Origin of the sequence: Silvania sp. (assembly GCF_051656365.1) — a bacterium.
Taxonomy (GTDB): domain Bacteria; phylum Pseudomonadota; class Gammaproteobacteria; order Enterobacterales; family Enterobacteriaceae; genus Enterobacter; species Enterobacter hatchlandensis.
The window spans coordinates 1-57,671 of sequence record NZ_JBOGBT010000103.1 but is presented as its reverse complement, the minus strand read 5'-3'; the positions used below and the strand labels follow the sequence as shown (position 1 = coordinate 57,671).

The window sequence follows — 57,671 nt, the reverse complement described above, 5'->3', positions numbered from 1 at the left end:
GTCGCGATCCGCGCCTTTTTCCGCCAGGGTGTTCACGAACAGCAGACGCATGCGCTGAATGCGCTGACGCATGTCGTTCAGTTCCTGTTCCCAGATGGCGCGCAGGGCGTCGTTGCTGAGAATAGTGGCAACCACTGACGCGCCGTGTGCTGGCGGGTTGGAGTAGTTAGCACGAATCACGGATTTCATCTGGCTGAATGCGCGATCCACGGTTTGCTCGTCAGATGCCACCAGCGTACAGGCGCCTACGCGCTCGTTGTAGAGGCCGAAGTTCTTGGAGTAGGAGCTGGCAACAATCAGCTCTTTATGCAGCGCGGCGAACGCGCGCAGGCCTTCTGCATCTTCTTCCAGACCACGGGCAAAGCCCTGATAGGCGAAGTCGAACAGCGGCAGCCAGCCTTTTTCAACTGACAGTTTTGCCAGCTGTTCCCACTGCTCCAGCGTCGGATCGATACCGGTTGGGTTATGGCAGCAGCCGTGGAACAGCACCACATCACCCGCCTGCGCTTCGCTCAGGCTGGCCAGCAGGCCGTCAAAGTCCAGAGTGTGGTTCACCGCGTCATAGTAGGCGTATTCACGCACTTCCAGACCCGCTGAGTTAAAGACGCTTTTGTGGTTTGGCCAGCTTGGGTTGCTCACCCAGATGGTTTTAACGTCGGTGTTTTTAGCCAGGAAATCCGCCGCCACGCGCAGCGCACCGGTACCGCCAGGGGTTTGTGCCGTGCGGGCACGTTTATCGCTAATGATCGCGTTGTCTTTGCCGAACAGCAGCTCCTGAGTGCAGCGACCAAATTCCGGGATACCATCGATGCCAAGGTAGTTTTTGGTGTTTTCGTTTTCCAGCAAGAACTGCTCGGCTTTTTTAACGCTGGTCAGCACCGGGGTTTTGCCGGTTTCATCTTTATAGACACCAATACCCAGGTTGATTTTTCCAGGGCGGTCATCGGCACGAAACAGATCGGCCAGGCCCAGAATAGGGTCGGCAGGGGCGGCGGTAATGTTCTCAAACATGACGAAGTTCCATTGTGATTACAGAAGTGAAATCCGCTATCAGGTTAACGATAGTTTTACAAAATGCCAACCGTTTGCGACGAAAAGCGTGCGGCTTTTCAAAAGTCGCCACTTTTTGCTTTCGGACATAAAAAAACAGGGCCGAAGCCCTGTTTATTAGACATATAACAAAGTGGTGTACTGATTAGAACTGGTAAACGATACCCACAGTAGCCTGGTCGTCGGTAGACAGGCCAGCAGCTTCGGTGTATGCGCTGTCGTCCAGCAGGTTGAATTTGTACGCTGCGTACACGTTCATGTTCTTGTTGAAGTAGTACCAGGAACCCAGCTCGATGTATTTAACCAGATCTTCGTTGCCGCCAGAGAAGCCGCCACGTGCTTTCAGGTCTTTACCTTGAGACTGGACGTAGCCCAGGGAAGGACGCAGACCGAAGTCGAACTGGTACTGTACAACCGCTTCCAGGTTGTCAGTTTTGTTAGCGAAGTTGTTGTCAGCTTCACGAGTCATATTGTAGGTCTGAGCGTAAGAAACTGCAGCATAGATGTTGTTCGCATCATATTTAACAGCAGTTGCCCATGCTTCAGCGCGGCTGCCGCCAGCGCTTGCCCATGCAGCGGAGTTACCTGCTGCAACCTGCTCGTCGGTACGGTCAGCAGTTTCATAACCTGCTACCAGCGCGAAGCCTTCGCCGAAATCGTACTGTGCGGAGGTGCTGAAGCCTTCGCCGTTACCTTTCGCGCCGTTACCCGCACGGCCCAGAGTGATCTGGCCCTGGTCGTTTACGCTTGGAGCAACAACGTTGCTGCGCTCGTTTTTACCCTGATACTGCAGAGCCAGGCTCAGGCCATCAACCAGACCGAAGAAGTTGCTGTTACGGTAAGTCAGCAGGCCAGCAGAACGACCGTTCATGAAGTTGTCGGTAGCAACCCAGGAGTCGCCGCCCCATACAACGAACATATCGGTGTAAGCGCCGACGTCGTAGATTGCGCCGTAGTTACGGCCGTAGTCGATAGAACCTGCATCACCAAAGTTCAGACCCGCGAATGCCAGACGGGTGTTGGTGCTCTGAGCGCCTTCAGCGCTAGAGGCGTTCATGTTGTATTCCCAGTGACCGTAACCAGTCAGCTGGTCGTTGATCTGGGTTTCGCCTTTGAAGCCGATACGCGCATAGGTGCTGTCGGAGTTATCGGAGTGACCAGTGGTGGTCCAGCCGTGCTCGCCTACTGCTTTACCGTAGAAGTCCAGCTTGTTAGCGTTTTTGTTATAGATTTCTGCTGCGTTAGCTGCACCGGCTGCCAGCAGGGCAGGGATAACCACTGCCAGGATATTGCGCTTCATCATTATTTATTACCCTCATTGGTTTTTTTATGACACTCGCCACTGCCGTCAATAAATTCTGTCAATAAATATTTCCGGAACTATTGATGAGAGTTTGGTGTCTTTATGTATCTGACAGGCATCTTTCCATTCAAATAACCGTTTCGCTAGCCTGAAAGTGCTACAAACATCAAGAATCAGTTACAAGAAGAAAATATGTGTAACAAAACATGTATTTTAAGGAACTTTGTGAACTATCTCAAACTTCGGCGTTGAGTGGCGAAAATTAAACCTCCTCCATTTCTATCTATATGAATTGCTTATAATAATTTTAGATAACATCTTTTTTTATGGCGCGAACCATTAGCATACTGTTTTTCTTATTTCTGATTATGGACTTCTGGATAGCCAGGTATTTGACTGATAATTGTGCTAAAGCTTAAGAAAAGCATTAGGCGCAATAATAATACGGTTTATTTTTTGTTCAGAGATATTTCATGGAAACACTGCGTAACAGAGGAGTGGATCTTGCGGGGTTGCACTTTAACGACGCTGACTTTCAACTGACATAAGTTGACAGTGCAGAATAAAATAATGGCCAGCGGATGCTGGCCATGAATTACGCGAAAATCAGAATGTGGCGCTGCGCGGGGTACGCGGGAATGGAATTACATCACGCACGTTCTGTACGCCGGTCACGTAGGCGATGAGACGTTCGAAGCCGAGCCCGAAACCAGAGTGCGGGACAGTGCCGTAACGACGTAAATCGCGATACCACCAGTAGTCCTCTTTGTTGAGGCCCATTTCAGCCATACGGGCATCCAGCACATCCAGACGCTCTTCACGCTGAGAACCACCGATGATTTCGCCGATGCCCGGGGCCAGCACGTCCATCGCCGCAACGGTCTTACCGTCTTCGTTAAGGCGCATGTAGAACGCCTTAATGTCTTTCGGGTAGTTTTTCACGACTACCGGAGCTTTGAAGTGCTTCTCGGCCAGATAACGTTCGTGCTCGGAGGAGAGGTCAACACCCCAGTAAACCGGGTTCTCGAACGCCTGCCCGCAGTTTTCGAGGATCGTCACCGCATCGGTGTAATCCACCTGCGCGAAGTCAGCCGACACGAAACGTTCCAGACGGGAGATGGCATCGCTGTCGACGCGTTCCGCGAAGAACTTCATGTCGTCTGCGCGTTCGGTCAGTACGGCATTGAAAGCGTACTTCAGCATCGCTTCTGCCAGACCTGCAACGTCGTCGAGGTTAGCAAAGGCCACTTCCGGCTCCAGCATCCAGAATTCCGCCAGGTGGCGGCTGGTATTGGAGTTTTCTGCACGGAAGGTTGGACCAAAGGTGTAGATTTTGGACAGGGCACAGGCATAGGTTTCGCCGTTCAGCTGACCAGAAACGGTCAGGAAGGACTCTTTGCCAAAGAAATCTTTGTCGAAGTCCACTTTGCCTTCTGGCGTGCGCGGCAGGTTTTCCATGTCCAGCGTGGAGACGCGGAACATCTCACCCGCGCCTTCGGTATCGGAGGCGGTGATCAGCGGCGTGGAGACCCAGAAATAGCCCTGCTCATGGAAGAAGCGATGCAGCGCCTGGGCGAGGGTATGACGCACGCGTGCGACGGCACCAATCATATTGGTACGCGGACGCAGGTGGGCAACTTCACGCAGATACTCAATGCTGTGGCGTTTTGCCGCCATCGGATAGGTATCCGGATCTTCAACCCAGCCGGTCACTTCAATTGATGTCGCCTGCAGTTCAAAGCTCTGGCCCTGACCCTGAGACGCCACAATCTTGCCGGTGACAACCACAGAACAGCCTGTCGTCAGACGCAGCACTTCCTGATTGTAATTGGGCAGAGAATTATTAATGACGGCCTGTACAGGATCAAAGCAGGAACCGTCATAGACGGCCAGGAAAGAAAAGCCAGCTTTTGAATCTCGGCGGGTACGTACCCATCCACGTACGGTGACTTCGCTGTCAACGGCTACGCGGCCCTGGAGTACGTCGGCTACAGGCACAACGCTCATAATAGTCTCTCTATGTAGTCCAAAAATAAAATCTGTATCCCCTTCAATGGGGGATATCTATGTTACCTGGCATCTGCCATCAGACAAGCAGATTTCGCAATGTTAACGGAAGAATTGATAAATAAATAAAAGAAAGGGAGCGCGAATGGCTCCCCTGAACGATCAGCTGGCGATTTTTATCTGCGGCAGGTCGAAGGCTTTTCGCAGTGCGCGGACGAAGGCTTTGTCATGGCAAATGGTTTTGCCCGGACTGTCAGACAGTTTCGCTACCGGCTTGCCGTTACATTCCACCAGTTTAATCACAATATTCAGTGGTTTTACCTGGGGGATATCGCAGGTCAGGCGGGTGCCGATGCCAAAACTGAGGTTAACCCGCGAGGAGAAATGGCGGTATAACGCTACTGCTTTTGGCAGGTCGAGATTGTCAGAAAAGACCAACACTTTGCTCTGCGGGTCGATGCCAAGCTTATGATAATGGGCGATGGCTTTCTCACCCCACTCCAGCGGATCCCCGGAATCATGGCGCAGCCCCTGATAAACCGTGGCGAATTCCGGTCCGAAATCGCGCAGGAAGGCGTCCATGGTAATGCAGTCGGTTAAGGCGATGCCGAGCTGAGTTGGGTACTCGGTTAGCCAGGCAGCCAGTGCCGCGCGCTGGCTGGTAGCCAGTTCCGGGCTGATCTGCTGATGCGCCTGGAACCATTCGTGCGCCTGAGTGCCCATTGGGGTCAGGTTCAGACGGCGGGCAAGATCGTAATTGCTGGTGCCGACAAACCACGGCTCCTGCTGCAGGCGTTCGACAATGGCCTGCTGCACCTCGCGGGAGAAACGGCGACGGGTGCCAAAATCCATCAGACGAAAACGCGACATATCCAGCGTGTCGGTCAGATGCGAGAACTCAACGAGCTTGCTCTCCAGGGTTTCCAGCGCCTGCTCAACGTTCGCGTCAGGCGAACGGTAGCGGTGGACCAGTTCACTGATCACCGCCAGCAGCGGCACTTCCCACATAATCACTTCGCGCCAGGGGCCTTCGAGGCGAATATGCAGTTTGCCATTATCATTGGTAATGGTGACCTGACGCGGATCGTAACGGAATTCCCGCAGCCAGTGCAGGTAGTCTTCTTTAAAGAAGGGCAGGCCGGAAAGCCACTGGAATTCATCGTCACGCAGGCGAAGATGCTGCATCGCGTCAACCTGCTCGCGGATGGCATCGGCATAGATCCCAAGCAGATCGTCACCCCGGCAGCGGAACTCAGCCGCGACCTGTACGTCGTCGTATTGGTGAAAAACGGCTTGCTGCATGTGCAGTTTATACGCATCGGTATCCAGCAGCGTATGCAGAACAGGAGAAGCGAATTGAGTCATAAGGCCGCAGTAGCATCCTCTCACGGAAGCGTTTAGTACAATAAACAACTATTGAAACCGCTGGAGTATACCTTGTTTAGCGATTTATTGAACCCCGATCACACCACAAGCCTGGGGGAGGGTCGAGGGCAATTTGTGCCGCATGTTATATAAATGTAGCAAATAGGGCGTTTGTGCCTGAAAAGATGAACATTCTGCGTAGCGCGATCTACACAACAGGAATAGACTGGTTTGCTATTCGACATTCGACAAACGATGCAAAAGGTTTTCTATGACACAACAGCCTCAAGCCAAATACCGCCACGATTACCGTGCGCCGGATTACCTGATTAGCGATATCGATCTGACTTTTGACCTGGATGCTACTAAAACCGTTGTCACAGCGGTCAGCCAGGTGACGCGCCATAACGCCACTGCGGTTCCGCTGCGCCTGAATGGCGAAGATCTGACGTTGATTTCAGTGCAGGTGAACGACCAGGCCTGGACTGACTATAAAGAAGAAGATAACCAGCTGGTACTGGATAACCTGCCAGAGCGCTTCACATTGCGCATCGTTAACGAAATCAGCCCGGCGGCCAATACCGCGCTGGAAGGGTTGTACCAGTCAGGTGAGGCGCTGTGTACCCAGTGCGAAGCTGAAGGCTTCCGCCATATCACCTGGTATCTGGATCGCCCGGACGTTCTTGCGCGCTTTACCACCAAAATTATCGCTGATAAAACCAAATACCCGTTCCTGCTCTCCAACGGCAACCGCGTCGGGCAGGGCGAGCTGGAGAATGGGCGCCACTGGGTGCAATGGCAGGATCCGTTCCCGAAACCGTGCTACCTGTTTGCGCTGGTGGCGGGTGATTTTGACGTCCTGCGCGACACCTTCACGACCCGTTCCGGTCGCGACGTGGCGCTGGAGCTGTTTGTCGATCGCGGCAACCTCGATCGTGCCCCGTGGGCGATGACCTCGCTTATCAACTCCATGAAGTGGGACGAAGAGCGCTTCGGCCTCGAATACGATCTCGACATCTATATGATCGTCGCCGTCGACTTCTTTAATATGGGCGCGATGGAGAACAAAGGCCTCAACGTCTTTAACTCCAAATACGTGCTGGCGCGTACCGACACCGCCACCGATAAAGACTACCTCGACATTGAGCGGGTGATCGGCCACGAGTATTTCCACAACTGGACCGGCAACCGCGTGACCTGCCGCGACTGGTTCCAGCTGAGCCTGAAAGAGGGCTTAACCGTGTTCCGCGATCAGGAGTTCAGCTCCGATCTGGGTTCACGTGCGGTTAACCGCATCAGCAACGTGCGCACCATGCGTGGGTTACAGTTTGCCGAAGACGCCAGCCCGATGGCGCACCCGATCCGTCCGGATAAAGTTATTGAAATGAACAACTTCTACACCCTGACGGTGTATGAGAAAGGTTCCGAAATTATTCGTATGATCCACACCCTGCTGGGTGAAGAGAACTTCCAGAAAGGGATGCAGCTCTACTTCGAGCGTCATGACGGTAGTGCGGCTACCTGCGATGACTTTGTGCAGGCGATGGAAGACGCCTCCAATGTGGATCTGTCGCACTTCCGCCGCTGGTACAGCCAGGCGGGTACGCCAGTTGTCACCGTGAAGGATGACTACAACCCGGAAACCGAACTGTATACCCTGACCATTAGCCAGCGGACGCCGCCGACTGCCGAGCAGGAAGAGAAGCACCCGCTGCACATTCCGTTTGCGATTGAACTGTACGACAACGAAGGCCAGGTTATCCCGCTGAAAAAAGGCGGTCATCCGGTGCATAACGTCCTCAACGTGACCCAGTCTGAGCAGACCTTTGTCTTTGATAACGTCTACTTCCAGCCGGTGCCTGCGCTGCTGTGCGAATTCTCTGCGCCGGTTAAGCTGGAGTACAAGTGGAGCGACCAGCAGCTGACCTTCCTGATGCGTCACGCGCGTAACGACTTCTCGCGTTGGGATGCCGCCCAGAGCCTGCTGGCGACCTACATCAAGCTGAACGTCGCGCGTCACCAGCAGGGCCAGCCGCTGTCGCTGCCGGCTCACGTTGCCGACGCTTTCCGCGCCATTCTGCTGGACGAGAAGATCGACCCGGCACTGGCCGCGGAGATCCTCACCCTGCCGTCGGCGACTGAAATCGCCGAGTTGTTCGATATCATCGATCCAATTGCCATTACCACGGTGCGCGAAGCCCTGACCCGTACCCTGGCGACTGAGCTGGCGGATGAGTTCCTGGCGCTTTACCACCATAACAAGCTGGATGAGTACCGCGTTGAGCATGCTGATATTGGTAAGCGTGCGCTGCGTAACACCTGCCTGCGCTATCTGGCGTTTGGCGAAACAGAACTCGCAAACGATCTGGTGAGCAAGCAGTACCACAGCGCGGACAACATGACCGATGCATTGGCGGCCCTGGCGGCGAGCGTGGCGGCGGAACTGCCATGCCGCGATGCGCTGATGCAGGCGTATGACGACAAATGGCATCAGGACGGTCTGGTAATGGACAAGTGGTTTATTCTGCAGTCCACCAGCCCAGAGGCAGGTGTGGTGAACAAAGTGCGCAGCCTGCTTGAGCACCGCTCTTTCACCCTGAGCAACCCGAACCGCGTGCGTTCGCTGATTGGTGCCTTTGCCAGCAGCAACCCGGCTGCCTTCCATGCGGAAGACGGCAGCGGCTACCAGTTTATGGTGGAGATGCTGACGGAACTGAACAGCCGTAACCCGCAGGTGGCGTCACGTCTGATTGAGCCGCTGATCCGCCTGAAACGCTATGATGCAAAACGTCAGGCGAAGATGCGTGCGGCGCTGGAACAATTGAAAGGGCTGGATAATCTGTCCGGGGATCTGTACGAGAAGATCGCTAAGGCGCTGGCCTGATAAACAACGCCCCGGTGACAAGGTAAAACCGAAAAGGCAACGCAAGTTGCCTTTTTTAACGTTTGTACCCTCTCCCTGTGGGAGAGGGTGAGGGCATCAGGCATTAGCCGTCGCTAAATGCCGCTCCGTCACTCCACGCCTCATCACCCGATCCAAAACCTCGGCTTCCATCTCCGCCAGCCGCGCCGAACCCACCCGACGAGGACGTGGAAGGTCAACCGTCAGATCCAGCCCAATTTTGCCCTCCTCAATCAGCAGCACCCGGTCCGCCATAGCAACGGCTTCGCTCACATCGTGAGTCACCAGCAGCACCGTAAAGCCGTGCTCCTGCCATAACGAGACGATCAGATCCTGCATCTCGATCCGCGTCAGCGCATCCAGCGCGCCCAGTGGCTCATCCAGCAGCAGCAGCCCCGGACGATGGATCAGCGCCCTGGCCAGCGCCACGCGCTGTTTTTGCCCGCCGGAGAGGGCGGCAGGCCATTCATCCGCGCGATTGTCCAGTCCGACGGCGGCCAGCGCCTGTAACGCCTGAGCTTTCCAGTTGCCTTTCAGCCCCAGACCGACGTTATCAATTACCGTTTTCCACGGCAGCAGCCGCGCGTCCTGGAACATCATTCGGGTATCGTCCTGAATCTCCGCCAGCGGGGTATTTCCGGCCAGCAGCTCACCGCCGTTTGGTGCCTCCAGTCCGGCCAGCAGGCGCAGCAGGGTGCTTTTACCACCGCCGCTGCGGCCCACCACCGCCACGAATTGACCGGCGGGAATGTGCAGTTCCAGTTCGTTAAGAATGGTGTTGTCGCCGTAGCGCTTAGTGACGCCATTGAGCAACAGCGGCGTCCCCTGATTTAAGCGGGCAGTATTCATGCGTGTTCCTCCTTCTTCGAGTAGGCCGGATTCCAGCGCAGCCAGCTGCGTTCGATCCACTGGGCGCTGACGTCTGCCAGCTTGCCCAGCAGGGCGTAAAGAATAATGGCGACCACCACCACGTCCGTTTGCAGGAATTCGCGGGCGTTCATCGCCAGGTAGCCGATACCGGAGTTCGCCGAGATGGTTTCTGCCACGATCAGCGTCAGCCACATCAGCCCGAGGGCGAACCGTACTCCGACCATAATCGAGGGCAGGGCACCGGGTAAAATAACGTGCAGGAACAGCGAGAAACCGGATAAACCGTAGCTGCGCGCCATCTCCACCAGCCCACGGTCGATATTACGGATGCCGTGCCAGGTGTTGATATAGACCGGGAACAGCGTGCCCAGCACCACAAGGAAAATCTTGGCGGTTTCATCGATGCCGAACCACAGGATCACCAGCGGGATCAGCGCCAGATGCGGCACGTTACGCAGCATCTGAATCGAGGTATCCAGCAGCCGTTCGCCCCAGCGCGACAGGCCGCTGATTAACCCCAGCGTCAGACCGATCGACCCACCGATAGAGAATCCGATGGCCGCGCGCCAGGAGCTGATCGCCAGATGCTGCCACAGCTCACCGCTGGAACTCAGCGTCCAGAATGCCTCCACTACGCCTTCCGGGGAAGGTAGAATGCGGCTCGATAACCAACCCACCGACGATGCCAGCTGCCAGATAACGACGATACCCGCAGGGAGTAGCCAGGGCGCGATGCGCAGTAGCCATTTTTGGGCAGGTTTAGCCATGCGTCCTCCTTAGCTCTGCGCGACTTTGCGCGGGATAAAATCGTTAGCCACTGCCTCGCCCTGAAGCTGGAGCGGCTGCGGCTGAGGGATCTCTGGGATCGCCACGTCAAGATGAGGGAACAGAAGTTCGCCGACCTTGTACGCCTCTTCGAGATGCGGATAACCGGAAAGAATAAAGCTGTCGATCCCGAGCTCTGCATATTCGTTAATACGCGCCGCTACAGTGGGGCCATCACCCACTAAGGCGGTGCCCGCGCCACCGCGCACCAGGCCGACGCCAGCCCACAGGTTCGGGCTGATCTCCAGGTTCTCGCGTTTACCGTTATGGAGTGACGCCATCCGCTGCTGGCCGACGGAATCGGTTCTGGCAAAGGCGGCCTGCGCTTTCGCAATGGTTGCATCGTCCAGATGGGAAATCAGGCGGTCAGCGGCCTGCCACGCCTCTGCGTTGGTTTCGCGCACAATCACGTGCAGGCGGATCCCAAATCGGACTTTACGACCATTTGCCGCCGCTTTGGCGCGTACCTGCTCGATTTTCTCTTTCACAAGCTCAGGCGGTTCGCCCCAGGTGAGATACAGATCGACCTGTTCAGCAGCCAGATCCTGCGCAACATCCGACGATCCGCCAAAGTAGAGCGGGGGACGCGGCTGCTGGATCGGCGGGAAGAACAGCTTCGCGTCGCGAACGTGAACATGTTTGCCCTCGAAGGTGACGTTCTCCCCTTCCAGCAGACGACGCCACACGTGGGTAAATTCAGCAGAAGCTTCGTAGCGCTCGGTGTGATCCAAAAAGACGCCGTCACCTGCCAGCTCCTGGGGATCGCTGCCGGTCACCAGGTTAAACAGGGCGCGTCCGTTCGACAGGCGGTCGAGGGTGGCGGCCTGACGCGCGGCCACCGTCGGGGAGGTGACGCTCGGGCGCAGGGCTACCAGGAACTTCAGACGCTGGGTCACCGGGATCAACGACGCCGCCACCAGCCAGGCGTCTTCGCAGGAGCGGCCGGTAGGGATCAGCACCCCGGTAAAGCCAATCCGGTCTGCTGCCTGGGCAATCTGCTGCAGATAAGCATGGTCGACCGGGCGGGCACCCGTTTCGGTGCCAAGATAATGTCCATCACCGTGGGTCGGTAAAAACCAGAACAGATTCAGACTCATGACTTATCTCCTTGTGGCGCAGTGGGGTGCCAGATACGGTCGCGGATATCGATTTTTTTCGGCACCAGGCGATTGGCGTAGAACAGATCAGCGGTCTCCTGTTGCAGGGCCGCGGTATGGGCATCAACCGGTTTAATAACGCCCGGTGGGCGGTGGTCGAGATAGCTGGCGATGACCGGCTCCGGCAGACCGAGGGTTTTCGCCAGCAGGGTGATACTGGCCGGACGCTGGCTCTGGGTGAGGGCGTCGGCCTCGGTAAAGAGGTTCAGCACCCCCTGCACAAATTCACCGTTCTTTTCTGCGTAAGGACGTGCAGCCAGATAGAAGGAACCGGTCTTTTTCAGATCTTCACCGTCTTTTAGTACTTTTACGCCGCCCTGCAGCAGGGCCGCGGAGTAGTAGGGGTCCCAGATGGCCCAGGCGTCCACGTTATGTTGCTGGAAGGCCGCGCGGGCATCGGCCGGGGAGAGGTAAACCGGTTGAATATCTTTGAAGGTCAGGCCCGCCTGCTGGAGTGCACGCAGAATCAGATTGTGCGCGCTGGAGCCTTTCTGGAAGGCAATTTTACGGCCTTTCAGATCGGCTACGGTTTTGATCGGGCTATCTTCGGGCACCAGAATCACTTCGGCTTTAGGCTTGGGCGGTTCAGCGCCTACGTACAGCAGATCTGCGCCAGCGGCCTGGGCGAAGATGGGCGGGATATCGCCGGTGCTGCCCAGATCAATACTGCCGACGTTCAGTGCCTCCAGCATCTGCGGGCCTGCCGGAAACTCAATCCAAGAGAATTTGGTGTCCGGGTAGCGTTTTTCCAGCAGCTGATGGCTTTTGGCCAGCACCATGCTGACGCTGCCTTTCTGATAGCCAATGCGCAGACTCTCGGGCGTGGGCTCTGCGGCGTGCGCCAGGCCAGAGAGGGCCACCAGGCCCGCCAGGCTCAAACGGGCAAGGGATTTAAACATGGGCGACTCCTTTCAGATGACCAAAGGCGGGAACCTGCACGTCGCGGCGGTGCAGCGCCTGCCAGAAGGTCTCCAGCGCGCTGTCGAGACGGGTTTGCAGGTTAGGGGTAAAGTGTGGCTTGTGCTGATAGTCGAGCACCTGTGAGTCATCGGCAAACACGCCGTGCAGGATCTCCTGCGCTTTGAGTGCGCTCAGAACCGGCTTCAGGGCATAATCCACCGCCAGTAAATGGGCCACGGTGCCGCCTGTCGCCAGCGGCAGCACCACTTTGCCCTCCAGCGCGCGCTCCGGCAGCAGGTCGAGCAGGGTTTTCAGCGCGCCGGAAAACGAAGCTTTATAGACCGGGGTCGCCACAATCAGCCCGTCAGCGTCTTTAAGTTGCTCATTAAGCGCTTTAAGCGCCGGGCTCTCGAAGCGGGCGTAGAGTAAATCTTCCGGCTCAAAGTTGTGCAGATTCCAGTGGCACACCTCCACATCCAGCGACGTGAGTTGTTCACGGGCATATTCCAGCAAGGCGCTGGAGCGTGAGGGAAATCGCGGACTTCCGGCCAGAGTGATGATGCGCATAGCTGCTCCTTATAACGAATTGTTTGCTTTTATCTAACATTGATAACATTTACAGGCAGTGTGTCACTGGCGGCTTATTCCGCTAAATGATTTATCTGCAAGACAAATGCTAAAAAACGAATAACGCGGGGGAAAAAAGGAAACGATTGCGTTGAGAGACGTTTTTTTTGCCTCAGGTCAATTCCCTTTCCGGCTGCGATCGCTGATAATTCGCCCCCGGTTTGCACACCGGGAATCCAGGAGAGTTCATGTACTACCCCTTCGTTCGTAAAGCCCTTTTCCAGCTCGATCCTGAGCGCGCTCATGAATTTACATTCCAGCAATTACGCCGTATTACGGGAACCCCACTCGAAGCGCTGGTGCGCCAGAAGGTGATGGACAAACCGGTAACCTGCATGGGATTAACCTTTAAAAACCCACTGGGTCTGGCAGCCGGTCTGGATAAAAACGGCGAGTGCATTGATGCGCTTGGCGCGATGGGCTTTGGCTCCATCGAAATCGGCACCGTGACACCGCGTCCACAGTCGGGTAACGACAAGCCGCGCCTGTTCCGACTGGTAGAGGCCGAAGGGCTGATCAACCGCATGGGCTTTAATAACCTCGGCGTCGATCATCTGGTCGAGAATGTGAAGAAAGCGCATTTCGATGGCATTTTGGGTATTAATATCGGCAAAAACAAAGACACCCCAGTCGAGCAGGGCAAAGATGACTATCTGATTTGTATGGAAAAAGTCTATGCTTATGCCGGGTACATCGCAGTTAATATTTCATCGCCAAATACTCCGGGTTTACGCTCGCTGCAATACGGTGAAGCGCTCGACGATTTATTAGTCGCCATCAAAAATAAGCAAAATGAACTCCAGGCGAAGCACCATAAATATGTGCCGGTGGCCGTTAAAATTGCTCCCGATCTCACTGAAGAAGAGTTGGCCCAGGTGGCCGACAGTTTAGTGCGTCATAATATTGATGGGGTTATTGCGACCAATACCACTCTCGATCGTTCTCTGGTTCAGGGGATGAAACATTGTGACGAAATGGGGGGCTTGAGCGGTCGACCAGTACAATTAAAAAGTACCGAAATTATTCGTCGTCTGTCGGCTGAATTAAATGGTCACCTACCGATTATTGGCGTAGGTGGCATTGACTCGGTTATCGCCGCACGGGAGAAAATGGCGGCGGGTGCCTCGTTGGTGCAGATCTATTCTGGCTTTATCTTTAAAGGCCCACCGCTGATCAAAGAAATCGTTAACCATCTCTGATCTTTATCGCTAATAGCAACCAGGGCTTTATTTCCGGCTCTGGTTGTTTTATATTCCGGGACTGTTGCTAATTTAGGCATAGTAGTCTTTTATTATTGAAGTCGAATAAGCGAAGCGGTAATGAGGACTTTCTTACAACAGGATGTTGCGAGGATGGGAGAGGCAGATGCGAATTAAACCTGACGATAACTGGCGCTGGTATTTCTGTGACGAGCACGATCGTATGATGCTCGATTTAGCCAATGGCATGTTATTTCGTTCTCGTTTTGCGCGTCGGATGCTCACTCCGGATGCCTTTACCAATACCGGTTTTTGTGTTGACGATGCAGCCCTTTATTTCTCCTTTGAAGAGAAGTGCCGCGATCTTGAGTTGTCGAAAGAGCAGCGTGCCGAGCTGGTGCTCAATGCGCTGGTGGCGATCCGCTTCCTCAAGCCCCAAATGCCAAAAAGCTGGCACTTTCTTGCCCACGGTATGAGCTGGTCACCGGTTACCGGCGATGCGGCTTGCGTCAGTCTGAGCGAGAACGCCGAGCAGGTGAATTTGCTGGTAGTGGAGCCGGGTGATAACGCCGCGCTCTGCTTGTTGGCACAGCCGGGCGTGACCATCGCCGGGCGTACAATGCAGCTGGGTGACCCGATTAAAGTGATGAATGACAGACTGAAACCCCAGCTATTAAGCAGCAGTTTCAGCCTTGAGCAGGCAGTTTAGGCTTCCAGTTGTAACGAGGTTTTCGGGATGCAGCTGCAGCACAGAATGGTGCCGTCGCCGCCAATTGCCGATTTCTTCAATGCCGTAACTTCCCCTTCGACCAGCGTAATGCGACAACATCCGCAAATGCCTGCCCGACACGAGTAGGGGATGCGAATGCCTGCCTGTTCTAGCTGTTCCAGTAACACCTGTTGATTGTTCCCGCGAAGCGTTTGCCCCTGCCACTGGAGAGTCACCGCCGTTTCTGGCTGCGCTTCCACCTCTGTTGCTTCTTCTTCGGCACCGGCGCCGTAGAGTCGACCCGGTGCAGTCGCGAGAATCTCTACCTCGTCGCCAACGCGGATCACACCGCTGGAGCGGGGGATCAGGTTCTGGCCGAAATCGACATCGCCGTTATCCTGCGCGGTACGGAACGACTGCAGGGTTTTCAGCGGCTCCCCTGAAGGGTGTTTCTGACCTTTCTCCGGGCTGACGGTGGTAAAGATGCAGCGGCTGCAGGGCTTTACCACGTCAAAGATCACACTGCCGATACGGATTACCTTCCAGGTGTCCTCTTCCCAGGCCGCACTGCCTGCGACCACCAGATTCGGCCGGAACTGCTCCATTTGCACGCTGGCCGTGCAGCGGTTTTGTAGATCGCGCAGCGAGGCTTCGCTGGTGAGCAGGAACGGGAAACCGTCGGCAAACGACAGCGGCACTGCGGCAAATTTTTCTACGCGGCGCGTCAGTTCAGGCCCGACCCAGCGTAACTGTACCGGGCGCGAGAAAAATTCGCTGAGCCAGCGGTTGATCTCATCGGGCGCAATGCGGGCGGTGAAATGATTCCCCCACACTTCGGTGGGCGCATCTGCTGGCGCAAAATCGCTGAAGCGGACGATAATACTGGAACCGTCCGGCGCCGTGAGATGCAGTCCATCGTGAACCGGTACCGGGATAAAACGCACCATCTGAGGAAACTGGCGTGCGGTGATGAATGTACCGTCAGGTTCCGTCACCATAAAAATGCGATCAAAGGCAAAACCGCTGGCGTCAGCAAGGGCATGCGAAAGCCCAATTCCACGCATTGATTTGACCGGATGAATGAAAAGCCTGGATAACGTCGCCACGGCACAGTCCCTCGAATGAAAATAAGCCTTCAACTTTATGACATAGAGCCCAGATTGGCTATAATGCGCAGCAATTTTCTTAGAGTAATAAGTGACGATATGAATTCTCTGTTTGCCAGTACGGCCCGTGGGCTGGAAGAGCTGTTAAAAACTGAACTGGAAAACCTGGGCGCGCAAGAGTGCCAGGTGGTTCAGGGTGGGGTCCATTTTCAGGGCGACACACGGCTTATTTACCAGAGCCTGATGTGGAGTCGCCTGGCCTCACGCATCATGTTGCCGATGAGAGAGTGCAAGGTATATAGCGATCTCGATCTTTACCTGGGCGTGCAGACAATCAACTGGACAGAGATTTTTGCGCCAGGTGCCACCTTTGCGGTGCACTTCAGTGGCCTGAACGATGAGATCCGCAACAGCCAGTACGGCGCGCTGAAGGTGAAAGACGCCATCGTCGACAGCTTTACCCGTAAGAACCTGGAACGCCCGAACGTCGATCGTGAAAACCCGGATCTGCGTATCAACGTGCGTCTGAACAAAGAGACGGCCAGCATTGCGTTGGATCTGTGCGGCGAAGGCTTGCACCAGCGTGGTTACCGCGATCGCGCGGGTATCGCGCCAATCAAAGAGAACCTGGCCGCCGCCATTGTAATGCGCTCCGGCTGGCAGCCGGGTACGCCGTTGCTGGATCCGATGTGCGGTTCCGGTACGCTGCTGATCGAAGCGGCGATGTTAGCGACCGACCGCGCCCCGGGCCTGCATCGTGGCCAGTGGGGCTTTAAGGGCTGGGCACTGCACGACGAAGCTGTCTGGCAGGACGTAAAGGCAGAAGCACAGACGCGTGCGCGTCAGGGGCTGGCAGCCTATGAAGCCCACTTCTACGGCTCCGATAGCGATGCCCGCGTGATTGAACGCGCGCGCAGCAACGCCCGTCGCGCCGGCATTGGCGATTTGGTGACCTTCGACGTGAAAGACGTGGCACAGCTCACCAATCCGCTGCCAAAAGGCCCGTATGGCACGGTGATCAGCAACCCGCCTTACGGCGAACGTCTGGACAGTGAACCAGCGCTGATTGCCCTGCACAGCCTGCTGGGTCGCACCATGAAAGATTACTTTGGCGGCTGGAACCTGTCACTATTCAGCGGCTCGCCTGAGCTGCTGAGCTGCCTGCAGCTGCGCGCCGAACGCCAGTTCAAAGCCAAGAACGGCCCACTGGACTGCGTGCAGAAGAACTACCATCTGACCGAGAAAGAGGCCGACAGCAAGCCTTCCAGCGTGGCGGAAGACTATGCCAACCGTCTGCGCAAAAATCTGAAGAAATACGAAAAGTGGGCGAAGCAGGAGAAGCTTGAATGCTATCGCATCTATGACGCCGACCTGCCGGAGTACAACGTGGCGGTCGACCGCTACGGCGAGTGGGTGGTGGTGCAGGAATATGCCCCGCCAAAAACCGTCGATCCGCAAAAAGCGCGTCAGCGTATGCTCGACATCATCGCTGCCACCATTGGCGTGCTGAATATTGCCCCGAACAAGCTGATCCTGAAAACCCGTGAGCGTCAGAAGGGCAAAAATCAGTACGAGAAAATGAACAGCAAGGGCGAGTTTATCGAAGTGGGCGAATACAACGCACGCCTGTGGGTTAACCTGACGGACTATCTCGACACCGGCCTGTTCCTTGATCACCGCATCGCCCGCCGCATGCTGGGGCAGATGAGCAAAGGCAAAGACTTCCTCAACCTCTTTGCTTATACCGGCAGCGCCAGCGTTCACGCGGGTCTGGGCGGGGCACGTACCACCACTACCGTGGATATGTCCCGTACCTATCTGGAGTGGGCAGAGCGTAACCTGCGCCTTAACGGGCTGACCGGGAAGGCGCATCGCCTGCTGCAGGCAGACGTGCTGGGCTGGTTGCGTGAGTCTGACGAGCAGTTCGACCTGATCTTTATCGATCCGCCGACCTTCTCCAACTCTAAGCGCATGGAAGAGTCATTTGACGTCCAGCGTGACCACCTGGCGCTGATGAAAGATCTTAAACGTATGCTGCGTAAAGGCGGCACGATCATGTTCTCGAACAACAAGCGCGGCTTCCGCATGGATCATGAGGGACTGGCAGAACTGGGGCTGAAAGCACAAGAAATCAGTCAAAAAACGTTATCCCAGGACTTTGCCCGTAACCGTCAGATCCACAACTGCTGGCTCATCACCGCCGCCTGAAAGGAAAAGTAAATGTCATTAATTAGTATGCATGGTGCGTGGTTGTCGTTCAGTGACGCCCCGCTGCTCGATAATACTGAACTCCACATCGAAGATAACGAACGTGTTTGTCTGGTGGGTCGTAACGGCGCGGGCAAATCCACGCTGATGAAGATCCTTAATCGCGAACAGGGTCTGGATGACGGACGTATTGTTTACGAGCAAGACCTGATCGTTTCTCGTCTGCAGCAGGATCCGCCGCGTAACGTCGCGGGCAGCGTGTATGATTTTGTTGCCGAAGGGATCTCTGAGCAGGCCGAATACCTGAAGGGCTATCACGAGATTTCCCATCTGGTGATGACCGACCCGAGCGAAAAAAACCTCAATGAAATGGCGCGTCTTCAGGACCTGCTCGATCATCATGGTCTCTGGCAGCTTGAAAGTCGCATCACGGAAGTTCTGGAGCAGTTAGGTCTGGAAGCGGACACCGAACTGGCATCACTCTCTGGCGGCTGGCTGCGTAAAGCTGCGCTGGGGCGTGCGCTGGTCAGTGGTCCAAAAGTACTGCTTCTTGACGAACCGACTAACCACCTGGACATTGAAGCGATCGACTGGCTGGAAGGGTTCCTGAAAACCTTTAACGGCACGCTGATATTTATTTCGCATGACCGTTCATTCATTCGCAATATGGCAACCCGTATCGTCGATCTCGACCGCGGCAAGCTGGTGACCTATCCGGGCGATTACGACACTTATCTGCTTGAGAAAGAAGAAAATCTGCGCGTGGAAGAGCTGCAAAATGCCGAGTTTGACCGCAAGCTGGCGCAGGAAGAAGTGTGGATCCGTCAGGGCATCAAAGCGCGCCGTACCCGTAACGAAGGCCGCGTGCGTGCGTTGAAAGCAATGCGTAATGAGCGCAGCGAGCGTCGTGAAGTGATGGGCACCGCGAAAATGCAGGTGGAAGAAGCCTCTCGCTCCGGCAAGATTGTCTTCGAGATGGAGAACGTTGATTACCAGGTTGATGGCAAAGTACTGGTGAAAGATTTTTCTGCTCAGGTTCAGCGCGGCGACAAAATTGCGCTCATCGGCCCGAACGGCTGTGGCAAAACCACGCTGCTGAAGCTGATGCTGAGCCAGCTGCAGGCCGACAGCGGCCGCGTCCATTGTGGTACCAAACTCGAAGTGGCCTACTTCGACCAGCACCGCGCCGAGCTCGATCCGGACAGAACGGTGATGGATAACCTTGCCGAAGGTAAACAGGAAGTGCTGGTGAACGGTAAGCCGCGCCATGTACTGGGCTATCTGCAGGACTTCCTGTTCCATCCAAAACGCGCGATGACCCCGGTTCGTGCCCTCTCCGGTGGGGAACGTAACCGTCTGTTGCTGGCGCGTTTGTTCCTGAAACCGAGCAACCTGTTGATTCTTGATGAACCGACAAACGATCTTGATGTTGAAACGCTGGAACTTCTTGAGGAACTGATTGATAGTTATCAGGGAACCGTGATGCTGGTGAGCCACGACCGTCAGTTTGTCGACAATACCGTGACCGAATGCTGGATCTTCGAAGGGGAGGGTCGCATTAGTCAGTACGTTGGCGGCTATCACGATGCGCGTGGACAGCAGGCTCAGTATCTGGCTACAAAACAGTCAAAAGCCAGAGCAGAAGCAGAAGTGGCTGTTACGAAAGCAGAAACTGTCAAACGTATCAGTAGCAAACTAAGCTATAACCTACAGCGCGAACTGGAAAGTCTGCCGCAGCGTCTCGAAGAGCTCGAAGCTAACCTCGAAAGTTTGCAGGCTCAAGTTGCCGACGCATCATTCTTTACCCAGTCGCATGACTATACTCAAAAAGTCCTGGCGGATATGGCGCAGGCTGAAAAGGCGTTGGAAGAAGCATTTGAACGCTGGGAGTATCTTGAGGCTCTGAAAAACGGCGCATAAGTGAAACATGGAGCCAGTATGTGTGAACATCACCATGCCGACAGGCATATTTTATGCTCACAGTGCGACATGCTCGTGGCGCTACCCGCGCTCGAGCATGGACACAAAGCGGCATGCCCGCGATGCGGGGCAACGCTGACAACTGAGTGGGATGCGCCGCGGCAGCGTCCTACTGCTTATGCTATTGCCGCGCTGTTCATGCTTCTGCTCTCCAATCTTTTTCCCTTTATCTATATGAAGGTAGGCGGTATCACCAGCGAAGTGAATTTGCTGGAGATACCCGGCGTGATGTTCTCGGAAGATTACGCCAGCCTCGGCACTTTCTTCCTGCTTTTTGTCCAGATTGTCCCGGCGTTCTGCCTGCTGGTGATTTTGCTGCTGGTGAACCGCGTGCAAATGCCCGTGGCGATGAAAATCAGACTGGCGCGGATCCTGTTCCAGCTGAAAAGCTGGGGAATGGCGGAGATCTTTCTGGCCGGGATTCTGGTGAGCTTTGTGAAGCTGATGGCCTACGGCGATGTCGGTGTAGGCAGCAGCTTTATCCCCTGGTGTCTATACTGCGTCCTGCAATTACGCGCGTTTCAGTGTGTGGATCGCCGCTGGGCATGGGACGATATCGCTCCCGCGCCTGCGCTGGCGCAGCCCCTTAAGGCGGGCGTGCCGGGGATAAACCAGAATCTGCGACTGTGCTCCTGCTGTACCGCCATTCTTCCGGCCGACCAGGAGGTTTGCCCGCGCTGCGAGACCAAAGGGCACGTGCGGCGCAAAAACAGCGTGCAGTGGACCATGGCGCTGCTGATTACCTCCATCATTCTCTACCTTCCCGCCAATATCCTGCCGATCATGATCACTGACTTGCTGGGCGACAAAATGCCGTCGACGATCATGGCTGGGGTCGTCCTGCTCTGGGGAGAAGGATCTTATCCGGTGGCGCTGGTGATTTTTATCGCCAGTATCATGGTACCCACGCTCAAAATGATCGCTATTGCCTGGCTGTGCTGGGATGCCAAAGGGCACGGCAAGCGCGACAGCGAGCGTATGCATCTGATTTATGAAGTGGTTGAGTTTGTCGGACGCTGGTCAATGATTGACGTGTTTGTGATTGCGGTCCTCTCTGCGCTGGTGCGCATGGGCGGCTTAATGAGTATTTATCCCGCCATCGGAGCGGTGATGTTTGCGTTGGTCGTTGTTATGACAATGTTTGCGGCCATGACCTTTGATCCACGTTTATCGTGGGATCGTGAGCCCGAGTCGAGCCATGAGGAAGAGTATAAGCATGGAAAATAAGAGTGGAGAGGCGAAAGTGCAGAAGGTCAAAAACTGGTCGCCGGTGTGGATCTTCCCCATCGTGACCGCGCTGATCGGCGCATGGATCCTGTTTTATCACTACAGCCATCAGGGGCCGGAAGTGACGCTGATCACCACCAACGCCGAGGGGATTGAAGGGGGCAAAACGACCATCAAGAGCCGCAGTGTGGATGTGGGTGTGGTAGAGAGTGCGACCCTGACCGACGATCTGACACATGTAGAAATCAAAGCCCGTCTGAACGCCGGGATGGAAAAACTCCTGCACGGCGATTCCGTCTTCTGGGTGGTCAAACCGCAGGTGGGGCGTGAAGGGATAAGCGGACTGGGGACGCTGCTTTCCGGGGCCTACATCGAGCTGCAGCCGGGGGCAAAAGGCAGTCAGCCGGGGCAATATCAGCTGCTGGACTCACCGCCGCTGGCACCGCCGGATGCAAAGGGGATCCGCGTGATCCTCGACAGTAAAAAAGCCGGTCAGTTAAGCCCGGGTGACCCGGTACTGTTCCGTGGCTATCGCGTCGGCTCAGTGGAAACCAGCACCTTCGATACGCAAAAACGCGCCATCAGCTACCAGCTGTTTATCAACGCGCCTAACGATCGCCTGGTGACTGGCAACGTTCGCTTCTGGAAAGACAGCGGCATCGCCGTTGACTTAACCTCTGCGGGGATGCGCGTTGAGATGGGGTCACTTTCCACGCTGTTCGGCGGGGGTGTCAGCTTCGACGTTCCGGAAGGGATGGATCTGGGGCAGCCTGTGGCGCAGAAGACTGCGTTCCGCCTGTATGACGACCAGAAGAGTATCCAGGATTCGCTCTACACCGACCATATCGACTACCTGATGTTCTTTAAAGATTCTGTCCGCGGCCTACAGCCGGGGGCGCCGGTGGAATTCCGCGGCATTCGCCTTGGGACCGTTGGCAAAGTACCGTTCTTCGCGCCGGGCATGCGTCAGGTGCTGGATGACGATTACCGTATCCCGGTGCTTATCCGTATCGAACCTGAGCGTCTGATAAATCAGGTTGGCGATACGCCGGACATTGCCCAGCATCTCGACGGACTGATGAAGCGCGGCCTGCGCGGATCGCTCAAAACCGGTAACCTGGTGACCGGGGCGCTGTATGTGGATATGGACTTCTTCCCGAAAGAACCGCCGGTGAAACAGCTGCGCGAATTTGGTGGCTATAAAATCATCCCAACGGTGAGCAGCGGTCTGGCGCAAATCCAACAGCGGCTGATGGAAACCCTGGATAAGATCAACGGCCTGCCGCTGAACCCGATGATTGAACAGGCGACCCATACGCTCAACGAAAGCCAGGCGACGATGCGCCGTCTGCAGACGACACTGGATAACCTGAACAAGATCACCGCCAACCAGTCGATGCAGAAGCTGCCAGAGGACATGCAGAAAACGCTGCGTGAGCTGAATCGTAGTATGCAGGGCTTCCAGCCAGGCTCTGCCGCGTACAACAAGATGGTGGCGGATATGCAGCGTCTGGATCAGGTTCTGCGTGAACTGCAGCCGGTGCTGAAAACTCTGAACACCAAGAGCAATGCGCTGGTATTCGAAGCGAAAGACAAAAAGGACCCTGAGCCGAAGGGGGCTAAATAATGAAAAAATGGTTAACGATCGCTGCCGCAGTGGTTCTGACCGCCTGTAGCTCTGGCGCAGATAACAAAAGCTATTATCAGCTGCCGGTGGCAACGCAGGCGGGCGGTAAAAGTACGGCCAGCCAGGGGAGCCGTCTGCTGTGGGTTGAACAGGTGGCAGTGCCTGATTATCTGGCGGGCAATGGAGTGGTGTATCAAACCAGCGATGTGCAGTATGTCATCGCCAGTAACAACCTGTGGGCCAGCCCGCTGGATCAGCAGCTGCGCAACACGCTGGTGGCTAATCTCAGCAGCCAGCTTCCGGGATGGGTGGTCGCGTCGCAGCCGCTGGGCAGCGACCAGGATACCCTGAGCGTCAATGTGACCGGCTTCCATGGACGCTATGATGGCAGCGTGGTGGTCAGCGGCGAGTGGCTGCTGAACCATCAGGGCCAACTGATGAAACGGCCTTTCCATCTGGAGATGAAGCAGAAAAACGATGGCTATGATGAAATGGTGAAGGTGCTGGCGCAGGGGTGGGCTCAGGAGTCCACCAGCATTGCCAGAGAGATTTCCCGACTGCCATAAGTAAAATTCATCTTGTCAGGCCGCAATTTGCGTCATGCTAATTGCGGCTTTTTTTGGTTTGTGGTCAGGTCGTTACTTGTGCCGCGTCACAATTTTTGTACAAATGAACTTCTGCGTAGCTCACAAATATGACGCTGGTATGAATTTTCTACATTGACGATAAGCGGAATTCAGGGTATTCGTTATCTGTGATTGCATGTTTTGTAATCATTGTTTTCTTTTCCACCAGATCAAAGAATGAGGGAAACGAGGCATGAAGAGACAGAAACGAGATCGCCTGGAAAGGGCTCATCAACGTGGTTATCAAGCTGGCATCGCCGGACGTTCTAAAGAAATGTGTCCCTATCAGACCTTGAATCAAAGGTCATACTGGTTAGGGGGCTGGCGAGAAGCCATCGGAGACAGGGCAGTAATTGCTTGATAGCGTCTCTTTAAAAAAAGAAACCTCCGCAGTGCGGAGGTTTCGCTGTTTTATGCTTGTGTAAAAGCAAACATTAGAATGCAGACGTATCCTGGAACAGACCGACTTTCAGGTCGGTTGCGGAGTAGATCAGACGCCCGTCGACCAGCACTTCGCCATCCGCCAGACCCATGATCAAGCGACGGTTAACAATACGTTTGAAGTGAATACGGTAGGTAACTTTTTTAGCGGTTGGCAGAACCTGACCGGTGAATTTCACTTCACCCACGCCCAGTGCACGGCCTTTACCTTCACCGCCCAGCCAGCCGAGGTAGAAACCAACCAGTTGCCACATTGCGTCCAGACCCAGGCAGCCTGGCATCACCGGATCGCCAATGAAATGGCAACCAAAGAACCACTGGTCCGGGTTGATATCGAGTTCTGCTTCTACGTAACCCTTATCGAAGTTGCCGCCGGTTTCCGTCATCTTAACGACACGGTCCATCATCAGCATGTTCGGGGCCGGTAACTGTGGGCCTTTAGCGCCAAACAGTTCACCGCGACCAGAGGCAAGAAGATCTTCTTTAGTATAGGATTCGCGTTTATCTACCATGTTCTCAGTAAGCCTTATTTTAGTGAAGGACGCAGGATAGCTAACACGTGTACGCTGAACAAGTCCGATCAGTTAGGACTGAACCAGTTCAACCAGCGTAACGGCCAGGGATAACGGTGGCGTGCATCCTGCTGCGTTGCCTGAGCAATGCGTTCCTGAATCGTGTGCATCAACGTTGTCTGCCCTTCGACATCCCACTCCAGGTTTGTCAGTAAGGGTAGCGCGTCTGCAATTTCTTCGATGGCCCACAGGCTGAATTGTTCCTCTTCGACGGCGGTCAGCAGTGCCTGGCTAAGGCTGAGATGACGCACGTTGGCGACAGGAATAATCACGCCCTGTTTGCCGTTCAGACCACGCTGCTGGCAAACGTTAAAAAAGCCTTCGATCTTTTCATTCAGACCGCCTACCGGCTGAGCACGACCAAACTGATCGACAGAACCGGTAATGGCAATACTCTGGTTGATGGGGACGTCAGCCAGCGCACTGATCACGGCACACAGCTCCGCCATTGAGGCACTGTCGCCATCGACTTCGCTATAGGACTGCTCAAAGGTCAGCGAAGCAGTGAAGGGGATCTGCTGCTCAAGCTGCAGTTCCGCCATCAGGTAAGCCTGCATGATCATCATGCCTTTGGCATGAATGTTCCCGCCGAGCTCTGCTTTACGCTCGACATCAATAAATTCGCCGTCACCGATATGCACCACGCAGCTGATTCGCGATGGCTCGCCAAAGGCGCGCGGATGACCCGGAAACTCAATCACTGACAGGGCGTTAATCTGGCCGACGCGTTCGCCTTCGGTTTCAACCAGAATTTGCTCCAGCAGGATTTCGTCCTGCATACGGTCGGCAAGGTAACCTTCACGCCATTCACGCTGAATCAGCATCTGTGCCAGCTGCTCGCCGCTAAAGATGTTGTCTTCGGTCAGCGCGGCGACTTCTCGCAGCTGTTTGCCGAGCCAGAGCGGACACAGCGGCAAGGTTTCCTGGTCGCCGGTGTAGCGAACCGCTTCACGGATCAGAGCAGGCCAGGCATCGACAGCAGGCGAGGGGAGCTCAGCACGTTCGCTGACGGCGTTGACCCACTGCATCCACTGCAGCATATCGTCGGCATCGGCAATCTGTACGCTGTCTTCAAATTCGCTGTAAACCACCTGAGCGGATAGCTCTGGCTCCATCTCCTGGAAATCAGCCAGCGCTTCACGATCGCCGATCAGCACCACTTTCAGTGACAGCGGCATAGACGGCACCGCGACCGGGAGCGGACGCGACTCGTCAAACGCGACCCAGTCAAAGCGCTGCTGGTTTACGCAATTCTTCAGACGCATCCACAACAAAGGTTGAGCAAGCAGGGTGCGCAGAGACACGATCAACACACCGCCGTTCGCCTGATGGATAAGGCCAGGATCCAGGGTTAACTCACCGTTAAACTGGCGCAGGCACCCGAACAGCTGTTCGGCTTCTGCCCAACCAGCCGAGACGACGCTACCGGTTACCGCAAAACGTCCGTCGGCAAGCGTGGCGGGTTCAAAGGTGACAGTGCGTCCGTTGATCGCATATTCACCACCAAAGACTGCCTGAGCGTCTGGCTGCAACTGCCGAATGGCATCTGCCAGAAGACTCAGATACTCCGCTTCGTCTGGCGCTTTCAGCAACATAAAAGGTGAAGTTGCCCATGGACTTAATACCTGCTCCATCGCGTAATGCAAACGCGGCTGTGTATCGCTGAGTAAGTATTCGGATTCTTTCGCGAGATCTGGCTGTGCAAACAGTTCCTGATAGCTATCTGTATCCGGAACCAGGTCACGCCATGCAAGTTTCGTAATGGTCAAAGTTGATGTTTTTTAGTCAGATGTAAAACGATGGAGTATACCGTAAGGCGCAGGCTCTGCCCATGAGGTAATCGGAGATTACCGTGACGAATGCGTCACTGGCGGTCACAGGATATGATTTCTTTTCAGCAGATTGCCAAAAAACTGATATTCTGAACACAGTTACACGGTCACATTGGGATCGCAATGAAATACCAACAACTGGAAAACCTCGAAAGCGGCTGGAAATGGAAGTATCTGGTCAAGAAACACCGTGAAGGGGAATTGATCACGTGCTACCTCGAAGCCAGTGCAGCAAATAATGCTGTAGATTTATTGCTAACCCTCGAAAATGATCCGGTTCAGGTCAACAGCTGGATAGAAAAACACATTAATCCAGCGCTGCTGAACCGCATGAAGCAGACTATTCGCGCGAGGCGAAAACGGCATTTTAATGCTGAGCATCAGCATACCCGCAAAAAGTCGATCGACCTGGAATATATGGTCTGGCAACGGCTGGCAGGGCTGGCCCAACGGCGTGGGAAAACGTTATCAGAAACGATAGTGCAACTTATAGAAGATGCAGAGCATAAAGAGAAGTACGCCAGTCAGATGTCGTCGCTGAAAACCGATCTTGAGGCCATGCTGGGCAAAAAGTAACGTTATCTCTTTCTTACAGGCAATAAAAAACCCCGCACAGGCGGGGTTTTTTTTAAGACGATAACTTATGCCGCTGGCTGAGTTACAACGTCTTTGATGCCTTTAACTTCGATCTCTACGCGACGATCTGGGCCCAGGCATTCGATCAGCGCTGGACGCGCCTTCACGTTGTCACAGGTGTTGCCAGTAACTGGGTTAGATTCGCCCATACCACGTGCGGAGATCTTGTTGCTTGGGATACCTTTAGAGATCAGGTAATCAACAACAGACTGTGCACGTTTCTCGGACAGACCCTGGTTGTAAGCGTCAGAACCGATACGGTCGGTGAAGCCCAGAACCACAACAGAACCGTCTTTCGGATCCAGGTTGCTCAGCTGAGAGTACATCTGATCCAGTGCCTGCTGACCTTCTGGTTTCAGAGTCGCTTTGTTGAAGTTGAACAGAACGTCAGACTTCAGAGTGAAGTGCTTGGTCTGTACTTCTGGAGCTGGAGCCGGAGCTGGAGCAACAACTGGTGCTACATCTTCCTGCTGGCCGAAACGGTAGGAAACACCCACGCTCAGCAGACCGTTGTCTGGACGGGTACCCACGGTGTTTGCATCACCGATGTTGCTGGTCCACTGGTATTCCAGACGGGTAGCGATGTCACGAGTTACCGCATATTCTAAGCCGCCAGCAAATACTGGGGATACGCCGGTGTCGTGATCTTTGAAGGATGCGCCGCCAGGAGTGTTAGCTTTAGCATCAGCACGCCAAACCATACCACCCAGACGAGTGTAGATGTCCAGTTGGTCATTGATTGGGTAACCCAGTTTAGCGGTCAGCTGAACGCCCTGAGCTTTGAATGCGCCATTGATGTTGTCGCCTTTGTACGGCATACGGCCTAACCAGTCGTAGCCCATTTCGAAGCCAACGTACGGGTTAACCTGGTAGCCACCAAACGCACCAGCACCAAGCTGATTTTCGTGGGTTGGACCGTTATTGTTGATAAAACCAGTATCGTGGAACTGAGACCAGCCCAGTTTAGCACCAGTATACCAGGTGTTATCTTTCGGAGCGGCCTGCGCTACGGTAGCGAAACCTGCCAGTGCCACTGCAATCGCGATAGCTGTCTTTTTCATTTTTGCGCCTCGTTATCATCCAAAAATCGCCATGAGAATCTCAATGAGAGTCACGGTTAAATCCTTCACCGGGGGGCGGGGACAAAGAGTAAACCTACCGATATCTTCGGCTTAGGCCGAGCACCCCTGGCGATGTAAAGTCTACAACGTACCTGAAAACTTACAAGTGTGAACTCCGTCAGGCATATGAAAAAAAAAGTTTTATATACACAATATTTAACATTTATCGTGTCGATTCGCGCATGCTAAACTGAAAGAAGCCGCACCAGACAAGCCTTGTCGATACTTTTACGCATGGAACCAAAGGTGTACAACCCTTGCAAAATAAATTCCAGGAAAACTCCTATTTTTACTCAATGATACAAATTAGAGTGAATTTTTAGCCCAGACAGGTGTCCGTAACCCTGCGTATCCACCCTAACGGGACGCATAATGAACCCCAGCGCATTCCCTTCTTCTGCTGCCTCGGCCAGGCAATGTTGTTCCGCCTCGGTTAATTCTTCAGTACACCAGCCGATCACAACGCTGTAATTCCCGGTACGTAAGGCTCTAACCATCGAGTTCACAGTATGGCATGGCGCCATCTGGCTTATCTGCATCACTTTTGTCAGCGGCAGGCCCGCGGACTGCACCCATTGGCGGCTGAGTTTCTGCTGTGGCGTAAGCCACAGCTGCCAGCGAGACTGCTGGCCGAGTTGCTGCAACAGAGGCAGCAATAACAGCTGCGTCATCATGGGCTGGTCTTCACGGTATAGCACTTCACTGATCAGCCCGGTGGAAACACGCGCAGTAGAATTGTGCGTGCTATTGCCTGCGGAAGAAGCGAAAGATGTAGAACGATTTGCGTAGCCTGAAGAGAACATAATCGACCCAGCCCTGTAGTTACTGTATGGATATACAGTAACCCCTGTGCGGCCAAAGATCAACCTCATTTTCGGAAAGCGCCTCGCAAATTTGGTTCAATTATCAGGCACATTGAAAAATCATCTTGCTGTTCGATCGTAAGTTGCCTATTTTCCTGATATCGGATCCGTTAACAAAAGATGACAACATTACTCCATGATTTAAAAAGGAAATATCATGAAAAAGATCTCTTATGAACGGATTTATCAGTCTACGAAATACCTTTTACCGCTCGGCGATGTGCAGCATCGCGCATTGTTTGGTGGCTATACCCTGGCAGTAGATAACACGGTTTTTGCGATGGTGTCAGACGGCGAATTGTACCTGCGAGCCAGTGAAGAGAGCGCGCAGTACTGTGTCAAAAATGCGACCACCTTCTTAACGCTGGTCAAACGGGGTCGCCCGGTCCTGTTAAATTATTTCCGTGTGGATGAAGGACTCTGGCAGGATCAGGAGCGGTTTCTGCAACTCTCTTCTTTTGCCCTTGAGGCGGCGCGGCGTGAACGCAGCCAGCGTTACAAGGTGCATCGGCTGAAAGATTTACCCAATCTCACCTTCCAACTGGAGATCCTGCTTTATGACGCCGGCATTACTGATGAAGAGACACTCCGCACGCTGGGGGCAGAGCAATGCTGGCTAAAAATAAGGGCGCTTAACAAGCGCCTCAGTTATAAGGTGCTGTTTGCACTGGAAGGGGCAATCGTAGGTCTGCATGAAGCGGCGCTCCCGGAGATCAGACGCCGGGAGCTGCTCACGTGGTTCAAAACTCAACCTCTCACCAACGACATTCATTCCGGCAGTTGATTAACGTGCTGTTGTAAACGACATATCTCTGGCAGCAACGCAATAAGCAGGCCGATTTGCTGTAGAACCAGCTGGGCTTTGTTCTCGGCTTCCGGCTCTAGATGTGAAATGCGTTGCGCCAGTTCAGCTAAAGCCTGTTGCACGCGCGGTTCATCTGCGGGCCGCTGGTGAAGGGCATCATCAACGTAGCACACTGCATCATCCAGCAAGGTTAAGATCGTCGGACTGGTAAGCTGTTCACGGTGCGCACCCAACGCCGAGATATAACTGGTAAAAGTATGATTCAGACACAGCAGGCGGAAGGCAATCTCACGGGTTTGCTCCGTCGCGCGGGGTTCCCGCGACATATTCGATACCACTGACGCCAGTTCTGCATCGCGATTATGCGCATCACGGCGGGCAATACGGTAGGCCAGACGGTTATCACGGCCCTGGTGATACTGCTCCAGAATGGCATCGAGATAGCGACAGTTGGCGTTGATCGCATTATCCAGCACCCGCGGCAGATTACGAAAACGCCAGTCTGGCCAGATGAAACTCACCGCCGCCCATGCGATGGCGCAGCCAATCAGCGTATCAATGATGCGCGGCAGCGCGACTTCGAAACCTTCGCCGAGCAGGTTGAAGCACAGTAAAACCAGCAGAGTAATAAACATGGTGGCGTGCGCGTACTGTACGTTGCGAAACGCGAAGAACAGCACCCCGGTGATAACAATAAGGATCAGCTGGCCTTCCAGCGCGGGGACAAAATAGAGGATGGGTAGCCCAAGCGCAACCCCGGCGAGGGTACCGAGAATGCGCAAAGCCAGGCGATGGCGAGTGGCATTGTAGTTGGGCTGACAAACGAACAGGCTGGTCAGCAAAATCCAGTAGCCATGGTTTAGACCGGTTATCTGTATAAAGGCATAGCCGACACAGAGCACCACCGACATGCGTACCGCATGGCGAAAGAGGGCGGACTCCGGCGTAAAGTTGCGGCTTAAGCGCAGCCACATATCGCTGAAACCGTGCAGGCTGTCGTCTGCAAGCTGGTTTTCAGCCTCGTTGCCCGGCATGGCCATCGCCTGCTCTGATTCGATGGTGGCGAGCTGGGCATCGATAGCGCGCAGATTGCTTAACAGATACCCCAGCGCTTTCATCTGTTCGGCAGAGGTTCCGCTGGCATGAACGCGATCGAGGGCGGCATCAAGGTGGCTGAACGCCCGTTCGAAACGAAGATCGTGCTGATAGGGGGTGCGCAGCAGTATTGAGTGTGAGAGCTGCTGACAGGCCTGAGCCTGCATCGAGAGCAGCCGCTGAAAGCGAAACATCACATCGCTGTAGCGAAATTTTTCCCGCAGGCTGGCGTACTGAATATGCGAGGAGCTGGCGCGCTCATGAATATCCTGCGCGACAAAATAGTAGTGCAAGGTTCTGCGGGTGCCGCGCTGACCGCGGTCACCGCGTAACCGCGTAAGCAGCGAGGCTTTAGTCTGGTTTAACGTGGTGACCAGTTGGCCATTCGCCAGCGCCAGCTCATACAGCGGTGCCTGTCCATCATCCTCAATATCCGGGTCGAACAGCCGGGACTTTAACTCCAGATAATGGGCCAGCTGCTCATAGCTGCGCGCCAGATTGTCCTGCAAAGGACGAATGGGGAAAATAAGATGCCCGGCCAGGGTGAGCAGGTTATACCAGACAGCGCCAACCAACAGCAGCAGCGGCTGGTGATACCACTGGTCGTAAAGCGAAACGCCCAGCATGGTATAGATAGCAATCAGCAGCGCACCAAAAGCGATGGTGGCGTAACGTTGACCCAGCCCTCCCAGCAATATAAAGACGCTGGTGGAGAGCATCAGACCGAGGGCGAACAGCCAGGGCCAGGGAAAGAGTAATTCAACCGAAGCCGAAGCAATAAAGAAGCAGATCAGGGTGATGACCAGATTACGCAGCCGACCGGCGAGACGATCGTCCAGATCGGCTAGCGCCCCGGCAACCACGCCCAGCGTCAGCGGGATGGTCAGCTTGACCTCACCTAAACACCAGGGCAGGGCGGTGCTGCCGCAAAGAGCAATAAAAATCCTGACGTTATACAGCCAGGTGCTGTTCCAAGTGTAGCGGCGTAGCAGTGGGCTTAGCATGAGCGCACTCGGTCCTTGTTACGTTACGGAAAACGACGGCGGGCGTTGGCGTCCCGCGCGGCGCGGGCGACTTCAACAGGGACCACTCTGCGCCCCACAGGCCACAGGGCAATGGCGGCAATCTTGAAATTAGCGATCCCAACGGGGATACCGATTATCGTCAGGCACTGTGCAATACCTGCCACAATATGCATCAGACACAGCCACCAGCCGAAAACGATCAGCCACGCTATATTGAGCAGCGTTCCGCCGGTGTTCAGCAGCGCGCTTTTGCTGTCGGGCTCCAGCTCGTCGACGTGGATCGCATCGTTACCGTAAGGCACCAGCGAGAGTTTGGTGATTTCCCAGCAGGAGCGCGTCAGCGGCAGGGTGAAGATCAGCACAATGCTGACCAGCGTCGCCACCAGCCAGGCAAGGGTGGTGGCAAAACCACCAAGAACAAAATTCAAAATATTCAGAACGGTACGCATAACACCTCGGTTCTTTCCGTTTTGTTTAAGGCTCGATGATTGTAACGGTTTTTTGCGCTGGAGCACCTGAAAACTGGCAGTTAAACTGTCAGGTAACTTCTCACGTCGTGGATCGGGCTGGACATGGAACTGAAAGCAACTTCGTTAGGCAAACGCCTGGCACAACATCCGTACGACAAAGTCGTTCTGCTCAACGCCGGGGTCAAAGTCTCGGGCGAACGGCACGAATATTTGATTCCCTTCAATCAGCTGCTGGCTATTCACTGCAAGCGCGGTCTGGTGTGGGGCGAGCTGGAGTTTGTCCTGCCTGAAGAAAAGGTCGTGCGGCTTCACGGCACCGAATGGGCAGAAACCCAGCGGTTTCATCACCATCTGAACATGCTCTGGCAGCAATGGAGTGCTGAAATGAGTCAGGTTGCGGCGCAGGTTCTGCACAACGTGTTGGATGAGATTGCCGCAAGCCATGAGCAAAACAGTTGGCTCACGCGGGATAAAACCCTGGGGCTGCAGCAAAAAATCGTCAACGCGCTGCAGGCCTTACCGCTGTCGACCTCGCGGCTGGTGGAGTTTGAAAACTGCCGTGAGGCCTGGCGTCAGTGCCAGGCCTGGTTAACCGACATTGATCAAAGCCGACAGGCACACAATCAGGCGTGGACCGACGCCATGCTCAACCAGTATGCCGATTTTTTTGCCGGCATTGAGTCATCGCCGCTTAACCCGGCCCAGGCCCGGGCGGTGGTCAACGGTGAGCGTTCGTTGCTGGTGCTGGCAGGTGCCGGGAGCGGTAAAACTTCGGTGCTGGTGGCGCGCGCGGGCTGGCTTTTGACCCGCAATGAAGCCTCCCCGGAACAGATCCTCCTGCTGGCATTTGGGCGCAAGGCCGCCCAGGAGATGGATGAACGTATCGCGGCGCGACTGCATACTCGCGACATCACCGCCAGAACCTTTCATGCGCTGGCCCTGTACATTATTCAGCAGGGGAGCAAAAAAGTGCCGGTGGTCAGCCAGCTCGAAAATGACACCGAGGCGCGGCAGAAAATTTTTATCGATGCCTGGCAGCAGCAGTGCAGCGAGAAAAAAGCCCAGGCCAAAGGCTGGCGCCAGTGGCTGGAAGAGGAGCTCAACTGGACGGTGCCGGAGGGCAGCTTCTGGCAAAACGATAAGCTCGCGCGCCGACTGGCACCGCGTCTGGATCGTTGGGTGAGCCTGATGCGTATGCATGGCGGTGCGCAGGCGGAGATGATTGCCGGTGCGCCGGAGGAGATCCGCGCCCTGTTTTCAAAACGGGTGAAGCTGATGGCCCCCCTGTTAAAAGCGTGGAAAACCGCTCTTAAAGAGGAAAATGCGGTCGATTTTTCCGGATTGATCCATCAGGCGATCAACATTCTTGAGAAAGGCCGTTTTGTCAGCCCGTGGAAACACATCCTGGTGGATGAGTTTCAGGATATCTCTCCCCAGCGCGCGGCGCTGCTGGCGGCACTGCGGGCGCAAAATAAGTATACCACGCTGTTTGCCGTGGGCGATGACTGGCAGGCGATCTATCGCTTTAGCGGGGCGCAGTTGTCGTTGACTACCGCGTTCCATCATTACTTTGGCGAAGGCGATCGTTGCGACCTCGATACCACGTACCGCTTCAATCACCGGATCGGTGAAGTTGCCAACCGCTTTATTCAGCAGAACCCGAACCAGCTGGCAAAACCGCTGAACAGCCTGTCCGTTGGCGACAAAAAAGCGGTGACGCTGCTGGCAGACGATCAGCTTGATGCGTTACTGGATAAGCTGAGTGGTTATGCTAAACCTGATGAACGTATTCTGGTGCTGGCGCGTTATCACCACCTTAAGCCGGCCAGCCTGGCGAAAGCCGCCACTCGCTGGCCGAAGCTGCAACTGGATTTTATGACCATTCACGCCAGCAAAGGACAGCAGGCGGACTATGTGATTGTGGTGGGTCTGCAGGAAGGCAGCGACGCATTCCCTGCACCCGCGCGCGAATCGGTCATGGAGCAGGCGTTACTGCCCGCGGTGGAAGATTTTCCGGATGCTGAGGAGCGGCGTTTGCTATACGTGGCGATGACCCGTGCGCGTCATCGCGTCTGGCTGTTGTTCAATAAAGAGCAGCCGTCGGCGTTTGTTGAGGTGTTGAAAAATATCGATGTGCCGCTGACGCGCAAACCGTAAACAACCCGGCCGTACAAGGTCAGGTAGCAGGCCGGGCAGGCGAAGACGCCACCCGGCAACGGCAATAGTTACTTCAGGCGATCCGCCAGGTAGCGCGGGTAATCCGGGATCAGAATTTCGTTCTGAGACTGGAACTGCGGTGACTCAATAATAAAGTCTGCTGTCGACAGGTTAGTGGCGACCGGGATATTCCACACCGTCGCCAGGCGCAGCAGCGCTTTGACATCCGGATCGTGCGGCACCGCATTGAGCGGGTCCCAGAAGAAAATCAGCACATCAATTTTCCCTTCAGAAATCTGCGCCCCAACCTGCTGATCGCCGCCCAACGGGCCGCTCAGCATGGCATTAACCTCAAGCCCGGTCTCGCGTTGGATCAGATTACCCGTTGTACCGGTTGCCGACAGCTGGTGTTGTTCGAGCAGGGATTTGTGACGCTGAACCCAGTTGAGCAGCATCTGTTTGCAGTGATCGTGTGCAACCAGCGCGATATGTTTGCGTGCTGGCAGGGTGCGAGTTGTGAGTTCCATAATCTCTATCCATTAATTAACTGGTTACAGATTACTGGAAGTGTCTGACTCTGCAAGAGAAAGGGATAAATATTGCGGGTCAGGACGAAGGTTGCTGCTTCGCCCACTGCAGAAATCGCGCTCGGGTATCGGGATCGGCTAAGGCAAACCAGTATTTAAGTCGTTGTTCTGTAACCGTCTGGGATTGCGGCGGCGGCATATCCAGCTCTGAAACGCCCGACAGCAGCGCGCTGTCATCGGCCATCATGGTAGCAAATTGCGGTAAAGACGCGCTTTGCCCGGCCTTGTTATAGCGCTCAGTATCATTCTCGTAATTGATACCTTTCGGGGTCTCGGTAATCGTCAGGATATCGAGCTTTACCGGAATGGGCGTCGCATCGCCGTCCAGCAACTCGATGTGGGGCGCATTATCAAAAAGTTGCGACTCTTTTTCTGTTTCCAGTCGCGGGAGACTAAAATTAACCTGGCTGATGCGCTGCGTATTAAAGCTGGCGACCAGCGGGGGAGAGATATAGACGCGCTGTTCATGGTTGCCAAAACGGATGGTTTTTTCAACCCGAAACACAATCTGATGCGGACCGTTATCCAGCTCAATGCTGTCCGCACCGCGCAGCAATGAACTGGACACTTTTTTTCCATCAAGCACCAGTAAATCGATGTCAGTGGAGAGCCGTAGCGTTGTAGCAAAAACGCAAACCGGCATCAGCAGTGCAACCAAACTCCAGGCAATGCCGGTTTTCATAGAGAGCTCCTCTCAAAGACGCGCGGTGTGAATAATGTATCTAATTTTTTCGCAGATCATATTTACTAACATATAGACATATTCTGGCAATTTGCTCTCATGCAGACGTATGGGATAGATAGTTGCCTTACCCACTTTGGCGTACACTTTGAAAAAGCCAGGAGGAAGACAATGAAAGAGAACGATATTGCTGAGATTCTGACCACCACCCAAACGATTGCTCTGGTCGGGGCAAGTGACAAGCCCGACCGGCCGAGCTATCGGGTGATGAAATACCTGCTCGATCACGGTTATCACGTGATCCCGGTGTCGCCGAAAGTGGCGGGTAAGACGCTGCTGGGGCAACAGGGCTATGCGACGCTGGCGGATGTGCCAGAAAAAATTGATATGGTGGATGTGTTCCGCAATTCCGAAGCCGCCTGGGGCGTGGCGCAGGAAGCTATCGCCGTCGGGGCGAAAACCCTGTGGCTGCAGCTGGGCGTCATTAATGAGCAAGCCGCCGTGCTGGCGCGTGACGCGGGATTACAGGTGGTGATGGATCGCTGTCCGGCGATTGAGATCCCGCGCTTAGGGTTAACCCGCTAAAGGCGGAAGGTAAGCCCGGTGAGCATTGCGCCACCGGGCTTTTTTTCATCATTAATTGCGCAGGCGCGGGGCCTGTAACTGTCGACGAATGGTTTGTGCCAGTTCATCCATGGACGGTTGTTCGGGGTGCTCGTCCTGCGGCTCGCTACTCAACTGGGCTTCGGCAAGATAGGTATGCATCGCCTGGCCATCGTCATCTTCCATCACCACGTGATACCAGGGTGCGGCGCGGAGTTCTGCGTTAACCGCCAGCTCATCGGCTGACGGTTCGTCGAGGGAATATTCCGGGTCGATATCCACAACCACACCCAGATACCCTAACAGGGAGTGGCGGACCTGCTGGCCGATACCGTATTTGCTGGCAATCATAGTCACCTCCCGGGAAACGTTACTTACACTCAAGGTGAGGGCAACATTCCACTTTTCAAGTTACATGATGCGACAGGCAAACCCTTTCAGATATAGCCCTTCCGGATAGGTAGCGATCACCGGGTGATCGGCCGCCTGACGGAACTGTTCTATAAATTGTACATCACGACCCGCATCTACAGCGGCATCGGCGACAATTTTCTGGAACAGGTCTGTGGTCATCAGGCCGGAACAGGAGAAGGTCAGCAGCACGCCACCGGGATTAAGTAGCTGAATTGCCAGCATGTTGATGTCTTTATAGCCGCGACACGCGCCCATCAGCTGGTTTTTGTTTTCGACAAATTTTGGTGGGTCCATCACGATGACGTCGAAGGTTTCCCCCTGATCGCGATATTTACGCAGCAGTTTAAACACATCGTCGCGCACAAATTCTGCTTTGCTCAGATCCAGCTTGTTCAGCTCGACGTTCTGCTTCGCCACGTCCAGCGCTTCCTGGGAGGTATCGACGCTCACCACCTGGCTGCAGCCGCCCATCAGGGCAGAAACCGCAAAGCCGCCGGTGTAGGAGAAGCAGTTCAACACGCGCTTGTCTTTCACGTACTGGCGGGTTGCCAGACGGCTGTCACGCTGATCGAGGTAGTAGCCAGTTTTATGCCCGCCCTGGATATCCACCAGCAGCTTCATGCCGTGCTCTTCAATCGGCAGCAGGGCAGGCGGCAGTTCGCCGGTCACGGTGCCTTGCGTCAGCTCCATGCCCTCTTTTTTACGCACCGCAACGTCACTGCGATCGTAAATGGCGCACTCAGGAAACAGCGATTGCAGGGCGCTGATTAACGCCGCACGCTGATATTCTGCGCCCGCGCTTAACAGCTGCAGCACCAGGAAGTTGCCAAAACGATCGATGGTGACGCCCGGCAGACCGTCGGATTCACCGGCGATCAGGCGATAGCTGTCCAGCCCGTCGCGTTTTGCCAGCCAGTCGCGCCACTGCTGCGCCTGCTGTAAACGACGGGTGAAAAAGGCGATATCAATTGTCTCGTCTTTATCGAAGGTCCAGACACGCGCGCGGATCTGGGAAGCAGGTGAGTATGCGCCGCGGGCTAACCATTTGCCGTGATGGTCGACGATATCAATGGTTTCTCCGAGATTGGCTTTGCCTTCTACGCGAGCAACCGCACCAGAAAAGACCCAGGGATGACGGCGCAGTAATGACTTCTCGCGCCCTTTGGCTAACACTAAACGTACACTCATAATTTGCTATTCTGTCGATTCGAAAAGATGGCCGCCATTTTCCCGAGTTCAGCGAGGAAATGCAACGCGCCAGACAGGGATAAGGAGAACGATGATGTCAAAAGTCTGCATAATCGCGTGGATCCACGGTACGGTTCAGGGCGTCGGGTTCCGATACAGCACGCAGCGGGAGGCTACAACGCTCGGACTGACCGGGTACGCGCGCAACATGGATGACGGCAGTGTCGAGGTAGTCGCCTGTGGCGAAGCGGAAAAGGTAGAACAGCTGGTTGCCTGGCTTAAAGCCGGTGGGCCACGCAGCGCGCGGGTTGAGAAGGTCTTATCAGAACCGCATCAACCCGGCAGGGAATACGTCAATTTCGGTATTCGGTACTAAATACACTTCACGGGCTTCGGCAGACCGGCGATTTTGGTCGCCTGTTTGGCCGGGCCTTTCGGGAACAGGCGATACAGATAACGGCTGTTACCCTTTTCCTCACCATATTTATTGGCCATCGCTTTGACCAGCATGCGAATGGCGGGGGAGGTATTAAATTCCAGGTAGAAATTGCGCACAAAGTGCACCACTTCCCAATGTTCGGGCGTCAGGGCGATCGACTCTTTTTCAGCAATAGCGGCCGCCAGGCCTTCGCTCCACTGGCTGGTCTCTTTCAGATAGCCTTCGCTATCGGTTTCAATCTCTTTACCTTCAAAGTTCAACATAATCATCACGGGTTTATCGAAAACCGCAGCAGTTTAGCAAAAAAAAAAGCCCCGCATAAGCGGGGCCCGGTATACAGCACAGCGGGTTAATTGCGGTTTGCAAAGCCCAGGATGCTCAGCAGGCTGACAAAGATGTTGTACAGCGACACATACAGGCTCACGGTGGCGCGGATGTAGTTGGTCTCGCCGCCGCGAATGATGTTGCTGGTTTCCATCAGGATTGCGCCAGAGGAGATCAGGATAAACACGGCGCTGATCGCCAGGTGCAGAGCCGGCAGCTGCAGGAAGATGTTTGCCACCATCCCGACCAGCACCACCACGATGCCTGCCATCAGCATACCGCCGAGGAAAGACATGTCTTTACGGGTGGTTAGCACGTAAGCAGAACAGCAGAAGAACACTAATGCTGTACCGCCCAGCGCCAGGCCGATCAGATCGCCCATCCCGGCAGACAGGAAGGAGTTAAGCATTGGCCCCAGGATGTAACCCAGGAAACCGGTGAAGGCAAATGCCGCAATAATACCGGTCGGTTTGTTGGCCAGCTTGTAGGTCAGGAACATCAGACCATACATGCCCACCAGCGTCAGGATAATACCCGGCGATGGCAGCATCAGAACGGTGCTGGCGGTCGCTGTCAGCGCAGAAAAGGCCAGCGTCAGGCTCAACAGGAAATAGGTGTTACGCAGCACTTTGTGGGTGCTGAGCAGCGATGTGCGGTCGTGTGAAGAACTAACAATACGATCCATGAGTCACTCTCTTATGACAGATGTAATTAACGGCAAGAATAGAAAACGATGCGCCGGGAACCTAGCTATTTTACCCATCTTTACTCATAGCCTTAGGCGTCGTTCAAGCATTTTATGTTCCATAACTGCAATTTTGCCGAACGAAGCGCGGTTTGTCAGCGCTAATCAGATCAAGCTCTTATAGGTTACTGAAATATATTGCCTTATTACAGTCGTGGCGCTAAGAGTTATTGCGCATCGTCAGACAAAAAACAATAAGGCGAAGGAAATGAAACCATCATCACGCACTATTTTTACACTCTCTCTGCTGACGGCAGGCATCCTGAGCGTCGGCACAACGGCTTTTGCCGCCAGCGTACCGGCGGGAACCGTGCTGGCAGAGAAGCAGGAACTGGTCAGGAATAATGGCAATGAACCGGCGTCGCTCGACCCGCATAAAGTCGAAAGCGATGTCGAATTTAATATTATCAGCGATTTATTCGAAGGACTGGTCAGCGTCGCCCCGGACGGCACCATCCAGCCGCGGCTGGCCGAAAAATGGGAGAATAAAGACAACACCGTCTGGACCTTCCATTTACGGCCGGGCATCACCTGGAGCGACGGCACCGCCATTACCGCGCCGGAAGTGGTCTGGAGCTGGCAACGACTGGTGGATCCGAAAACCGCCTCACCCTATGCCAGCTACCCCGGCAACATGCACATTGTGAACGCCACGGATATCGCCCAGGGTAAAAAAGCCCCCGAGACGATGGGCGTGAAGGCGCTAAACGATACCACCCTTGAAGTGACGCTTACCCAGCCTAATGCCGCATTTCTGGCGATGCTGGCACACCCGTCGCTGGTCCCGGTCGACAAGATCATGATTGGTCGTTACGGGGATAAATGGACCCGCTCGGAGCATTTCGTCAGCAGCGGCGCCTATACGCTGAGTAAATGGGTGGTCAACGAGCGGATTATCGCCGAGCGTAATCCGCGCTACTGGGACAATGCCCATACCGTGATTAACAAGGTAACTTACCTGCCGATCACCTCCGAAGCCGCCGATGTGAACCGCTACAAGGCCGGTGAAATTGATATTGCCTACACGCTGCCCATCAACCAGTTTGCCCAACTGAAAAAAACCATGGGCACTGAGCTGGACGTCTCGCCGCAGCTGGCAACCTACTATTACGAGTTCAACACCACCCGCCCGCCGTTTAACGATCCGCGCGTGCGCAAGGCCCTGAACCTGGCGCTGGATAAAGACATCATTGCCGACAAGGTGCTCGGGCAGGGGCAGCGCCCGGCCTGGGTCGTCAGCCAGCCGGATATCGGCGGCGTGAAGCTGAAAAGCCCGGAATACGCCAGCTGGCCGATGGATAAGCGCATTGCCGAGGCTAAAAAGCTGCTGAACGAGGCGGGCTTTAACGACAGCCATCCCCTGAGCTTTAATCTGCTGTACAACACCTCGGAATCGCACCAGCGTATTGCCATCGCCGCCAGCTCGATGTGGAAGAAAAACCTCGGCGTGGAAGCGAAGCTGCAAAATCAGGAGTGGAAAACCATGCTGGACACCATGCACACCCACAATTTTGATGCGGTGCGCTACGCCTGGATCGCCGATTACGACGATGCTGCCACCTTCCTGAACAACTTCCGTACCGGCGACAGTGAGAACACCAGCCAGTACAGCAATCCGGCCTACGATGAAGCGCTGGTTGAGGCGGCAAAAGCGAAAACCACCGCCGAGCGCGGGAAGTTCTATCAGCAGGCGGAAGATCTGTTAGGTCAGGATGTACCCGCCATTCCGGTTTATCACTATGTCCGCACCCATCTGGTGAAGCCGTGGGTAGGAGGATTTACGCCAGATAAGCTGGGGTATTACTACACCAAAGATATGTACATCAAAAAGCATTAACGCCTTGAGGGTGATGTGTGCTGATAAAATAGCCAATATGTTGTTGATACAACCAATTAAACGCATTTTGGCTATTTTTAAGACGAACGATGAGGTTCGCTCTTTACAGGGCACAAGTAGCTGTTTATAGTTCGCCTCACTTAGGAAGCGTGGCCGAGCGGTTGAAGGCACCGGTCTTGAAAACCGGCGACCCGAAAGGGTTCTAGAGTTCGAATCTCTACGCTTCCGCCAAATTTGAAAACCCTGCGATAGCAATATCGCAGGGTTTTTTGTCTTTGTGTTTTTACCATAAGTTGACGTCACCGAAGCTGTGCTTACAGTAGAGTCATCTTTGGCGTTATTAACTCTGATAACAAGCCTTATTATTTGGAAATAAAACCCTCAACCCACATCACTAATACTGACTTTCTGCGACGCTTTCCTGCATAACAGCAAGAAGTGATTAACATCACACAAAATGACCTCGTTTATGATGTTAATGATCCGTAGATATACGTTAGTTTCGGTATGTCAACGAAGCGGTGCTAATAATGTATGATTTTCAGGAGTCCTGCCTAAACTTTTATATTATTGATTTTAGCTTTGCGCTATAAAAATTAATTTTACCTTTATGTTTGTTTCAATATTCATCTGAAAAATTTCACATACAGTGTCGCATTAGGGATAGTCGAACCTTGGCCGTAGGCGCAACGTTGATCGTTTAAATACCGATGTTCCGTTTTCGCTGTGTAATATTGACAATTTTTTCTAATGAAAAATTCAAGTCGCTTGAGGGTAATTACAAATCATTGACGGTTATTAATTCTTTGGCTTTATTCAATGTCAGGGGGTCGCAGGTCTGAAGTATGCTTTTAGGTTGGCAAAGTAAGTCGCCGCGATTCTTTAGTGGGGGCTGAGCATATCCATCATAGGGTCTTTTTGCGTCGTGAAGGGGAATACGCTCAGTTAGCAATTCCAGGCGCGTAATTCGAGTGCCGCGTACCGGCTTCGCCTTTTCGTGCCTTTTCATCATCATATTTGAGAGAAATGAAAATGACCGATATCAAAAAGCCTGACCTGAAATACATCCTCAAGCAAATCGCTAAAGCAAAAACGGATCTCGACGATATCAACTTCAATATACTGTCCAACCGTCTGCTGCCATTCGGTATACATACCTTCGATAGTGGCTTTAACAACCTGGTCACAGGGCAAGGCAAGTTTGGGGCCACAGACCATTCCTTCCTGCGCTTTTTTGATTCCTCGTTTCAGGCGGGATACGCTGGGATAGGGTCGGTTATCGATCCGCCGTCAGGGATTATCCGTAACCAGACCGCCAACATCTTATCCAAAGTTGAAGTGAACAAAGGTACCGATCCGACGATCGGCACAGGTCTGGATGATGTGTCTGGCACACCGCCGCCGCAGGCGGTTATTGAGCTGGCCTCGAAATCCAGGCATTCTGCGCCGACTCAGGACACGAGCACAGTGCCTCACGGCACGAACACCCCGTTGAACCCTGGCGAACCCATTCTTCTGGCGAGTAAGAAAACGTCGGCGGATGACGATGACGATGATGATGATGTCGGCGGCGAAGATGATGTTGGCGGCGACGGTGCCTTCCCGATCACCGCCAGTGATGTCGCCAACCTGAAGAATCTCGTCAACGGGCGTGAAGGGGGTGAAGACAACGATGCGCTCGGGATCCGCGATCTCGAAGGCACCGGCAATAACCGTGCTCACCTTGACTATGGTTCGGCCGATCAGCCGTTCATACGACTCACCGACGCGCACTATGGCGCTTACAATGAAACGACCCACAACCGCGACATCAATCCCCTGTTCTCCGGACTGGATCCGCGTGCCATCAGCGATGCCCTTGGCGCACAGGAAGCAGACCTTTCCGGCAACGCCGCCGGTGTGAACAGCTTGTTCACGGCCTTCGGTCAGTACTTCGATCACGGTCTCGACTTCCTCGGTAAGGGAGGTAACGGAACGATCCAGATTGGCGCTCCGGGCTCGGTGCCAAATCCCGCGGATCTGACTCGCGGCACCGTTGACAGCATTGATGCTAATGGCATCCCGCAGCATCTCAATAAGACATCGCCATTCGCCGATCAGAACCAAACGTATGGCTCGAACGAACTCGTCGGGCAGTTCCTGCGCGAAGGCAACGGCCTGGGCGGTTTTACGGGCAAGCTGCTAGAGGGCGGGTTGGATCCATCCAATCCAAATTTCAAGCTGCTGCCCACGCTGAGAGAACTGATCCTGCATCACTGGAACAACAACACGCTGTTCACCGACAGCTCGCTGCCGGGCGACCACAACGTGACATTCCAGGAGTACTTCGCCGGACTGGTCGACAGCAATGGCGTTATCAACCAGGCGATGCTTCCTGCTATGACGTCTAATTTCATGGGAAGTGGCTTTGCGCTGCTGCTCGACACCAACCCCTTTATCAACCTGCTCGACCACTACGTGGCGGGTGATGGACGGGCGAACGAGAATATCGCACTCACCGCGATCCACAACATCTGGGCGCGGAATCACAACTTCCATGTCAACGGATTGCTCGACGCCGGATTTGAAGGAACCGCTGAAGAGCTGTTCCAGGCTGCCAAGATCGTCAACGAGGCTGAATATCAGCGCGTTATTTACACCGATTTTGCCGACAAGTTGCTGGGCGGCATGAGAGGTGAGGGCGATCACGGTTTCGCCGAGTACAACCCGGAAGTAGACGCACGCGTCTCGCACGAGTTCGCGGTTGCAGCTTACCGGTTCGGTCATTCGCTGATAGGCCAGACGCTGACGGTGCTCGACGCTCAGGGCAATGCAACGCAGGTACCGCTGTTCGACGCATTCCTCAACCCGACCAACGATACGAGCGCGTTCACCTTCCCCAAAGCGCAGTTGCCTTACTCTCCACAGCCAGGCTATGAGCAACTGGGTGCCGCCGGGATTATTGCCGGTGGGGTTGTCCAGGCTGCGGAAGAAGTCGACGTCAATATCGTCGATGCTGTCCGAAACGACCTCGTTCGTATGAGTGCTGACGTGTTTGCCTTCGACGTCGCCCGCGAGTGGGACGTCGGTCTGGGTTCGATGAACCAGATCCGGGCCGACCTGATGGCCTCTCTCGATCCGTATGTGAGGGAGGCGGTCAGCTTTGCCGGCGATCTCACCCCCTACAGTTCGTGGGAGGACTTCCAGGCACGGAACAATCTCAGCGACACAGTCATAGAGCAATTCAAGCAAGCCTATCCAGACCTTGTGCTGGAGGATGATCAAATTGCAGACGTCCTGGCAGCGAATCCTGGCTATAAATTTGTCAACGGAAACACCGTCAAAGGCATCGACAGAGTTGATCTGTTTGTTGGCGGACTTGCCGAGAAGCACATCAATGGCGGTGTGGTTGGCCAAACCTTCTGGGTCATCATCCACGAACAACTTGACCGGATCCAGGAAGGTGACCGGCTGTATTATCTCGACCGCGTAGAGCATCTGGACCTCTACGAGGTCCTCGAGCAGCAGGGCTTTGCGGGGATCGTGGCACGCAACACCGGCCTGACCAATCTTCCCGAGAACATCTTCGGGACGAGTCAGCTCGATAATCCGCCGGTCGTTGTCAACCGCAACGTCGTCCTCAACGGTGGGAACGGCATTGACCTCCTCAATGGCGGGCTCGGCGACGACGTCCTCAATGGTGGGGGCGGCAACGACACGCTCAACGGTGGGGCCGGCAACGATAGCCTCAACGGCGGCACGGGTGCTGATGTGATGGTGGGCGGTCTCGGCAATGACACCTATATCGTTGATAATAAGAGCGATGTCGTAACGGAAGGTGTTGATGGCGGGACGGATCATGTCCAGACCACCCTCAACAATTACACATTGAGCAATAACGTTGAAAACCTGGTGTTCACCGGGACAGGCGCTTTCACCGGCAGAGGGAATGCCATTGCCAACACCATCACCGGTGGCAGCGGTAATGACGCTTTGTACGGGATGGGAGGCAACGACCAGCTGAACGGTGGAGCAGGAAATGACACCCTTGATGGGGGTGACGGCGCCGATAACCTTCAGGGCGGAACCGGCAACGATAACCTGACAGGCGGAGCGGGTAACGACAGACTCGAGGGTGGCCAGGGTGCCGATAACATGACAGGGGGTTCCGGAGATGATGTTTATCTGGTTGATAATGCCAGAGATATTGTCAAGGAAGGTCTTAGTGGCGGGACGGATGTTGTCCAGACCACCCTTAACAATTACACGTTAAGCAATAACGTAGAAACCCTGGTGTTCAGCGGGACTGGCACTTTCACCGGTAGAGGGAATGCCATTGCCAACAGCATCACCGGTGGCAGCGGTAATGACTTTTTGTACGGGATGGGAGGCAACGACCAGCTGAACGGTGGAGCAGGAAATGACACCCTTGATGGGGGTGACGGTGTCGATAACCTTCAGGGCGGGACCGGCAACGATAACCTGGCAGGCGGAGCGGGTAACGACAGACTTGAGGGGGGCCAGGGCGTTGATAGCCTGTCCGGTGGTTCAGGAACTGACACCTTCGTCTTTAGCGCAGGCTTTGGGCGAGATCGCATTACCGATTTTGATAGTAATCCCGGCGGCGGACAGGACCACCTCGATCTGAGTTTATTAGGCATTGGTGTGGCGAATTTTGCCAGCAGCGTCACGATTGCTGGGGGAGCCGGTAACAGTACCGTAATTACCCTCGGCAATCCTGGTAATGGCAATGTCATTACCTTAGAACACGTAAACGCTAACAGCATCAATATTAATGATTTTATTCTAATCGCATAACAAGAGGACGATGTCGCGCCAGCATACGCCAACATAACTAACGGATTTATTAAAGGGAACGAAAGCCACCTTAATAATGCTGTTTTTTTAGTTTTGTTATCGATGTGCGTATGCTGGCGCCTGGGTCAAGTATTTGGAAACGTCACTTGATGATATAAACATCCGTTTTTGATATTCATACCGATAATTGATGTCCCGGAATGCGGCCCCTGATGCACGCGGGTTGAGAGCACCCACACCACTTCGCGTAGGTTTGTTGGATCAAAATCATCATCCACCACGTAGACCTTCGGAATAAACACCATCGCGTCGGTCTTAAACAGCACCTCGCCGATTCGCTGAGCCAACGCCTCGCTGGTCACGCCCGGCAACTGTTCGCGCCAGTTTTGCGGCACCACCACCAGCAGCCAGTGCACGGTGGAATCCTCCGGGATCCAGGCCGTGCTGATCGGCAACTCGGCTTCACGCAGGTATGTTAGCGCATCGGCGGCCAGCCCCATCGCCCAGAGGGTATGCGACTCATCGGTCGGACGACCGGTAATCGACATCGGCCAGATCGGATCGTCACGGTGGGTAATGGTCTCGACGTGGAACGTCGGCTGGGCTGATGATCCCTCTCCAGGATAGCTGCCGTATTCGCCATACGGCCCTTCCTGGCAGTCGCGAGTGATGGAGACATGGCCTTCGATCACGATTTAAGCGGTACCCGATGCTCAATCAGGTTGATTTTGAATATTCCTGGAGCGGGGCCATCTGCCTGTCAGAAAACCACGAGGGCTTCTTTGGTCAACTGGCGCCTAATGTGTATGGCGCGTTGTGCTGCAACGGTCTGGGGATCACCCGCGGCACGGCAACCGGTACACTGCTGGCCGACATGATCGCCGGGGAGAGAAATGAACTGATTGATTTCCTGATGGCGTCACCGGGGCCAAATAAAACGCCGCCGGAACCTTTCCTGTCGATTGGCGTGAACTCGGTGCTGAAGTGGGGCCAATACCGAGCGGGTATGGAGGTGTAGCGTTTTTTACCTGCCCCATTTGCGGTTTTTTTCAGCAATAGCCCTGGGGCGTTGAAAGAGACGCAAATTCTTGAATTTTGTGCTTTACACAACGCATTAGGATGTTTATAGTGCGCCTCACTTAGGAAGCGTGGCCGAGCGGTTGAAGGCACCGGTCTTGAAAACCGGCGACCCGAAAGGGTTCTAGAGTTCGAATCTCTACGCTTCCGCCAAATTTGAAAACCCTGCGATAGCAATATCGCGGGGTTTTTTCATTGTTAACGTTTTTACCCTAAGTCGACGTCACCTGAGCATTCAGTGTTAGCGTCGTTTTCTGCGCCAAAAAAAGCGGGTCGAGATTAGTATTTTTTAGGGAGTTTGTTAATGACCTTCAACATACCATCATCGAGTTCGATAAAGTCCCCCTGTTTCAGCTGAGCAAGAATTTTCATCACCGTACTTCGGGATAACCGGGTTCTTTGTAATATATATTTCGCTGCTGAAGTGGTTTCGCGAATCTCTGGCTTTTCCCGCATGAGTTCGTACAGTTGAAAACGTATGATTTCATAGGCGGTCGGGGCCGTCATGATGATACTGTGTACAAAAAGGTTATTTGCCACTTTTGTAATATGCCCGGCGAGCAAATTCCACGCATTGAGCTCACCCACCAGCTGCTGTGCGTCTGCCGCCGTTAAGGTTGCGACTTCACATTCGCTTAGCGTTTCAATAAACAAACCTGACGATTTCGGCATCAAATTGCCAATACCCATGATGTTAGGTACCGGGACTGAGCTTATAACAATCTCATCAGTATCCCTGCGTACTCTTATCACCCCGGAACGGATGACAATGCACATGTGAATACCACGGTCAACGTAGTAAAACCGGCGACGAGGAGGAACCGTTTCGAAGTGAAGGTGTGGACTCATCTTGTCGATCAGGTCCAGGGTGGCTTGAGAATGATGCATTTGTGGCAAGTCCTCATGAGGATCGTTTGGCTTCATATGCTCTTCTCACAGTATCCAGGTATCAAATCTACTCTAAATTTAGCATATTTTACTCTATGGCATTCGGCTCTGCTTAACTTGTTGTTTGTGAAGCCTTAAAGTGAGATATAGAACGCCATTGTTGATCAAAAAATAAAGATGGGGTTTGCATCATTAGTATTTTAAAGGGATATTGTTCATAGATAAAAGAAGCCCTTTTTCAGTAACGATATACTCTCCCTTTTTTAATTCTGCGAGTATTTTCATGATACTACTACGCGATAAAAAGGTACGGCATTGAATATAGTTCGCAATCGTCACTTTACTTCTTATCTCTTCAGGCTCACTCATCAACTCATACAATTGATAACGGATTATCTCGTATGAGGACAGTGACGAGATCTTGGTGCAGTGGTCATACACGCGCGTCACTGTATAAATAAGCAATTGAGATAGACTCTGCCATAAGTTATTTTTTTCGATAATAGCATTCGCCTCCTCAAAAGATAACCAGCTGATGTCCGACGCGTCATGCGCACGAATAAACAGATAGTCGGAATCGGTAAGCTGTGTACTCATACCAAAAACAAAAGGCGCCGACTCGGTATTCAGTACCATCCCGTCGAAGTTTCTATAAAGCGAAACGCTACCTTTATGCAGTAAAAAACATCGGCGAAGCCCATTTTGTTTATAGTGAATGATTTGTCTATTAATTGTTTCTAATTTGTTACTCGTTGGCGTGAGATGCAACAATAACAGCTGAATGTCTGCAATGGGTTTTTGAATTTCATTATTGCAATTGGCTGTAATAGAAGTGTTTTGTAGTTCAATCATTAAGGTTTCGCCCTGTTTTTTTATACCAGGATAATTCCTAGATAGGTGATGAATGGGGGGCATTATGGGTAAAATCTTAATTTATGTGAATAAATGTTTCGGTGTAAAATTACACTCATAAAAACCTTGAGTGTTAGAGGGTTTTTAATGAAAAATGAATTCAACAGGGAAGGTGGTGTTCAAAGTGGAATATTATTCAGTATCCATGTGTGATCTGATTTAAACGCCTTGTTTATCGTGAGTTGTTCTTGTTTATATTAATAAGGTTAAGGATTAACCTTCTGTTTTTGTCTGCTCATTATCACGTTGTGAAGCAAGGAAATATCTAAATGACTTGCCTGGTAAATTCATGGCAAGCCATGCGGGTATTGTTACGCTTAAAATTTACAGAAATCGAAAATTATATTTAAGGAATAGGTTTATGAAAAAGAATTATATTGCAAGTGCCTTCGCTTTTGCCGCTGCTCTGTCTGTATCTACAGCGTTTGCTCAGGATGCGGGTCAGGTTAATTTCACAGGTGAAATTATCGATGCGGGCTGTGAAATCGCGAATACCCCAGCAGCGCCTCTGGATGTCACTCTGGGTCAGGTTCAACGTACTGCTTTTAATGGTGCAGGCTCTACAGCAGCGCCAACCAGCTTCAAACTGGTACTGAAAAACTGCCCAGAGACAGTACACAACGCAATGGTTAAGTTTGATGGTGCTAACGTTGATGGCGACACCAGCGTGCTGGCACTGACGGGTGCAGGTACTACTGGCGTAGCGACTGGCGTTGGCGTCCAGCTGTCCGACGATGCAAACACCGTCCTGCCGCTGTTTACAGCTTCCAAAGCGTACCCACTGACAGATACGCAGGATAACGAACTGACCTTTGTCGCACGTTATGTCGCAACGGCAGCCACTGTTGGCGTTGGCCTGGCTAATGCTACCGCTAACTTCTCTGTGACATACAACTAATACAGCGTTTATCGGCCAGTTATCTGAGCCGATATAAAACAGGCCGGATATATCACCGTCCGGCCTTATTGACTTAACCCAATGGTATTTATTAATGAAAATTATTCCTGGCACAATGCTGGTTATATTACTGGTATCAACAGCGTCAGCGTCAGCGTATGCGGGTGTGGTTGTTGGCGGTACCCGTCTTATTTATGACGGTGGTAAGAAGGAGTCTTCACTGAGTGTCAGCAACCCCGACAGCAAACCCTATCTGATTCAGACCTGGGTAGACACTGTGACGGGTGGCGCTGAGAAAGCCCCCTTTATGATCACCCCTCCGTTGTTCCGTCTTGATGGAAACCAGAATAACGTGCTGCGCATTGTCCGCGCCGGGGGAAACCTGTCAGCAGATAAAGAGTCGCTGTACTGGTTAAATATAAAATCTATTCCTTCGGTAGAAAAAGACATCAGTAAAAATACGCTGCAAATCGCGGTGAAAACACGCATTAAGCTGATCTATCGCCCGCAGGGCCTTAAAGGCACGCCGGAAGAACGCACTGAGCAACTGGCCTGGCAGCGCAGCGGTAACAGCATAAAAGTGACCAATCCGACACCTTTCTACATGAACTTCCAGGAAGTGAAGTTTGGGGGGAAAGTCGTCCAGGACGCGACCTATGTCGCGCCGGGCAACTCGGCAAATTTTGCTCTGCCTGCAGGCACAGCAAGCGGAAATTTAACCTGGAAGATTATTACGGATTTCGGCGGGATTGGTCCTGAGCACCACGCTTCACTGTAATGAAATATCGCCTGAATAAAGACCACGGTACCAAAAAGGTACACACAGACGGTCGATGGCATTCACCTCATGGACAACGGAGGTTATTGATGAATAGCCCGGTAAAGAAAGTGAATAACAGGGATCAATTGCGGGTCACCCGGTTGGCCTGGTTAATTGCAGGACAACTGGCCCTTAATGGAATGATTCACAATGCCCAGGCGCGTGAATTTTTTAACCCAGCATTATTAGAGATTGATAACCCGAACCAGGGCAGCACCGATTTATCCGTTTTTGAAGAGGGGGCTGTGCAGCCACCAGGAGTATACCGCGTTGATATCTTCCTGAACGAGCAGGCCGTAGAGACCTTCGACGTAGATTTCCAGCTTGCGAAAGAGGCAAGCGGCAAAGAGCATCTGCAGCCATGCCTGAGTGTGAAACAACTTCAAGAAATGGGCGTAAAGACCGATCTGTTTCCTGTCATGAAGGATGCACAGGCGCAATGTGCAGATCTGGGCGCTATTCCTCAGGCTACGGCGGAATTTCGTTTCAGTAAGCAGCAGCTCTTATTAAGTATTCCGCAGGCAGCCATTTCCCAAAAAGCACGGGGCTATGTGCCAGACACGCTGTGGGACAATGGTATCCCGGCATTCTTGCTTAATTACAGCCTGAGCGGAGCAAATAACTATGCGCGCAACGGATCGGGGACGGATGGAAACAGCCAATATGCCAACCTGCGTCCGGGGGTCAATATTGGGCCGTGGCGACTGCGTAACTACACTACCTGGAACCGTGACAGCCACGGCCAGGATAAATGGGACTCGGTTTATAATTATGCGCAGCGCAGCCTGATTGGTCTTCAAAGCCAATTAACGCTGGGCGACAGCTCAACGCCTGCTGATGTCTTCGATAGCGTTCCGTTTCGTGGTGCGCAAATGGCGTCAGACGATGACATGATGCCAGACAGTATGAAGGGCTATGCGCCGGTTGTCCGCGGTATTGCGCGAACCAACGCGCAGGTGATCATTCGTCAAAATGGCTACATCATTTATCAAAGCTTTGTCGCACCGGGTGCGTTCGAAATTAATGACATGTACCCGACCGGTGGCTCAGGTGATCTGCTGGTCACCATCAAAGAGGCCGACGGAAGCGATCAGCAATTTGTCGTGCCCTTTGCCTCACTGCCTGTTTTGCAACGTGAAGGCCATCTTAAATACAGCATTACCGGTGGGCAGTACCGTTCCTACGACAGCAAAGTGGACGACACGCCCTTTGGCCTGGTGACAGCAATATATGGTTTGCCAGCTGGGTTCACGGGATACGGTGGAGCCCAGCTGGCAGAAAATTACCGCTCTGTGGCATTGGGCGTAGGTAAAAACCTCGGCGATTTTGGCGCGCTGTCCGGGGATGTCACCCAGGCGTGGTCCACCATGCAGAACTTGCCTGAAGACAGCGGCCAATCCTGGCGAGTGCGCTACAGCAAGAATGTTGTGCAGACGGGCACTAACTTTGCGATCGCGGGCTATCGCTATTCGACAGACGGATACTACAGTCTGCAAGAAGTGATGGACACCTATCGTTCAGGTAGCGACGCGAGTCGCAGTGAACGTCGCCGTAATCGCAGTGAACTGACCATCAGTCAGAACTTGTGGGAGAGGGCAGGGTCCCTGTCATTAAGTTGGATCAGCGAAGACTACTGGAGCAGCAATCGAACCTTGCGTTCCATTAGCGGCGGGTACAACAACAGCTGGAACGGCATCAGCTACGGGTTGAACTACAGCTATAACATAAACACAAGTGCCAGCGGCAGTAACAGTGGGCGAGTGTATGAGCGGGATCAGGTCGTGGGTGTGAACATCAGCGTCCCACTTGACCGCTTCCTGCCGCGCACCTGGGCCAGCTACAACCTGAACACCAGTAAAAAAGGGAACACCACCCAAACCCTTGGCCTGAATGGCACGGCGCTGGCGGATAACAACCTGAGCTGGGGTGTACAGCAAGGTTATGGAAATAAAGATGTAGGAAATACGGGGGCCATGAATGCGGACTACCGCGGCACCTACGGTGAAGTAACGGCAGGGTATGCCTACGACCAGGACAGCCAGCGCCTGAACTACGGTCTGCAGGGTGGGATTGTGGTGCACGAAAACGGTGTCACTTTTGGTCAACCACTGGGGGAAACCATTGCTCTGGTGCAAGCGCCCGGGGCCAGCAATGTCGGCATCAACAACCAGACTGGCGTGAAGACGGACTGGCGGGGTTACGCCATCCTGCCCTTTACCAGTCCATATCGCCGCAATCAGGTCCAGCTGAATACAGAAACCCTGGGTGAAGATGTTGACGTAGAGTTAACCGATCAGAGCGTGGTGCCAACGCGTGGTGCCGTCGTGCGGGCGAGTTTTACAGCCCACGTGGGCCAACGCGTCATGATGACCATTCTGCGTAAGGATGGGGCCCCGGTGCCCTTTGGGGCCATGGTCACCGACCCGGCGCAGAAAAATGTTCAAGGTTTTATCGTTGGCGACGACGGTCAGGTTTATCTAACCGGTATGGCGGAAAAAGGTTCCCTGGACGTTAAATGGGGAAAAAGTATAGACCAGCAGTGCCAGGTTAATTATGTATTACCACAAAGAACGGGCGAAAACGGTATAACCAGCGCCGTTGGGAAATGTCATTAATTCATCCTTATGCCGTATTACGCTAATGCGGCAAAAGGCGCGCTTCACTTATCAGGTTTTAAAGATGAAAAGAAACGTTCATTACCGGACGGTTTACTCGTTGATACAGGCACATTTAAAGAAACTGATTTTTATTATCGGTCTGTCTCTTTTGATCTCGAATCAGGCGTTGGCACTCAGATGTCAGTCCGCAGATAATGGTTCTTTGGGTTTTTCTGAGAATATTGGCAGTATTGCCGTGCCACAATCAGTACCTGATGGCACGGTAATCTGGCGCTCAGAGAACAGAACAATGCGGATCAGCTGCTGGAAAGACCGAGGGGGCGAGGCGGAAAATGTCTATTTATATCCAAACCCATTGCGTCTTCCTTTGGCGACAGGCATTGAGTACGGCATTGTGCTGAATGGCAACACCATTGATATGAACGCTTATCAGGTCGCTTTACCGATCACTATTCCGGTCTGTAATTACAGTTCGGAAGTGTGTAAAAATTCCTACCCGGTTGTTTTTACTTTTAGTTATAACGTATTTATTAAAAAGAAAGGTGCGGCAACGGGATATTATTCAGGTTTCGATGCTGTTAACGTATTTCAACTGGATGGTGCTAATGGGCTGAATGTCGAGGGGAATTTTACGTATGTTAACTACGGATTAAACAGCATTCGCTTTATGCCATGTTCTGCCAATATATCGATCAGTCCGAATGTCATTACCTTTGATACGGTTAACGCGTTTAATGCTGCTATAAACGAAGTGGCTGCACCTGAAAAAACCTTCACCGCGACGGTGACTAAAGATTGTACAGCGCCGTTTAAGTTAACGGCGCAATACACGTCCCCAAGCCCGTTGTCGGACACCACCGGGTTGAATTTGGGTAATGGATTGAAACTTTCTTTAAAGAATGTCAATACCAGTCAGTATGTGGATTTTAGTAACGTGACCCCCTTTGCGGATATGACATCGGTGATGTCAGCCACGGTACCCTTCACAACAAGGTTGACATATTTAAGTACCAGTCCGACGGTGGGGGATTATTCAACCTCAGTTACAATAACTGTGTTTTATAACTGAAATAAATTACCTGGGGAATTTTAATGCGAAAAGGATATTTTATATCTAACGCGCAGAGAAAAATTATGCGCAAAATAGTAGGGCCGTTGGCATTGTTAATGTCAGTGGCGGGTGCCGGGAGTGCCATTGCAGAATCGGCGCGTGTGGACTTTAACGGCACGGTTGCAGCGATTCCCTGTGTGGTAGACGGACAAAGCTCTGTTGATGTCGACATGGGTAATATTCAGGCGTCGTTGCTGGATAGTTCTATTGTTTCGCCGTGGGTAAACTTTCAAATAAAAGTAAAAAATTGTCCTGCCATTAGCGCAGTAACAGCCACAGTGAGTGGGACAGTAGACACGGTTATCCCCGCGCTCTATAAAAATTTTGGTTCGGCTAGCAATACTGCCCTGCAACTTGCCAATATGGATACTTCAGCATTTATTTCTCCTGTTGTACCCACAACAACAGCTCTGGTGAATCCTGACCGAACGGCGGTGTTTAACCTTGCGGTTCGGGCATATAGAGTGGTGGCGCAAGGCACAATCCCTGGGACAATAAATACCGTTCTGCAGGTGAACTTTACGTATCAATAAGCGGGTTTTTTATTACTCACGGTACATTCACGGGCACATGTCTGCCTACTGGAAAACTAAAATGAAATTAAACACGAAAAAAATAATATTCAGCGTAGTGGCTTTGGCTATCTGTATACATTATGTCTCTGCCGCGCCCTTGCAAATTAATGTCACCGGTAACGTCACTGCTTCGCCATGCAGTGTTGATATTGCAAACTCCACGCTAAACATTGACCTCGGTGACACGCCAGCGACTGATTTAGCCACTGCGGGCGCTTTTGGCCAGGATAAGCAATTCACCATTGCATTAAAAGATTGCCCGGCGAGCACGACCAAAGCCACTGCCACGTTTTCCGGCACGGCAACGGCTGGCGATGCTAACGGTTTTGCAAACACCGGCACTGCAGTCAACGTGGCGATAAAAATCAAGCCTGCTGCCGCTGCCTGGAGTGATAACTTCGTGAATCCAAACCAGAGTAGTTGGCAGCAAAACGTGAATGCAACAAGTCATACCGTGAAATATGACTTCGCTGTTCGTCCGTATACTGTATCCGGAAACGTGAGTCCTGGAACGATAGCCAGCACCATGCAGGTGGCGTTTACCTATCAGTAATCAGGGTGACGTTTAAATCAATAAAAGGGGCATGCGATGCTGTCGATTGTTATTGAAGACAATAATACTTTCTACCGTCAGGGTATGACGCTTTTTTTAGAAAGTATTTTTACTGCCCGAAGTGATGTTTATATTAAACAGTCAACGCTGACAAAAGAAAATATCGCCAAAGCTGACATTATCATTAAAAACTTTGTGGCAGGTGAAAGTAGTACCTGTCAGTTAGCATTCTATAACCGCAAAAAAAACAGTCTGGTGATTGGCATCTCTGAAGGCATCAGTAGCCCCGTTTATGCAGGATTGCCGTTATGCATTAACGACATTGTGTTTATCAGACGTTCAGACCCGCTCAGTAAGCTGAAGACGCAGATCCTCAATGGCTGGAAATGCACAACAGCTGAGGCGGGGGCTCATTTTAAGCCCGGCTGTGCTCACTGTCATCACCGTATGCTTTCACGGCAGGAAAGTAAGGTTGCAGCGTATATATTCCAGGGGGAAAGAATACCCACTATTTCGCAGGCCATGAATATTGATGTCAAAACCATATACGCCCATAAACACAGGGTTATGGCGAAGTTTAATCTACGATCCGATTATGAATTGTTCACTTTTCTGACGCATTTAAAAAACAAAAAACATCCGATGGCCGCATTCTCAGCGTTATAAAAACGACGGTTAATCAGTGTCCGGCCATATTTTATATGAGCGCCCGCGGCGTGGGGATCAAACTGAGCGACGGCAATAATGGCCCCGGCGCACCCACGGCGGGCACGACTAACGGTTTCGCTATCTTTGCGGTGGAATATAATTAGCCGTGGGTTCATGCTCTGACCCAGGCCACAATCTCACCGCAACAGGAGCGGAAATTCTATGACCGAAAGACTGAATAACTATAACCAGCCAGTCGGCGACGCACTGCCCGAGTGGAGCGGCGCCCGCCTGCCTGACGCCCCCTCCCTGCAGGGGCGCTACTGTCGACTCGAACGCCTCAGCGCTGACCGCCACGCGGCCGGGCTTTACGAGGCCTATCGCGACGCGCCGGATGCACGCGACTGGACCTATTTGCCTTCAGGGCCTTATGAAACCCCGGAGGCGTATCGCGCCTGGCTGCTGAATGCCGAAATGCAGCGCGACCCGATGCATTACGCGGTGATCGACGCCAGTACCGGCCAGCCGGTTGGCACCGTGGCGCTGATGCGGATCGATGCCGCTAACGGGGTGATTGAAGTGGGCTACGTCACCTATTCCCCGCGCATGCAGCGCACGCGGCTCGCTACTGAAGTGATGGCGCTGTTCCTGCGCTATGTTTTTGACGAGCTGGGCTACCGCCGCTTTGAGTGGAAGTGTGACGCCCTGAATGCTCCGTCCTGCGCGGCGGCGGCGCGCTTTGGCTTCACCTTCGAAGGTATTTTCCGCCAGGCTATCGTGACCCGCGGACGCAACCGGGACACCGCCTGGTATTCCATTATCGACAGCGAATACCCGGCCCTGATAACCGCCTTTGAACGATGGCTTGCGCCGGATAACTTCGATGCAAACGGCGTTCAGCAGCAAAAGCTGGGCACGCTGGTTGCTGAAAGCCGAGCGGGTCGCTGAAAAGAGCATCGTCGTTGATCAGCGGTCATCAAGGTCTTTTTTCTCATGCTGAATAAGCCAGGCTTTGCGCGCGACGCCGCCATAGTCGGTCATCGCGCCATCTTTGCCGATGACCCGGTGGCAGGGGATCACAATGGCTACGCGGTTAGCACCATTGGCGTTAGCCACGGCGCGAACGGCATCGGGCTTGCCCATAACGTTCTCCCGGTGTGAGGTTCGGGACGAATCTAGAGCATCCGGCGAAACGCTGACAACCGAAAATCGGACGACCATTTTTGGGATGTATCAAAGGTCATTCACCT

General features: G+C 53.6%; 50 protein-coding genes, 2 tRNA genes and 1 pseudogene (1 of these 53 running past the window's edge). 27 read left to right on the top strand and 26 right to left on the bottom strand.

Features of this window, described 5'->3' with window-relative positions; all coding sequences use genetic code 11:
* The 4 genes from ACRDD5_RS20290 to pncB form a co-directional block, all read right to left on the bottom strand.
* Positions 1-1,011, bottom strand: the 5' portion of a protein-coding gene (locus tag ACRDD5_RS20290; protein ID WP_271281885.1) for an amino acid aminotransferase. It extends 180 nt beyond the left edge of the window; only the first 1,011 of its 1,191 coding nucleotides appear in the window; it begins with the start codon at positions 1,009-1,011; its stop codon lies off the left edge, out of view.
* A 184-nt stretch (positions 1,012-1,195) separates the two neighbouring features.
* Entirely contained in the window at positions 1,196-2,350 is a 1,155-nt protein-coding gene (locus tag ACRDD5_RS20285; protein WP_418939600.1) for a porin, read from the bottom strand.
* A gap of 609 nt (positions 2,351-2,959) precedes the next feature.
* Positions 2,960-4,360: an asparagine--tRNA ligase gene (gene asnS, locus ACRDD5_RS20280; RefSeq protein WP_271281883.1), complete on the bottom strand. Its 1,401-nt coding sequence runs from the start codon at positions 4,358-4,360 to the stop codon at positions 2,960-2,962.
* 162 nt (positions 4,361-4,522) lie between these two features.
* On the bottom strand, positions 4,523-5,725 hold the full coding sequence (gene pncB / locus ACRDD5_RS20275; RefSeq protein WP_271281882.1) for a nicotinate phosphoribosyltransferase: 1,203 nt from the start codon (positions 5,723-5,725) through the stop codon (positions 4,523-4,525).
* A gap of 271 nt (positions 5,726-5,996) precedes the next feature.
* Here pncB and pepN point away from each other — a divergent pair, with 271 nt between their 5' ends.
* Positions 5,997-8,609, top strand: a complete 2,613-nt coding sequence (gene pepN, locus ACRDD5_RS20270) for an aminopeptidase N (protein ID WP_438677803.1) — start codon at positions 5,997-5,999, stop codon at positions 8,607-8,609.
* 96 nt (positions 8,610-8,705) lie between these two features.
* Here the strand turns inward: pepN and ssuB are convergent, their stop codons facing one another.
* The 5 genes from ssuB to ssuE are packed head-to-tail and all read right to left on the bottom strand — an operon-like array spanning position 8,706 to position 12,946.
* On the bottom strand, positions 8,706-9,476 hold the full coding sequence (gene ssuB / locus ACRDD5_RS20265; RefSeq protein WP_438677802.1) for an aliphatic sulfonates ABC transporter ATP-binding protein: 771 nt from the start codon (positions 9,474-9,476) through the stop codon (positions 8,706-8,708).
* Complete coding sequence (gene ssuC / locus ACRDD5_RS20260) at positions 9,473-10,264, bottom strand: aliphatic sulfonate ABC transporter permease SsuC (RefSeq protein WP_271281879.1); 792 nt, start codon at positions 10,262-10,264, stop codon at positions 9,473-9,475. The genes ssuB and ssuC overlap by 4 nt, the downstream gene beginning before the upstream one ends.
* A 9-nt stretch (positions 10,265-10,273) precedes the next feature.
* Complete coding sequence (gene ssuD / locus ACRDD5_RS20255; RefSeq protein ID WP_438677801.1) at positions 10,274-11,419, bottom strand: FMNH2-dependent alkanesulfonate monooxygenase; 1,146 nt, start codon at positions 11,417-11,419, stop codon at positions 10,274-10,276.
* Entirely contained in the window at positions 11,416-12,378 is a 963-nt protein-coding gene (locus tag ACRDD5_RS20250; protein ID WP_438677800.1) for a sulfonate ABC transporter substrate-binding protein, read from the bottom strand. The genes ssuD and ACRDD5_RS20250 overlap by 4 nt, the downstream gene beginning before the upstream one ends.
* Positions 12,371-12,946: an NADPH-dependent FMN reductase gene (gene ssuE, locus ACRDD5_RS20245; protein WP_438677799.1), complete on the bottom strand. Its 576-nt coding sequence runs from the start codon at positions 12,944-12,946 to the stop codon at positions 12,371-12,373. Before ssuE ends, ACRDD5_RS20250 begins: the two co-directional genes overlap by 8 nt.
* Positions 12,947-13,194: 248 nt before the next feature.
* Between ssuE and pyrD the strand changes: the two genes are divergently transcribed.
* Positions 13,195-14,205: a quinone-dependent dihydroorotate dehydrogenase gene (pyrD, locus tag ACRDD5_RS20240; RefSeq protein ID WP_271281875.1), complete on the top strand. Its 1,011-nt coding sequence runs from the start codon at positions 13,195-13,197 to the stop codon at positions 14,203-14,205.
* A gap of 166 nt (positions 14,206-14,371) precedes the next feature.
* Entirely contained in the window at positions 14,372-14,914 is a 543-nt protein-coding gene (gene zapC / locus ACRDD5_RS20235; RefSeq protein WP_271281874.1) for a cell division protein ZapC, read from the top strand.
* Here zapC and ACRDD5_RS20230 read toward each other — a convergent pair.
* Positions 14,911-16,020 carry a YcbX family protein gene (locus ACRDD5_RS20230; protein WP_271281873.1) on the bottom strand — a complete coding sequence of 370 codons (1,110 nt, stop codon included), beginning with the start codon at positions 16,018-16,020 and terminating at the stop codon, positions 14,911-14,913. The two genes, zapC and ACRDD5_RS20230, sit on opposite strands and share 4 nt — an antisense overlap.
* Before the next feature lie 99 nt (positions 16,021-16,119).
* Between ACRDD5_RS20230 and rlmKL the strand changes: the two genes are divergently transcribed.
* The 6 genes from rlmKL to rmf all read left to right on the top strand — a co-directional run bounded on the left by rlmKL (position 16,120) and on the right by rmf (position 24,049).
* The gene (gene rlmKL / locus ACRDD5_RS20225) at positions 16,120-18,228 is read left to right on the top strand and encodes a bifunctional 23S rRNA (guanine(2069)-N(7))-methyltransferase RlmK/23S rRNA (guanine(2445)-N(2))-methyltransferase RlmL (RefSeq protein ID WP_438677798.1); all 2,109 of its coding nucleotides are present in this window, start codon (positions 16,120-16,122) and stop codon (positions 18,226-18,228) included.
* A 12-nt stretch (positions 18,229-18,240) separates the two neighbouring features.
* Positions 18,241-20,148 (top strand): ABC transporter ATP-binding protein, encoded by a 1,908-nt coding sequence (locus ACRDD5_RS20220; RefSeq protein WP_438677797.1) that lies wholly within the window; start codon positions 18,241-18,243, stop codon positions 20,146-20,148.
* 18 nt (positions 20,149-20,166) lie between these two features.
* Positions 20,167-21,435 carry a membrane integrity-associated transporter subunit PqiA gene (gene pqiA, locus ACRDD5_RS20215; RefSeq protein ID WP_271281870.1) on the top strand — a complete coding sequence of 423 codons (1,269 nt, stop codon included), beginning with the start codon at positions 20,167-20,169 and terminating at the stop codon, positions 21,433-21,435.
* Positions 21,425-23,062, top strand: a complete 1,638-nt coding sequence (gene pqiB, locus ACRDD5_RS20210; RefSeq protein ID WP_271281869.1) for an intermembrane transport protein PqiB — start codon at positions 21,425-21,427, stop codon at positions 23,060-23,062. The genes pqiA and pqiB overlap by 11 nt, the downstream gene beginning before the upstream one ends.
* On the top strand, positions 23,062-23,628 hold the full coding sequence (gene pqiC, locus ACRDD5_RS20205) for a membrane integrity-associated transporter subunit PqiC (protein WP_271281868.1): 567 nt from the start codon (positions 23,062-23,064) through the stop codon (positions 23,626-23,628). Before pqiB ends, pqiC begins: the two co-directional genes overlap by 1 nt.
* Positions 23,629-23,881: 253 nt before the next feature.
* Positions 23,882-24,049 (top strand): ribosome modulation factor, encoded by a 168-nt coding sequence (gene rmf / locus ACRDD5_RS20200; RefSeq protein ID WP_271269455.1) that lies wholly within the window; start codon positions 23,882-23,884, stop codon positions 24,047-24,049.
* 73 nt (positions 24,050-24,122) lie between these two features.
* On the opposite strand, the gene fabA is transcribed toward rmf, so the two are convergent.
* Both fabA and ACRDD5_RS20190 read right to left on the bottom strand, forming a co-directional pair.
* Entirely contained in the window at positions 24,123-24,641 is a 519-nt protein-coding gene (fabA, locus tag ACRDD5_RS20195; RefSeq protein WP_271281867.1) for a bifunctional 3-hydroxydecanoyl-ACP dehydratase/trans-2-decenoyl-ACP isomerase, read from the bottom strand.
* Positions 24,642-24,709: 68 nt separating this feature from the next.
* Entirely contained in the window at positions 24,710-26,470 is a 1,761-nt protein-coding gene (locus ACRDD5_RS20190) for an AAA family ATPase (protein ID WP_438677796.1), read from the bottom strand.
* Between the two features lie 186 nt (positions 26,471-26,656).
* Between ACRDD5_RS20190 and matP the strand changes: the two genes are divergently transcribed.
* Positions 26,657-27,109: a macrodomain Ter protein MatP gene (gene matP, locus ACRDD5_RS20185; protein ID WP_271281865.1), complete on the top strand. Its 453-nt coding sequence runs from the start codon at positions 26,657-26,659 to the stop codon at positions 27,107-27,109.
* A 65-nt stretch (positions 27,110-27,174) separates the two neighbouring features.
* Here matP and ompA read toward each other — a convergent pair whose 3' ends face one another.
* Both ompA and sulA read right to left on the bottom strand, forming a co-directional pair.
* A complete protein-coding gene (gene ompA, locus ACRDD5_RS20180) occupies positions 27,175-28,230 on the bottom strand; it encodes a porin OmpA (protein WP_438677795.1) in 1,056 nt (351 codons plus the stop codon).
* A 353-nt stretch (positions 28,231-28,583) separates the two neighbouring features.
* Positions 28,584-29,093, bottom strand: coding sequence for an SOS-induced cell division inhibitor SulA (sulA, locus tag ACRDD5_RS20175; RefSeq protein WP_438677794.1), 510 nt, complete (start codon positions 29,091-29,093; stop codon positions 28,584-28,586).
* A gap of 217 nt (positions 29,094-29,310) precedes the next feature.
* On the opposite strand from sulA, the gene ACRDD5_RS20170 reads away from it, so the two are divergent.
* Entirely contained in the window at positions 29,311-29,937 is a 627-nt protein-coding gene (locus ACRDD5_RS20170) for a TfoX/Sxy family DNA transformation protein (RefSeq protein ID WP_438677793.1), read from the top strand.
* Here ACRDD5_RS20170 and yccS read toward each other — a convergent pair.
* On the bottom strand, positions 29,922-32,057 hold the full coding sequence (gene yccS, locus ACRDD5_RS20165; RefSeq protein ID WP_438677792.1) for a YccS family putative transporter: 2,136 nt from the start codon (positions 32,055-32,057) through the stop codon (positions 29,922-29,924). The genes ACRDD5_RS20170 and yccS overlap by 16 nt on opposite strands.
* A 23-nt stretch (positions 32,058-32,080) precedes the next feature.
* Positions 32,081-32,527, bottom strand: coding sequence for a YccF domain-containing protein (locus ACRDD5_RS20160; protein ID WP_438677791.1), 447 nt, complete (start codon positions 32,525-32,527; stop codon positions 32,081-32,083).
* A gap of 123 nt (positions 32,528-32,650) precedes the next feature.
* Here ACRDD5_RS20160 and helD point away from each other — a divergent pair, with 123 nt between their 5' ends.
* The gene (helD, locus tag ACRDD5_RS20155; protein WP_438677790.1) at positions 32,651-34,705 is read left to right on the top strand and encodes a DNA helicase IV; all 2,055 of its coding nucleotides are present in this window, start codon (positions 32,651-32,653) and stop codon (positions 34,703-34,705) included.
* Positions 34,706-34,773: 68 nt separating this feature from the next.
* On the opposite strand, the gene mgsA is transcribed toward helD, so the two are convergent.
* Together mgsA and csgI are read right to left on the bottom strand one after the other, a co-directional pair.
* Positions 34,774-35,232 (bottom strand): methylglyoxal synthase, encoded by a 459-nt coding sequence (gene mgsA / locus ACRDD5_RS20150; protein WP_271281858.1) that lies wholly within the window; start codon positions 35,230-35,232, stop codon positions 34,774-34,776.
* A 79-nt stretch (positions 35,233-35,311) separates the two neighbouring features.
* Complete coding sequence (gene csgI, locus ACRDD5_RS20145) at positions 35,312-35,974, bottom strand: curli synthesis inhibitor (RefSeq protein ID WP_271281857.1); 663 nt, start codon at positions 35,972-35,974, stop codon at positions 35,312-35,314.
* Between the two features lie 171 nt (positions 35,975-36,145).
* On the opposite strand from csgI, the gene ACRDD5_RS20140 reads away from it, so the two are divergent.
* Complete coding sequence (locus ACRDD5_RS20140) at positions 36,146-36,559, top strand: CoA-binding protein (RefSeq protein ID WP_271281856.1); 414 nt, start codon at positions 36,146-36,148, stop codon at positions 36,557-36,559.
* 51 nt (positions 36,560-36,610) lie between these two features.
* Here ACRDD5_RS20140 and hspQ read toward each other — a convergent pair whose 3' ends face one another.
* Together hspQ and rlmI are read right to left on the bottom strand one after the other, a co-directional pair.
* On the bottom strand, positions 36,611-36,928 hold the full coding sequence (gene hspQ / locus ACRDD5_RS20135; RefSeq protein ID WP_271281855.1) for a heat shock protein HspQ: 318 nt from the start codon (positions 36,926-36,928) through the stop codon (positions 36,611-36,613).
* Between the two features lie 60 nt (positions 36,929-36,988).
* Positions 36,989-38,179 carry a 23S rRNA (cytosine(1962)-C(5))-methyltransferase RlmI gene (gene rlmI / locus ACRDD5_RS20130; RefSeq protein ID WP_271281854.1) on the bottom strand — a complete coding sequence of 397 codons (1,191 nt, stop codon included), beginning with the start codon at positions 38,177-38,179 and terminating at the stop codon, positions 36,989-36,991.
* Positions 38,180-38,273: 94 nt separating this feature from the next.
* On the opposite strand from rlmI, the gene yccX reads away from it, so the two are divergent.
* Positions 38,274-38,555: an acylphosphatase gene (gene yccX, locus ACRDD5_RS20125; RefSeq protein ID WP_271281853.1), complete on the top strand. Its 282-nt coding sequence runs from the start codon at positions 38,274-38,276 to the stop codon at positions 38,553-38,555.
* Here the strand turns inward: yccX and tusE are convergent.
* Both tusE and yccA read right to left on the bottom strand, forming a co-directional pair.
* The gene (gene tusE / locus ACRDD5_RS20120) at positions 38,552-38,881 is read right to left on the bottom strand and encodes a sulfurtransferase TusE (RefSeq protein ID WP_271281891.1); all 330 of its coding nucleotides are present in this window, start codon (positions 38,879-38,881) and stop codon (positions 38,552-38,554) included. The genes yccX and tusE overlap by 4 nt on opposite strands.
* Positions 38,882-38,967: 86 nt before the next feature.
* Entirely contained in the window at positions 38,968-39,627 is a 660-nt protein-coding gene (gene yccA / locus ACRDD5_RS20115; RefSeq protein WP_271281852.1) for an FtsH protease modulator YccA, read from the bottom strand.
* A gap of 268 nt (positions 39,628-39,895) precedes the next feature.
* On the opposite strand from yccA, the gene ACRDD5_RS20110 reads away from it, so the two are divergent.
* The 3 genes from ACRDD5_RS20110 to ACRDD5_RS20100 all read left to right on the top strand — a co-directional run bounded on the left by ACRDD5_RS20110 (position 39,896) and on the right by ACRDD5_RS20100 (position 46,321).
* A complete protein-coding gene (locus tag ACRDD5_RS20110; RefSeq protein ID WP_438677789.1) occupies positions 39,896-41,524 on the top strand; it encodes an ABC transporter substrate-binding protein in 1,629 nt (542 codons plus the stop codon).
* 143 nt (positions 41,525-41,667) lie between these two features.
* Positions 41,668-41,755, top strand: a tRNA-Ser gene (locus ACRDD5_RS20105).
* 801 nt (positions 41,756-42,556) lie between these two features.
* Entirely contained in the window at positions 42,557-46,321 is a 3,765-nt protein-coding gene (locus ACRDD5_RS20100; protein ID WP_438677788.1) for a peroxidase family protein, read from the top strand.
* A gap of 125 nt (positions 46,322-46,446) precedes the next feature.
* On the opposite strand, the gene ACRDD5_RS20095 is transcribed toward ACRDD5_RS20100, so the two are convergent.
* A complete protein-coding gene (locus ACRDD5_RS20095) occupies positions 46,447-47,013 on the bottom strand; it encodes a UbiD family decarboxylase domain-containing protein (protein WP_438677787.1) in 567 nt (188 codons plus the stop codon).
* Between the two features lie 17 nt (positions 47,014-47,030).
* On the opposite strand from ACRDD5_RS20095, the gene ACRDD5_RS20090 reads away from it, so the two are divergent.
* Together ACRDD5_RS20090 and ACRDD5_RS20085 are read left to right on the top strand one after the other, a co-directional pair.
* Positions 47,031-47,339 carry a hypothetical protein gene (locus ACRDD5_RS20090; RefSeq protein WP_438677786.1) on the top strand — a complete coding sequence of 103 codons (309 nt, stop codon included), beginning with the start codon at positions 47,031-47,033 and terminating at the stop codon, positions 47,337-47,339.
* Positions 47,340-47,463: 124 nt separating this feature from the next.
* Positions 47,464-47,551 (top strand) — tRNA-Ser (locus tag ACRDD5_RS20085).
* A gap of 126 nt (positions 47,552-47,677) precedes the next feature.
* On the opposite strand, the gene ACRDD5_RS20080 is transcribed toward ACRDD5_RS20085, so the two are convergent.
* The gene (locus tag ACRDD5_RS20080) at positions 47,678-48,322 is read right to left on the bottom strand and encodes a helix-turn-helix domain-containing protein (RefSeq protein ID WP_438677785.1); all 645 of its coding nucleotides are present in this window, start codon (positions 48,320-48,322) and stop codon (positions 47,678-47,680) included.
* 156 nt (positions 48,323-48,478) lie between these two features.
* The gene (locus ACRDD5_RS20075) at positions 48,479-49,138 is read right to left on the bottom strand and encodes a helix-turn-helix domain-containing protein (protein ID WP_438677784.1); all 660 of its coding nucleotides are present in this window, start codon (positions 49,136-49,138) and stop codon (positions 48,479-48,481) included.
* A 421-nt stretch (positions 49,139-49,559) separates the two neighbouring features.
* Between ACRDD5_RS20075 and ACRDD5_RS20070 the strand changes: the two genes are divergently transcribed.
* The 8 genes from ACRDD5_RS20070 to ACRDD5_RS20035 all read left to right on the top strand — a co-directional run bounded on the left by ACRDD5_RS20070 (position 49,560) and on the right by ACRDD5_RS20035 (position 57,369).
* Entirely contained in the window at positions 49,560-50,096 is a 537-nt protein-coding gene (locus ACRDD5_RS20070) for a fimbrial protein (protein WP_438677783.1), read from the top strand.
* Positions 50,097-50,190: 94 nt separating this feature from the next.
* Positions 50,191-50,874 (top strand): fimbrial biogenesis chaperone, encoded by a 684-nt coding sequence (locus ACRDD5_RS20065; protein ID WP_438677782.1) that lies wholly within the window; start codon positions 50,191-50,193, stop codon positions 50,872-50,874.
* A gap of 89 nt (positions 50,875-50,963) precedes the next feature.
* Positions 50,964-53,531, top strand: coding sequence for a fimbria/pilus outer membrane usher protein (locus ACRDD5_RS20060; protein WP_438677814.1), 2,568 nt, complete (start codon positions 50,964-50,966; stop codon positions 53,529-53,531).
* A 64-nt stretch (positions 53,532-53,595) separates the two neighbouring features.
* The gene (locus tag ACRDD5_RS20055) at positions 53,596-54,603 is read left to right on the top strand and encodes a fimbrial protein (RefSeq protein ID WP_438677781.1); all 1,008 of its coding nucleotides are present in this window, start codon (positions 53,596-53,598) and stop codon (positions 54,601-54,603) included.
* 23 nt (positions 54,604-54,626) lie between these two features.
* Entirely contained in the window at positions 54,627-55,178 is a 552-nt protein-coding gene (locus tag ACRDD5_RS20050) for a fimbrial protein (protein WP_438677780.1), read from the top strand.
* A gap of 61 nt (positions 55,179-55,239) precedes the next feature.
* Positions 55,240-55,773 (top strand): fimbrial protein, encoded by a 534-nt coding sequence (locus ACRDD5_RS20045; protein WP_438677779.1) that lies wholly within the window; start codon positions 55,240-55,242, stop codon positions 55,771-55,773.
* A 36-nt stretch (positions 55,774-55,809) separates the two neighbouring features.
* Positions 55,810-56,439, top strand: coding sequence for a helix-turn-helix domain-containing protein (locus ACRDD5_RS20040; protein WP_438677778.1), 630 nt, complete (start codon positions 55,810-55,812; stop codon positions 56,437-56,439).
* 204 nt (positions 56,440-56,643) lie between these two features.
* Positions 56,644-57,369, top strand: a complete 726-nt coding sequence (locus ACRDD5_RS20035) for a GNAT family N-acetyltransferase (RefSeq protein WP_438677777.1) — start codon at positions 56,644-56,646, stop codon at positions 57,367-57,369.
* Between the two features lie 18 nt (positions 57,370-57,387).
* On the opposite strand, the pseudogene ACRDD5_RS20030 reads toward ACRDD5_RS20035, so the two are convergent.
* Positions 57,388-57,564 (bottom strand): annotated as a pseudogene (locus ACRDD5_RS20030) (methylated-DNA--[protein]-cysteine S-methyltransferase); the annotation flags it as partial.
* Positions 57,565-57,671: the final 107 nt, after the last annotated feature.

What these genes read in the sequence shown, in the direction of transcription:
- ACRDD5_RS20285 (WP_418939600.1), bottom strand. Translation starts at nt 2,350, where the DNA reads ATGAAGCGCAATATCCTGGCAGTGGTTATCCCTGCCCTGCTGGCAGCC.
- ACRDD5_RS20080 (WP_438677785.1), bottom strand. Translation starts at nt 48,322, where the DNA reads ATGAAGCCAAACGATCCTCATGAGGACTTGCCACAAATGCATCATTCT.
- ACRDD5_RS20075 (WP_438677784.1), bottom strand. Translation starts at nt 49,138, where the DNA reads ATGATTGAACTACAAAACACTTCTATTACAGCCAATTGCAATAATGAA.
- zapC (WP_271281874.1), top strand. Translation starts at nt 14,372, where the DNA reads ATGCGAATTAAACCTGACGATAACTGGCGCTGGTATTTCTGTGACGAG.
- ACRDD5_RS20090 (WP_438677786.1), top strand. Translation starts at nt 47,031, where the DNA reads ATGCTCAATCAGGTTGATTTTGAATATTCCTGGAGCGGGGCCATCTGC.
- ACRDD5_RS20055 (WP_438677781.1), top strand. Translation starts at nt 53,596, where the DNA reads ATGAAAAGAAACGTTCATTACCGGACGGTTTACTCGTTGATACAGGCA.
- ACRDD5_RS20100 (WP_438677788.1), top strand. Translation starts at nt 42,557, where the DNA reads ATGACCGATATCAAAAAGCCTGACCTGAAATACATCCTCAAGCAAATC.
- pyrD (WP_271281875.1), top strand. Translation starts at nt 13,195, where the DNA reads ATGTACTACCCCTTCGTTCGTAAAGCCCTTTTCCAGCTCGATCCTGAG.
- hspQ (WP_271281855.1), bottom strand. Translation starts at nt 36,928, where the DNA reads ATGATTGCCAGCAAATACGGTATCGGCCAGCAGGTCCGCCACTCCCTG.
- ACRDD5_RS20040 (WP_438677778.1), top strand. Translation starts at nt 55,810, where the DNA reads ATGCTGTCGATTGTTATTGAAGACAATAATACTTTCTACCGTCAGGGT.
- ACRDD5_RS20170 (WP_438677793.1), top strand. Translation starts at nt 29,311, where the DNA reads ATGAAAAAGATCTCTTATGAACGGATTTATCAGTCTACGAAATACCTT.
- rlmI (WP_271281854.1), bottom strand. Translation starts at nt 38,179, where the DNA reads ATGAGTGTACGTTTAGTGTTAGCCAAAGGGCGCGAGAAGTCATTACTG.
- ompA (WP_438677795.1), bottom strand. Translation starts at nt 28,230, where the DNA reads ATGAAAAAGACAGCTATCGCGATTGCAGTGGCACTGGCAGGTTTCGCT.
- pepN (WP_438677803.1), top strand. Translation starts at nt 5,997, where the DNA reads ATGACACAACAGCCTCAAGCCAAATACCGCCACGATTACCGTGCGCCG.
- ACRDD5_RS20070 (WP_438677783.1), top strand. Translation starts at nt 49,560, where the DNA reads ATGAAAAAGAATTATATTGCAAGTGCCTTCGCTTTTGCCGCTGCTCTG.
- tusE (WP_271281891.1), bottom strand. Translation starts at nt 38,881, where the DNA reads ATGTTGAACTTTGAAGGTAAAGAGATTGAAACCGATAGCGAAGGCTAT.
- ACRDD5_RS20160 (WP_438677791.1), bottom strand. Translation starts at nt 32,527, where the DNA reads ATGCGTACCGTTCTGAATATTTTGAATTTTGTTCTTGGTGGTTTTGCC.
- yccX (WP_271281853.1), top strand. Translation starts at nt 38,274, where the DNA reads ATGTCAAAAGTCTGCATAATCGCGTGGATCCACGGTACGGTTCAGGGC.
- sulA (WP_438677794.1), bottom strand. Translation starts at nt 29,093, where the DNA reads ATGTTCTCTTCAGGCTACGCAAATCGTTCTACATCTTTCGCTTCTTCC.
- asnS (WP_271281883.1), bottom strand. Translation starts at nt 4,360, where the DNA reads ATGAGCGTTGTGCCTGTAGCCGACGTACTCCAGGGCCGCGTAGCCGTT.
- ACRDD5_RS20060 (WP_438677814.1), top strand. Translation starts at nt 50,964, where the DNA reads ATGAATAGCCCGGTAAAGAAAGTGAATAACAGGGATCAATTGCGGGTC.
- rmf (WP_271269455.1), top strand. Translation starts at nt 23,882, where the DNA reads ATGAAGAGACAGAAACGAGATCGCCTGGAAAGGGCTCATCAACGTGGT.
- yccA (WP_271281852.1), bottom strand. Translation starts at nt 39,627, where the DNA reads ATGGATCGTATTGTTAGTTCTTCACACGACCGCACATCGCTGCTCAGC.
- pqiC (WP_271281868.1), top strand. Translation starts at nt 23,062, where the DNA reads ATGAAAAAATGGTTAACGATCGCTGCCGCAGTGGTTCTGACCGCCTGT.
- ACRDD5_RS20250 (WP_438677800.1), bottom strand. Translation starts at nt 12,378, where the DNA reads ATGTTTAAATCCCTTGCCCGTTTGAGCCTGGCGGGCCTGGTGGCCCTC.
- rlmKL (WP_438677798.1), top strand. Translation starts at nt 16,120, where the DNA reads ATGAATTCTCTGTTTGCCAGTACGGCCCGTGGGCTGGAAGAGCTGTTA.
- pncB (WP_271281882.1), bottom strand. Translation starts at nt 5,725, where the DNA reads ATGACTCAATTCGCTTCTCCTGTTCTGCATACGCTGCTGGATACCGAT.
- ssuE (WP_438677799.1), bottom strand. Translation starts at nt 12,946, where the DNA reads ATGCGCATCATCACTCTGGCCGGAAGTCCGCGATTTCCCTCACGCTCC.
- helD (WP_438677790.1), top strand. Translation starts at nt 32,651, where the DNA reads ATGGAACTGAAAGCAACTTCGTTAGGCAAACGCCTGGCACAACATCCG.
- pqiA (WP_271281870.1), top strand. Translation starts at nt 20,167, where the DNA reads ATGTGTGAACATCACCATGCCGACAGGCATATTTTATGCTCACAGTGC.
- ACRDD5_RS20035 (WP_438677777.1), top strand. Translation starts at nt 56,644, where the DNA reads ATGACCGAAAGACTGAATAACTATAACCAGCCAGTCGGCGACGCACTG.
- csgI (WP_271281857.1), bottom strand. Translation starts at nt 35,974, where the DNA reads ATGAAAACCGGCATTGCCTGGAGTTTGGTTGCACTGCTGATGCCGGTT.
- ACRDD5_RS20110 (WP_438677789.1), top strand. Translation starts at nt 39,896, where the DNA reads ATGAAACCATCATCACGCACTATTTTTACACTCTCTCTGCTGACGGCA.
- fabA (WP_271281867.1), bottom strand. Translation starts at nt 24,641, where the DNA reads ATGGTAGATAAACGCGAATCCTATACTAAAGAAGATCTTCTTGCCTCT.
- ssuB (WP_438677802.1), bottom strand. Translation starts at nt 9,476, where the DNA reads ATGAATACTGCCCGCTTAAATCAGGGGACGCCGCTGTTGCTCAATGGC.
- ACRDD5_RS20220 (WP_438677797.1), top strand. Translation starts at nt 18,241, where the DNA reads ATGTCATTAATTAGTATGCATGGTGCGTGGTTGTCGTTCAGTGACGCC.
- yccS (WP_438677792.1), bottom strand. Translation starts at nt 32,057, where the DNA reads ATGCTAAGCCCACTGCTACGCCGCTACACTTGGAACAGCACCTGGCTG.
- ACRDD5_RS20065 (WP_438677782.1), top strand. Translation starts at nt 50,191, where the DNA reads ATGAAAATTATTCCTGGCACAATGCTGGTTATATTACTGGTATCAACA.
- mgsA (WP_271281858.1), bottom strand. Translation starts at nt 35,232, where the DNA reads ATGGAACTCACAACTCGCACCCTGCCAGCACGCAAACATATCGCGCTG.
- ACRDD5_RS20140 (WP_271281856.1), top strand. Translation starts at nt 36,146, where the DNA reads ATGAAAGAGAACGATATTGCTGAGATTCTGACCACCACCCAAACGATT.
- ssuD (WP_438677801.1), bottom strand. Translation starts at nt 11,419, where the DNA reads ATGAGTCTGAATCTGTTCTGGTTTTTACCGACCCACGGTGATGGACAT.
- ACRDD5_RS20050 (WP_438677780.1), top strand. Translation starts at nt 54,627, where the DNA reads ATGCGAAAAGGATATTTTATATCTAACGCGCAGAGAAAAATTATGCGC.
- matP (WP_271281865.1), top strand. Translation starts at nt 26,657, where the DNA reads ATGAAATACCAACAACTGGAAAACCTCGAAAGCGGCTGGAAATGGAAG.
- ACRDD5_RS20045 (WP_438677779.1), top strand. Translation starts at nt 55,240, where the DNA reads ATGAAATTAAACACGAAAAAAATAATATTCAGCGTAGTGGCTTTGGCT.
- pqiB (WP_271281869.1), top strand. Translation starts at nt 21,425, where the DNA reads ATGGAAAATAAGAGTGGAGAGGCGAAAGTGCAGAAGGTCAAAAACTGG.
- ssuC (WP_271281879.1), bottom strand. Translation starts at nt 10,264, where the DNA reads ATGGCTAAACCTGCCCAAAAATGGCTACTGCGCATCGCGCCCTGGCTA.